This window comes from Peribacillus sp. B65 (assembly GCF_058513295.1).
Genome location: NZ_CP195840.1, coordinates 4,239,321 through 4,296,991, shown reverse-complemented (window position 1 = coordinate 4,296,991; position 57,671 = coordinate 4,239,321). Strand labels below are relative to the sequence as shown.

Genomic DNA, 57,671 nt, shown 5'->3' with positions numbered 1-57,671 from the left:
AACATGTTCAATCCATTTTTGACTTCTTGAGGTTATGTCGACATTGATTTTATTTCCGCTATTCCTGGTTAATAATTCAGACATTGTAGTATCCTCAATTTTTTCACCACTTTTTATAATGACAAACCTCTCACATATCTCTTCTGCATCGCTTAATATATGCGTCGATAATAAAATGGTCGTATCTTTCTTTATCTCTTTTATGATATTTAACACTTCTCTCCGGCCGATTGGATCTAATGCCGAAACCGGTTCATCCATGACAATCAAAGCTGGTTTATGTAACAGCGCCTGTGCAATTCCAAGCCTTTGTTTCATTCCGCCTGAAAAAGTCCGCACCTTTGAATTCTCTTCCCCGCTCAACCCTACTTTCGACAATATCACTGGAATGCCGCTTAATAATTCTTCCTTTTTGATACCCGAGAGCTGCCCCATGAATGTAAGGGTTTCTTTGGCAGTCATCCATTGAAAGAAGTTAGGGTATTGTGGTAAGTAGCCTATTTCCTTTTTCATTTTTGAAATTTTCTTACCATCAAGCAATACCTCTCCCATAGTTGGATCTATAATATCTGCAATGACTTTTATTAGTGTCGACTTACCAGCCCCATTTGGCCCAATCAATCCAACACATTCCCCAGATTGCAATTCCATTGAAAAATTATTGACCGCTGTTTTTTCTTTGAATTTTTTTGTGACATTATTAATCTCCAATTTCATATTCTGTCACTGTCCTTTCTACCAATAACGAAGTAAAGAATTGGACCGATAGTATTTGCAAAAATAATGATGAGTGTCCACAATAAAACATTTTTCCGCGTCTTTCGATTTCTGTATAAATCAATTAATGCAATAAGGATTAAAATCATCCCAATAGCAATTACCGGTAAAATAATCGGCAAAATAGACATGAAATCAATATCTTTCAATTCGTTCCATCCGTAATGCAATTCCATATATACCACTCCTTAATAGCAAAATATTATTATCATTATCAGTAATGATAACATTTGAATTGGGATTTTTCACCTGTTTTTTCTTGATAAAATATTGTATGAGGTTTTATTGTTATTTATAATGATAATATTATCATTATAAATAACATTTAAGCTTTGTTGCATGAAGACATTAATTATTTACAATTGAAATTATTTAATTTCCAATGTGAGGAGAATAAGATGATTAATAAAGCCGAAATTTTAATGCATCCTGTAAGAATGAAGATTACCCAAGCTTTAATGAGAAACAGGGAAAATGGTTTAACGCCATTAGAAATGTTAAAAATCATTAAAGATGTACCCCAAGCAACATTATATAGACATATACAGGTTCTATTTGATTCAGGTGTCATTCGCATTGTAAAAGAGAAAAAAGTGAGATCCGTTTCCGAAAAATACTACGTTTTAAATGAAGAAGAAGCACGACTTAGCGGGGAAGAATGGAAAAAATCCTCTAATGAAAAAAAGGTGAACTATTTTTCTTATTATCAATTATCCCTTATGACCCAATATCAAAACTATCTTACTAGATTGGAAGAAAGAGACTGCGCAGAAGATGGTTCAACCTTTTCCCTTTTAGAACTAAAGCTTGATGATGAAAGCTTTATTAACTTTCAAAATGAATTGAACGATTTAATGGTAAAATACTACAACGCTACAAATCAGAGTGCTAAACAAGATTCTCCTATTCGAACAATCGGCGTTACAATCATTCCGGAATCATAAGTAAATGAAAAGGCTGTTCTCAAACCAGGACTAAAAGAACCATGAATACTATAGATTCACCAACCAAAATGGTTGCAGTCTCCGTTTTGAAACAGCCCTTCATTATGGAAGTAACTTCAAGGTTAAAAAGGGATATCCCCGCTGTCAGCAGCTTCCCAATGCTTCCTTGATACTGCTGTATACTTCATCCCACAGGTGTTTTTCTTCAGCAAAAGCCGCAGTTATCTTCTTGATGACTGCTTTTTGCGCTGCCTCGAAACGTTCATCATCCTTGGCCGGCAGGTCTGACCTTAACTCCATTACATACTCTTGTACCTTTGGTGCACGTGGTCCCCAAATAGCTTTTTCTTCACCATTCTTATCAATGAATATAAAAATGGGAATTGAACGCGCTGTTCCATTCGTTAAGTATTGATCCATCAGTTCAAGATTTTGATCTCGTAAAACCATCCGAGTTTCAATATTTGCCGCTTCAGCTATATTCAGCAGTATTGGAATGTTCATCATTGCATCTCCGCACCAGTCTTCGGTAATGACAATGGCCCTAAGTTCCTTCGTCTTTAATTCATCGAAAAAGCCTTGGTCCTCTGCAGAAACGGAAAAACCCTCCTGAATCGATTGTAAGTTTTCTTTATGAACCTTCATCGAGGATACAAATTCTTTAGCGGGAATCCCCTTTTCAAACCATTCATTCAGTGTCGTCATTCTTTTTCTCCTATCTGTTTTTAAGTTAAAAATACCATAAACCCCTTATTTTTTCATTGTTTCCACCCTGAAAAATAAAATTCCAATTTGGTAAATTAAAACCATGTTTTCTTTCCCGTGTAAAGGGAAAACTCTAAATACATTCAATAGCTTACTAACTAACTATTTTATATTCATTAGAACATTGTTTTCTAGTTTAGGAGATGAAATTTGTGGAAGGTTTTCTCTTTGCGCTACTCCCTGCATTGACATGGGGCAGCTTAGTGCTTGTTTCCGAAAAGCTCGGAGGCAACTCTTATAATCAAACACTTGGCATTACAATCGGTTCATTACTGTTCGCCATCATGATGTCTTTCATCAATCCGCCGGAATGGAGCAGTACAGTGTGGATTGTCGGTATCATTTCCGGAATAGGCTGGGCATTCGGGCAGTTATTTCAATTCAACAGCGTCAAGGAAATCGGGGTATCGAAAACCGTTCCAATCTCAACAGGACTGCAAATTCTCGGAAATACGTTTTTTGCAGTGATCATTTTCAGGGAATGGAATGACAGGATGACAATCATCATCGGCATAGTTGCAATAATCTGTTTGATTACAGGTGTCTTGCTGACGAGCTACGGCGATGGTGATAACAAAAAAGCAGGAAGCATGAAAAAAGGGGTTTTATATCTTGCCATTTCAACGGTCGGTTATGTTACATATGTCATTGTCGTCAGATGGAATGAAGTTGACGGATGGTCGGCGATCCTGCCGCAAGCAATTGGCATGTTCCTGGCTGCCCTGCTCCTATCCATCAAACATAAACCGTTTAATAAATATGCCGGAAGAAATATTCTAACCGGAATGATGTGGGCAGTCGGTAATATCGGCCTCCTGCTCGCTAATCCAAAAGTAGGCGTTGCCATCGCATTCTCATTTTCCCAAATGGGGATCGTCATTTCCACTTTAGGCGGCATCTTTCTTTTAGGCGAGAAAAAATCCAAAAAGCAAATGGTCTTCGTCATCACCGGGTGTGTACTCGTAATTGCTGGCGGAATCATGATCGGCTTTACAAAAGAATAGTCAAAGGAGCGATAAATGATGTATGAAGATTTAGAGAAAAAAGTGGTAGTGATCACTGGGGCGGCAAAAGGGTTAGGAAAAGCCATGGCCGAAAGGTTCGGTAAAGAAAAAGCGCATGTCGTATTAAATTATCACACTGAAAATGGCGACCATAAGGAAATCATCAAAACGATTGAAGCGGCAGGCGGGAAAGCCGCAGCCATTCAAGGCGACGTTTCAAAGGAGGCGGATGTGAAGAAATTGCTTTCATTCGCTGTGGACACCTTTGGCACAATCGACATCATGATCAACAATGCTGGTATTGAAAATGAAGTGCCCAGCGAAAAATTGACTCTTGAAGATTGGCAGAAAGTCATCGATGTAAATCTAACCGGAATGTTCCTGGCAAGCAGGGAAGCAATCAGTTATATGCTCGATCATGGCATTAAGGGGAATATCATTAACATGTCTTCCGTTCATGACCGGATCCCTTGGCCTCATTTTGTCCACTATGCAGCAAGTAAGGGCGGAGTCAAGATGATGACAGAAACCCTTGCACTTGAATATGCTCCTAAAGGGATTCGCATTAATAATATTTCACCTGGGGCAATCGACACACCCATCAATGCCGAAAAATTCAATGATCCAAAAGCTAAACAAGAAGTCATCGACCTGATACCGATGGGATACATCGGAAAACCGGAACAAATTGCGGCTTGTGCCGCTTGGCTAGCTTCCTCCGAATCTAGCTACGTAACGGGAATGACCTTATATGCTGATGGCGGAATGACCAAATACCCAGGATTCCAAGCTGGAAAAGGCTGAACTTAACTAAAGAAAAGAACCATTGCAATGACTAAAACGAATAAGACCATAAAAAAAACCAATGGTGAAATGACGCGTTTGACCCAATAAAGGAAAAGATTCTTACAACCGGAAAAAAGAGCAATCCTATAAAGGATGCTCTTTTTTTCGCTTATTTCTACCTGGCAACAGTATCATATTTCGTTTTATTTCATTTTAGGATATTGTATTTTCTTTATCACGGATATCGGGCCCTTCCCAAGCTTAGTGTTCACTATGAATCATATTAAAAAGAATTTAAAGGATTGAATCATAACCGTGAAAAAAATCGATCATATTTCAAGGACGAAATAAAAAAAGATGATCCCATTTAATCTGAGATCATCTTTCTTTTACTGCTGGCTAAGTGTTAGCGAATGCCTTTCATGTAGCCTTGAATCTTTGGTGATAAGGCCATCAGGGCAAGTCCAAGGACCATTGAGGCAACACCGATCACTCCAAAATAAGCCATTTCGGTTTGAGGCGTGTAGAATCTGACAATTTGTGCGTTCAGTGCTTGTGCTGCTGCACTTGCCAGGAACCACAGGCTCATCGTTTGTGCCGAGAATGCGGCCGGAGCCAATTTTGTAGTAGCTGAGAGTCCTACAGGAGATAAACAAAGTTCTCCAAGTACTACAAGGAAATAACTAAGTACAAGCCATAGCGGATTGACTAATGCGTCCGATCCACCGAAATAAACAGGAAGCAGGATCACCAGGAATGATAAACCGGCGAACAGTAAACCGATTGAGAACTTTTGAGGAATGGTCGGCTGACGCTTTCCTAGTTTAATCCATAACCATGCGAATACTGGTGCAAGGGTAATGATGAACAAAGGGTTCAAAGATTGGAACCATGCCGGGTTTATTTCTATTCCAGCAAAATTCAACTGTGTCCGTTTGTCTGCATAGCTTGCTAATATAGTTGCACCTTGCTCTTGAATCGCCCAGAACATGACGGCTGCTATAAACAAAGGAATATAGGCAATCAAGCGTGAACGTTCAACAGAAGTCGTTTTCGGGCTGCGATACATGAAAATGAAATAAAGTGTCGGAATAACGATCCCTAGGATACCTACAAGATTAATGAAGGTTTCAATCGTTAAGATGCCTGCAGAAGCCGTGATGCCGATAATGGCAGCTATGATTAGTGCAGCTATCCCCAATTTAGTGAATACTTTTTTCTTTTCATTCTGTGATAATGGGTTAGCAGGAAGAGTTCCAGCCAGGCCCAGGTTCTTTTTCTTTGTTGTAACAAAGACGATGAGTCCAATTAACATACCAATTGCCGCAAGTCCAAAACCAAGATGGAAGCTATAGTCCATTCCGACTGTACCGACAACAAACGGTGAAAGGAATGCACCCATGTTGATACCCATATAGAATATACTGAAACCGGAATCCCTGCGTTCGTCATTTTCTGCGTAAATTTCACCGACAATGCTGGAAACATTCGGTTTTAATAAACCAGTACCCAGAACGATAAGTACCATGGAAACAAAGAACATGGAGAGACTGCCTGGTACAGCAAGGACAATATGCCCGAGCATGATCAAGATACCACCGTAAAATACGGCTTTTGAAGTCCCGAAGATCCTATCGGCGAGCCATCCGCCAATTATACCTGACATATATACTAAAGATCCGTATATGGATACAAGGGCAAGGGCTGTGGGTTCATCAAGACCTAGTCCCCCTTTAGAAACTTCGTAATACATATAGTAAACAAGAATGGCCTTCATGCCATAATAGGAGAAACGCTCCCAGAACTCAGTAAAGAAAAGGGTGAATAGTCCTTTAGGGTTTCCAAAAAAACCTTTTTGAGGTACACTATCCACAATTTTCTGTTTATTTATCGTTGCCATACCTAGTCCTCCTTTTATTATTGTATAATAACATTTTATTTTCTCTATTGTAAACAAATATTTAGTATATTTAAATAATTAATTTCAAAATAAATAGAAGTGCCTTTCCACCATACAAGCCAAAGTCCGGATTTATACTAAAAAACAGTCCATATAATCTAATAGAAAGCGGCCATCAATGATATATTACCCTAACTTCACTAATGGTATTACTTTGGTAGCCATGCACATATTAATGAGAATCAAAATGGCAAATTTTGAATAATCAAACCATTACCGTTATATACACCGTATAATAGATATAAAAACGAGGAGGCACCTTAATGTTCGGGATCATAACCGTCGTGATGATTTTTTCCATCCCTATACTTGGAATACTGACAACCCATTTTGAAAAACAGTCAAAAACCAAACACAAGATGCTGCAAGTTGAATTGGAACTTGAAAAACTTAAACATGAAAACTTTCTTATGGAGACGGAAAAAATGAGGCTGGAACTGGATCAGATGAAATTCGAACAAAAAAGAGACGAGCCAAGGTTACTATAATCAAGTAACGTTGGTTCGTCTTTTTTTAATGAGTTTTGTACCGTTTTAAAAACCCTCCGCCCGTCATAAGAATTACAATAGAGCCATTTTAATGGATATATTGATCGCCAACAAGAAGGTCTGACAGCACCTTTGTCGGGATGATGAACTCGACTGCCCCCATATATCCCGGCGCAGCTTCGTAGCTGTTAAAGGCAATGACTAGCTTGCCATCTTCGTTAATATAAAAGTTTTGGTTTTCATCGATGCCTTTAAATGCAGTAAGATCATCATCTTCCACCCAATATATCTTTTCCGGATCTTCAGCCATCTGCCGCTTCATCTGTTCCTTGATGTTTTCGCTGATCACCCGAAGATAACGATCATCTTTAAATAAGCTATTTAACGTTAAAAGCACTTCGTTCTTCTTGTCGACTGTATCGAATTGACTTTCCGTGGAACTGGAGGCCTGAATCGTATCCGTATAACGCTGTACCGATAATATCGTTTCATTATCCGTCAATATCACATATCCGCTTTCCACCGAGATATTGCCCTTTTCCCCATCCTTCAGTTTTGACATGGAGTCCGTGAATTCCTTATATAGCTGTTTGCTTTCCGATAAGTATTTATCATTCAAGCTATCTTCGAGCTGTTTATTCTCCAGACCGGATATAGCAGGTGTTTTGATTACTGCCGAGGAATTATTCGCTTCTTCTTTCCATTCGACGAAGGTAATCACTTTGATGACCTTCTCGACTATTGGAATATCACTCATGGCTTTCGCCGCTGCCGGGCTGATGTTTACGGAAGCTGTCACGATTAGAAGGACTGCAGCCGCTGACACGAGGATATTCCTGCCAACCCTCGGCTTCTTCCTTGGCTTTTCATTCAAGGCTGCTTGAACGACATCATTCAATTCCTTTGGTATCGGTATTTTAAGATATTCTTCCCGCAGATCTTTTAATTTTTTTTCCATCTTTTCGTTTCCTCCCGTTCAGTCATGTTGATCCGCAATAGTTGCAGCGCCTTATATAATCTCGTTTTAACCGTGCTTACGTTCTCTTCCAGCACTTCCGCTATCTCGTCCAACTTCAGGTCCTCAAAGAAACGGAGGACGACTACCGTTTTGTACTTGACTGAAAGTCCTTCCAGGGCCTTTTGCAAATCGAGGTCAGGATAGTGATCTTCCTCACCGCTGCGTAAGTATTCTATTGTTTCGTCATCGGCGACGGTCAGTTTCTTTTCCTTCCGCAATACATCCAGTGCCGTTCGGACGATGATCTTATATAACCAACTATCTATAGAAGCAGCGTCTTTGATTTTGCTGCTGGAGGCTAGCGCTTTCCTGATCGATTCCTGCACGATATCAAGGGCATCATCTTGGTTTTTGACATAGTAAAAAGCAAGTCTGTACAAATTATCTTGCCGTTCGGTTATCCGGGCCGCGAGTAATTGATTCATATCTGGATTTTTCATTGCATGATAGAGCTCCTTACATTTAAATTCCGTATCCTAGGTACATAGAATAGACGTTGGTGGAGCCATAAAAGTTTGAAAATGAGCAAGGAAATATATAAATATAAAAAAATGAAATTTTTTACAAACTTTTAAGACTTTTGGCGCGTCTATATAGTAGAATGATTATCGAGGTGGAGTGCATCATGAGGAAATTAAATTATAAAAAAGTCTTTATTTTTCTATTTTGTCTAACAGCTGCTGTGGGAACATTGGGGTTAGCCATCAAAAGCCTTGCTTTTGATAAGAAAAGAACCGTTTCGGCCTATACAACCGATAAAAATTACCCAGAAGCCGATATTCAAACGTATGTGAAAGATAATACGAAAGGCGGATATTCAGCCAGCAGGCCCGTTCTGCATTTAGAAAAGATCGACAAGCAGCTAGAAGCCTACATAAAGAAAGAAATTAAGGATTATGAAAAGAAATGGAAAGCATCCGACGGAAAAGCTTCCGAGCTTAACCTCACCTATACGATCCTCCATTTCAGCAAACAGACCATTACGATTTCCTTCGATAAATATGAGCAAGTGGAAGGAAAGAAGCAGTCTGGAACCCAGATCTTCACTTATGATATTCCATCTCAGCAAAAGCTCTCCATAGAAGACATCTTTGCCACGGATACTGATTATTTATCCGTTTTATCCGATATTGTTTTTGAAGAGTTAACGGAGAAGGAAGAAGAAGGCATTTCAAACAGTCTCATTAAAAAGGAAAACAAACTGAAGGCAGCCAACTTCAATTCTTTTTCAGTCTTGAAAAATACGCTTGTATTCTACGTTAAGACTGATGATTCAACCAAGACCCATACAATAGCCATCAAGAAGGAACTTTTTAAAGATAGTTTGCTAGATTCATATCAAAGTCAAGATTTGAATGAGGATCGTGTAAAGGAATGGCAGCCGCAACATATCGTTGCCAAACTGCCCGTGCAAAATGAATGGATCGACCCTTCAAAAAAGGTCATTGCCTTGACGTTCGATGACGGGCCGCATCCAAGTCATACCATGTCCATTCTTGAAAACCTGAACAAGTATGATGGTCACGCGACGTTTTTCGTGCTTGGAAGCCGCGTTCAGCACTATCCGGAAGTTCTTCAAAAAATGCTGCAGCAAGGAAATGAGATCGGTAATCATTCATGGGATCATCCGCAGCTGACGCGCTTAAGCAAGAACAAAATCGAAGATCAAATCGAAAAGACCCAAGACGCTGTAGAAAAAGCTACAGGTGCTGAGCCAAATCTCGTCCGTCCCCCATATGGAGCGATTAACAATAATGTACGTGAATACATGGAGGATATGAAAGTCACACTTTGGGATGTCGATCCCGAAGATTGGAAAGAACGCAATGAAAAGAAAATCGTAAACAAGGTGATGAGTAAAGCCAAAGATGGCAGAATCATATTAATGCATGATATCTACCAAACTAGCGCCCAGGCTGCAGGAAAAATCATCAAACAACTGCATGACCAAGGTTATCAACTGGTCACAATCTCGGAATTGGAAAAGGTAAAGAAGGATCGTGAACTTTCCGGAATCACCATAAGTGAATAATCAAAAGGAAAGAGCCTGTTTCGTGATTCGGAACAGGCTCTTTTCTTTCAAATAAAATAAGCAGGCCTTTGATCATAAAGCAAAGGTCTGCTTGTTATTTCATTCACCAAGATCTACATTATGATAAACTTGTTGAACATCTTCCAAATCTTCCAATGCATCAATCATTTTTTCGAATTGTGCTTGTGCATCTTCTGGTAGGGTTAGGTCATTTTGGGCAAGCATCGTCAGCTCGGCCACTGTAAAATCGCTGATTCCTGCATCCTTGAATGCTTGTTGTACAGCATGGAATTGTTCAGGTTCTGCATAAACGATGACACTTTCTTCTTCTTCAATGATGTCACGTACATCAACATCCGCTTCCATTAACAGTTCAAGAACATCATCAGCCGTTTTACCTTCAATCCCGATGACTGCCGTTGCATCGAACATATAAGCAACAGATCCGCTGACACCCATATTCCCGCCATTTTTCCCAAATGCGGCACGTACATCAGATGCCGTCCGGTTCACGTTGTTTGTCAATGCATCCACGATGACCATTGAACCATTTGGACCGAACCCTTCATAACGAAGTTCGTCATAGTTTTCTTCCGAACCGCCTTTGGCTTTTTCAATCGCACGGTCAATGATCGCTCTTGGAACATTGTACGTTTTCGCACGCTCAAGCACGACCCTTAATGCCTGATTGGATTCTGGATCTGGTTCACCTTGTTTTGCCACTACATATATTTCCCGTCCGAACTTAGCATAAATCCGACTAGTATTAGCATCTTTTGACGCTTTTTTTTCTTTAATGTTATTCCACTTACGACCCATTATATTCCACTCTCTTTCATCAATGATATATACGAATAGATTATTAAGATACGGCCCTATGAGAAAACCCACTAGGGGAATTCCTTTGAAGATAGGCTATACGTTTACTAGATTATATTATACATCAATTGTATAATTTTGAAAAAGTCCTGCACATCCCTCACTGCCATTTATCGGTGCTTGGCACTATTTTTTTGAAATACTATGGAAAACATCAGCATTGGTATAGTATGAAGTGATCGGAAAGGAGAGATGATCCATGAAGGACAACCAAATCATCATCGGGATACCCGGTAAATGGAAGGACCGGACAGAATTGATTCAAACGGTCGCTTCCCAAAGCGAAGGGTATCTGTTAGCCGGGAATGTTTTTCATAACAGTGATAAGAACATTACTTTTCAGGCGGAGATCCATGATTATGAACCCACTTTGAAAGAGAGCTTTTCTTACGCCAGTAAAGACGCCTTTTCAGAGAATGCATTAGAGGAAATCAATGACCATACCTTTACCGTTTATATAATAGCCGATGTATCCGATACCGGAACTGTTATCGATTTGATTGATGCCGGGGCAGCGATCCTAAGGGCAGGCGGAATGGCAGTGAAGATAGAAACCGCTGGAATTGCCCATTCAAAGGAAGATTGGCAGCATCTACATCATAGCCCGGATATTCTCTCGGTATATGCCCATTTTGTCACGATCATCGGAGAAGAAGACTATTATTGTTCATTCGGAATGAAAGCCTTTGGTCTTCCGGATGCCGTGACACTTAACACAATGAGTCCGAAAGAGGCGGCTGCTCTGCTTAACACATTTAATTATTACCATGTAGGTGAACGGCCTCTCTTTAAGAATGGCGAAACGTTTAGCATTCAGCAAGATGCACCAGACTTTATATTGACGGGCCTTCAGGACTTTAGATATGAAGAAGACCATCCCTTCTACAACCCGTTTGGATTATGGAATTTAGGGACAAGTAAATAGAGGAGCGATTCGCTCCCCCCAGACTGCAGGCAAATTCGAATAGATCGGGTATGCCTGCAGTTTTTATTTAAAAGACGTTCCAGTCGTTTTCAGAATCTGCTCCCTGTCTGCCAAGTCTCCTCGACGCATCTCGGCTAGCCAGCTTTTTGGCAGGAGTGTTTCAATTTTCTTCCATACAATAAGGATTACAGTAAAAAAAACATCAAGGATACCAGCTTGGTTCGGAATAGACCATCCTGTAGTTTTCATTTTTAAAAACGTCTCATTTGATTGGAACGGAAGGTACGAGACTCCTGCGGACAAGAGTGGCCAAGGGAGACCCCCGCAGGCGCGAAGCGTCGAGGAGGCTGCCGGACCGCCCGCGAAAAGCGAGTGCCTGGAGAGGAAATCAATGTCCTAGTCTTAATCATCATCCGGAATGAGACCATCCCGAACCCCCTTTTGCCGACAAACTGAGTGGAGTAACTCGCTTCTCCATTTTATTTTGTCAACCGAGTTTTTCACGCTTTTCTTCTTCATGTTCCTTCTTCACGAGGGACATGCCGCTCGCTTGGTATTTGAGGATCTTTTGAATGACCGTGCCAAGATGTGCCCCAGCTTCAACAGGAGGAATCCCTCCTTTATGGATGTTGGAAATGACCATCCTCTCCGCTTCAATGGTGCCCAAACGTGGTTTATAGCATATATAAGCGCTCAATGATTCAGCACTGACCAGACCAGGCCGTTCACCGATCAACAGGACAATGACTTCAGGTCCAAGGATTTCACCGATATCATCCATCACGGCAACCCGGCCCTTTTCAATATAAAAAGGTGTACCTGTATCCAGACCTGCCACTGCCAAAGATTGTTTGAAAGATAAATAGACGTCCTCCACATTTTCTTCGATCGCCTTGGCACTTAAGCCATCGGAAATGATGATTTGAACCGTTGGGGCCTTTATGCATTTGGCTTCTAACACCCGCTTTGCTTCATCCGAAAGCTTCCTGCCATAATCCGGACGCCGTAAATAAACTTCCTTATCATCGGCCTTCGTTTTCACCTTGAATAAATCCAAGCGCTTCAAAAGAATATCACTGACTTCACCATATACAGCATCGACGGCCGCCGCATGGTCAAAACGAAATTTCAGCCAAGAATCCGTTTTCGGCCGGGTGCCTGACCTGCCTACACCTATGCGTGCAGGGGTTTTGGCTATCAAGGCATCCAAATCTTCCTTATGATTCATTCCCATTTCATCCACTCCTAATGGTTAAATATAGTTGGATCACCGGCACGCTTCGTTAATTTTCCATTCTCCATAATCTCCATCTTCTCCAGCCAAGCTTCATATAATGGGGCAGGCCGCTTATCCATCGTTTGCCTCAAAGTCGCTATATCGTGGTAACTCAAAGACTGATAGTTTAACATGCAGTCATCCCCCATCGGAGTTGCGATGATGAAATTCACACCAGCAGCCGTTAAAAGTACACCCAAGTCCTCGATATCATTTTGATCAGCCTTCATATGATTCGTATAGCAAATATCCACACCCATCGGCAGTCCATGCATTTTTCCCATGAAATGGTCTTCTAACCCGGCTCGGATGACCTGCTTGCTGTTATATAGATATTCAGGTCCGATGAATCCGACGACCGTATTGACAATGTACGGATCAAAATAGCGGGCAAATCCATAGTTCCTGGCTTCAAGCGTCACCTGATCGATTCCGAAATGCGCTTCAGCCGATAACTCGGAGCCTTGCCCCGTTTCAAAATAAAGATGCTGCGGGCCTGTGCCGGTCCCATAGGCCTTCGCGATCTCATTAGCTTCTTCGAGCAATTGTACGTTAATTCCAAAAGAGCGATTGGCCGTTTCCGTTCCGGCTATGCTTTGAAAGATCATATCAGCAGGCGCACCTTGCTGTACGGCCTTCATTTGCGTGGTCACATGCGCAAGCACACAATTTTGGGTCGGAATGTTCCATTTCTGGATGACATCCTGTGTCGCATGAAGCAGCCGCTTTACGCTTTCGACCGAATCATCTACAGGGTTGATTCCAATGAGTGCATCCCCGATTCCATAGGAGAGGCCTTCTTTTAAAGAAGCCAGCATGCCATCCACATTGTCAGTCGGGTGGTTAGGCTGAAGGCGCGAAGCAAGCGTTCCTTTGTATCCGATCGTGCTATTATTCTTGGTGAGCACTTCGATTTTATTGGCTGCATGGATAAGGTCGAGGTTCGACATCAATTTGGCTGCCGCAGCAATCATTTCACTATTCAATCCCCTGCTTAATCGCTTTAAATCCTCGCCGGTCGTGTCGTCACTCAAAATATATTCTCGCAGCTCGGCAACGCTCCAATTCTTCACAGATTGATAGATGGTTCCATTGATGAGACCATCTATGATCCGCGACACCTCATCCTCTTCCGGGGAGAGCAGGGGATAGTTCCTAATGTCCGCCAAAGTCAATTCGCTAAGCACCGCTTTCGCCGCAATCCGTTCTTGGACAGAATCTGCTGCAATTCCCGCAAGTCTATCTCCTGATTTCTCTTCATTCGCTTTGGCCAGGACTTCTTTCAACGATTTGAATTGATGGATTTCCCCAAAGTATTGAGTGGATAATTTCATCGTATAATCCTCCTTTTCCTAACTGTGAAAGGTTAGCGTTTTTACTACAACCGGAACGACTCCTGTCCGAAGCAGCCTTCCTATATCCAAATAATCACCATGTTCCACTTCTGTCTGATCAATGCAGATGACCGGCAGATCCGGTTGGTTCGCTAGAATGGTTTGACCAAGTGCCTTCCCATAATCACTATCCATGACAACGATCAGAGGCTGCTGCCGATTCGGTTTTTGCTTCAGTGCCTCGGTGAAAGCGACTGCGAGCCGGTGAATGTCCCGAAATGATTGATAAGGTAAATTCGTTAAATAAAAGGCAAAATTCAGCCCCTCCTGCAAGGCGTCGTATATTGTGATCGCATCCTGAACAGCTTGTGCCATTTTCGCGGTTACATCATCAAGCCCGCCATGAAAATCGACCCGATAGACTGGAATATTACGAACTGGCAGATGAGAATCATTCACCTCGATGGTTGCTCCGCTGATTTCAGTTGTATGTGCGCCTGCTCCAAGTACAGTCGCCCGAACCGTTTCAACGGGCTGTTCCCACTCCCATGCGGCCAATTCTTCACTTTCCTTGATAGAGGCCGCAAGCATCATGCCGATATCCCGGAAGCTTTTGTCCTCCCGTTCTACATGATAAATGCAATCACTGACACCGCCCGAGAACATCAACACTTCTATTCGTTCTGTCCAAGATGGCCCCTTCCCAACTAATAGAAGTTCATCTTCTTTTGTGAAGGAGCCAGCCAAAAACCTCGAAAGCACCTTCGCCATTTCATTTGCGATGATTGACCCTTCACCATTCAAAGGAGAGTGCCCTTTTGATTTCAGCCATTTTCCTATTGAAGGAGCAACCCTCACCTTCGCTCCGTCCCACTCCACCAAACGGCCTCCTATATGCAGTGTGCAGGTTCCGCAAAGCATGCCTGAATGGTATACGGCAATATTCGCGGTCCCCCCGCCAATGTCTATGTTCGCTACAGTCTTTCTTGTCTTGATGGAATGTTGATAGGCACCGGATCCCTTGGCGGCAATGATTCCCTCCAAATCCGGACCGGCTGCCGCTACAAGGAATTCCCCCGCCGCTTTAGATAACCGGTACACCATTTCTTCTGCATTTTGTTTGGTTGCCGTTTCCCCAGTGATGATGACAGCCCCTGTTTGTATGTTTTCAATCGTGATTCCTGCTTTTTGGTATTCACTTTCCACCATTCTTTGAACAGCAGGTATGTCAATTACCGTCTCGGATAAAAGCGGGGTCCTGAAAATGGGACTTCGATACAGAATTTCCTTATCGGTAATTTCGATTTTTGGCACCTGTCCGCCACCCGCCACATTCCTAAGCGAGAGCTCGCTGATAATAAGTTTCGTCGTACTGGTGCCAATATCAATTCCTGCACTGATGATTCGTTCCACCTGTTCATTCATTAAAATCACACCCCAGTTTTACACCACTTGGATTTCATTGCTGTTTTCTTCTTCGTTTTTCGTTTTATATTCATTAATGCCGATAACTCCTGCTGCACGATCCTTTTCTTCTAATTCCAAAGCTTTCGGAACGGACAGCCAGTAAGCAAGACCGATTCCAATCGCTCCGGCAGATAGCTTACCGACAATGATCGGTAATATTAAGGAGGGCTGAAAGTTGGCTGTGAATGATAAATGATCGCCCAATAGGAAGGCCGCACACACAGCGAAGGAGATGTTTATGACCTTATCTTTCGGCGGCATATCTTTAACAAGCTTGAACATTGCTAATATATTGGCTACCGTGGCTAATATCCCTGCACTCCCAGCTTTACTCAACCCAATTTTCCCTCCCAGCGCTTCCAAAGGCTTGCCTGCATATTTTTGAATCAGGTAAATCATTGGAAATGCACCTGCCAGCATTATCCCGATATACCCCGCCGTTTCCAGGGCACGGAACTGGTCTGCCTTATCGGCCATGATCGGATGGAAACCCCAAGCACCAAATACTTTGGAAAACAATCCCGTGAAAATTTCAACGATCGAAAACACGAGTACTAGTTTAATCGCGGCGTCCAATATTTTTCCAAACCACATGAAACCTTTGATCATCAAATCCGGTAGGAAATAAAGGCCTAACGCGAGCAAGACCACAAAAATAAGAAGAGGGGAAAGATTCAGGGCAATTTTCAAATAGCTCAACGCGAATTCGTATGTAGAATCCGCATTCGTGGAAATCACTTCGCGGATTTTCGAATTCGTTGCCACCACCAGCACGCTTGAGATAAAAGCGCCAATGGGAATCGTCAGGATTCCTGACATGACACCAAGTGCCATGTATTTATGATCACGCTTCTCCAGCATCGCAAGCCCCATTGGAATTGAGAATACAATCGTTGCCCCAGACATAAAACCGACAATCATCGCCATGATCCAGCCTTCATACGATTCCTTCAGCTCGGCCGCTAATTGGTAGCCCCCCATATCCGTCGCCAAAATCGTTGTTGCGGCGAGGGCGGGATCTGCACCGATCGCAGCGAAAACCGGGCCGCATACTGTATTGATGAACCATGATAAATAAGGGATCGAGGCCATGATTCCAGCTGCCGGGATAAATATATGGCCAACGGTATGCAAACCTTCCATGAACTGTTTCCCCAAGCCTTGCTCACTGTCTTTAATCGATGCAATAGCACCGACAACGGCACACACCATAATGATATAAATAACGAATTTACCTACCATCTCCATACATATTCCCCCTGAATTCCGATTTGATTTGGCCTATCGACTTTTAAAAAAGGGTATAAAAAAGACGCCTCTTATAGCCCAAACTTAGGTTACCCGGCAGAAATGCCTGCCTACAACCAATTTGGTCCATCAAAGCGCCATTGCTTCATCTATTTACTTGTTTTTGATCATTTGCAATGATTCGTCGTGCCACCGTATCCATGGAAAGCTGCTTATCCATGCTTAGCCTTCTCAGCTTATTGTAAGCGACTTCTTCCGTTACATTCTTCCTTTTCATGATGATACCTTTTGCCTTTTCAATGACTTTACGATTTGTGAGAGTTTCATCCAATTGAGCATTTCGTTCCTGATACTTCTTTGTATTGGCTGCTTGCAGCAAAGCTATCTCCACTGCCGGAATCAGATTCGCCTCCGTAATTGGCTTTACAAGATAACCTACGATATTCGCCCGCTTCGCCTCATCGATATATTCACGCTGACTGAATGCGGTTAAAAGCAGGACTGGAATCTGAAAGGTATTGGATATCACATCGCTAGCCTTGAGCCCATTCATTTTAGGCATTTTGATATCCATCAAAACCAGATCCGGCTGTAGTGCATGTGCCAATTCAATTGCCTTCTCGCCATTACGTGCATGTCCAACCACATCGAAGCCTGCATCCTTGAGCATGATCGTTATATCAAGCAGAAGTATCGATTCATCCTCCACGACCAAAATCCTCTTGACCACTTCTCCCACCTACCTCTTGTATGGAAATCTTACAGAAGCCAGGGTACCTTCTTTAATCCGATGAATCGAAAACTCCCCATCCAAATCGTTTTCCACCGTCATTCGGATGATATCCAGCCCCAAAGAAGGTTTCATAGCAGGTGTATACCCGATGCCATCATCTCTTACTTGAATTTCCAATACAGGATCATCCTTTTGCAAGCATACGGTAATCTTCCCTTCCGACCCTTCCTTGAAAGCATGCTTCACACAATTATGGATGAGCTCATTCACCACCAGCGCGACAGATATGCCAATGTCGGAATCAATGGAATGAAGCTCACCATTATATTCAATGCTTAGGCATTGACGGGCATGACCCTCCGTATGAACAATCATATCGCCTATTTTCCTAATAAGCTCCAGCAGATCCACATGTTCGACCTCACTGCTTGCCAAAATGATTTCATAAACCGACGAGATGCTTAACACCCGGTTCAGACTGACCAATAAATGGGGCTTGATTTCTTCAGGGGCCCCTATCCTCATTTGCAGCCGAAGTAAACTGGCCACTGTCTGCAAATTATTCTTCACCCTATGATGAATTTCACGAATGGCTACTGATTTGCTAATCAGCTCTCTCTCTTTATCCCGCAGTTCAGTCAGGTCCCGGATGATGATGAACGTTTCATTGGAATTCTTATTGCCCAAATGGAATTTCTTTATTTGGAAAATCTTTTTACCAATGTTCATTTCCTTCATTAAAATGTCCTCTTTTGAAGCAAGAACATCGTCAAAGCCAGGAAAATATTCGAAAATGGATTCACCTAAGACACATTCCGTCATGCATATTTCCGATACTAGGTTAATGGCAGAAGGATTCGTATAGACAAGTCGATTTTGATTATTAATCAGGAAAATGGACTCCTCGATAAATTCAGGAACTAAGGAATTCTGCTGATCTTGCCTATCAAACTGATTTGAAGTTTCAGGTTCTTCATCCATCACCTTTTCCATGATCAAAACGGCGATGACCCGATTGCATTCCCCCTTGATTGGAACGACACTTTGCTGGACCATTGCTCCCTCTTGAGTCAATGCCCGATTCACGAACATGTCCTTTCCGGTACGCAATACATAAAATACGGCCGGTTCAAAAGCCTCATAGGCAAATTTTCCGACAACCGGATGATCGTAAACCGAATTCACGGAATGCCCGCATGCCTCTGCCACGACAATGGCATGCTTCCCTTCACGCACCGGACAATCAATAAACACATTCGCTTTATTCAAATTGGCTATCAACGATAAATTCGTTGATAGGTTTTCAAGAATTTGAATATCACTGTCCTGTAAAAGAGTATGCAACTCACATAAATCTCGGACAGTCATTGTCCGTTCCATAGGCAAAACTCCAATAAACGTTTATTCATGGATATTATTATTGATTATTATAGATATCGACCCTATTTTTGTCAATATTCAAAATATTCTAATGTAATGTATTCTAACATAGATAACGATATTTAAGAAGATTGATCCACATTCTTATCAACTCACTTATGGAACATAGTTACCATCTTAAGTCCATATAATACTACATTTGCTTTTTGCAAGGTATTCAGATCCCTCATGAATTCTACCTCTTCTGGTTATAGTAAAAAAGAAAATAACGAAGGAGGTACATTCCATGAAAAGTTCAAAGGAGTTTGTTGAAAGCATTCAAGAGCAGCAAAAAAAGGAAGAAGGCAATATGCGCCGTCAAGGCAATGGGAATCCCGCTCAGAAATTACCGAATAAAAAACATTAATCAAGTCCTTCTTCAAAAAATCCCAGCCTTAAATTTCAGGCTGGGATTCTTTTCACTCCGATGCACTTTTTTTCTTCTTCATCTCTTCGATTTCTTTAGAAAATGTTTCTTCTATCTCATTTTTATTTCCATATAAAAAGAGGTTATCCCCTAATTTGATTTTATACTCATATAGCTCTTTTCTGATTTTCACTTCTCCGCTTTCAATAAATAAAATATTGATGTCGGCTCCATGTGATATGACATCATAGGCTTTGACATCGATGAACTCCGAGTCCTCATAAATATCGATCTCCATGACCACGTCTTCATCTTCTAAAAATAGGACCTCTTCTATCGGGTGTTCCCATAATTCATAATGATTGTACATTTCACTTTTCATCTTATTCGATAATCTATTATTCAGGAATGGAACTTTCACTAAAACGGTTAAAACCAGCAGTATTCCAATAATGATGCTTAACTCCATCAAGCGCAAATCATCTGTAAGCAATGTACTGATCGATGAAATGATGACAGCAAGCGAGAATGCACCAAATAAAATTAAGAACATGCTTATTTTCCTTCGAACGGGGTGATCGATAATGGATTTTGACTCGTCAGTTGTAAAACCAGTGCCCGTCAGCATGGAAATAACCTGAAATCTTGCCACTGTGCTTTTTAATCCAGTCAATTTCATCAAGGTGACCGATATTTCAATAACAAGAACAATGATTATAAAATAAAGCAGCATAAAAAGTAAATTCATCAACATGATCACTTCCTCATCTATGGTTTACCCCAATCCCGTCAAAAGAAATCGCATTCGTTGTCTTTTCAAGTCTCCACCAATATATTCACTTAATGCAAATAACTGACATGAAAACAAAAAAACACAGTAAGATCCCATTGGATCTTACTGTGTTTTATTCCTTTATTCTAATCGGATTCCTATTTCCGTTCTAATCTTGCTTTTCAGGGGAAACCCGATTTCTCAAATGGTCTTCAGCAGCAATTTTTTTAACAGCGGTGTAAATTGCTCTGGCAATTCAGCTACACTCGGAATCATTAGGCGTTCTTTGCCATAGATGTTTTTCATCGTCATCTCTTCACTTTCATCGATGCCTCCATCGGCTAAAAACAGGCCGATGACTTCGATGCCTTTTTTTCTGGCTTCCGAAACAGCAAGATGTGTATCGACAATGCCATTTTGATCATAATCGGCAGCTGCCGGCTCACCATCGGAAAACACGAGCAAGAAACGGTTTTTTTCGCGTCTTTTTTCCAATTCCATTGCGGCAACCCTGATACTGTATCCGTCCCGGTTATCTTCCTCAGGTTCAAGCTGCATGATTTTAGCTCCTGAGTTTAGATAAAGAGAATCAGAATGGGATTGAATCACATGGAAGTAGTTTGGCTGATATCCTTCTCTCACTTCATTTGCATCTTCCCAAAAGCCTACTATCGAGTGGGGGATCCTTAATTTCTTCAGTACTTCATGAAACAGGACCACCCCTCGTTTCGTTTCATCCATCTTGTTATGCATGGATGCCGAGCAATCGATAAGCAATGTGAATACGGCATCCATTTCATTTGAATCCTGGTTCTTTTTATAAAAAACCCGAGGATTCTCTTCAAATACAAGCGGCAGTAATTTCTTTGATAAACGGCCAAAAACCAAATCTTTTCTAGGTGCGTTCTTTTTATTTTCCAGTGTTTTTTCAATTGTACTGGAGAGTTTTCTCTTAAACGGTTCGATATCCGCAACAAACTCACGGTAGCGCTTCTCTTCCGTAAGTGTTGGTACTTTTGCTTCCTTGATTACCTGAACCACGTCTTTATTTTCTTCACCAAATGGATGTTCACCGCTTTTGCCCATATTGGTTTGTTTCTTCTCCAGCGTTTCTTGCTGATTGTATTCCTTTTGTTGACTTTCACCTGATGAACCCTGGATCGAAGCCAGTGCTTGGTCGGCATCTTCCGCTTCCCGGGCACCTCCGCCCATCAGGCTTGTTTTCGTTCCCTGCTCCAATTCAAATTGGAGAAACGTCGAATTACTCTCGCCGTTCTTGTTCTCCCGATGCCAAGTCGAAAATTTTTCATCAATGAACTCACTTTTTTCTTCGTCTGCATCATCTGTATCATCGTTCAACAGTTCATCATTTCTAGTCAGTTCATCAAATAAGGTATTTGCTTTATACTTTTCCACACTTGCAATGGGGAAAATGAAATATTCATTCATCGTATCCTCGTATCCATCATTGACACGGAAAACGATTTGCTCGCAAATCCTTGTGATATCACTGGTTTTAGTGGCTTCAAAGACCGAATGGATGAACGGTTTGAGCTTCTCCAGTTCTTCCAGCTGCCTTTCATTGGCTCTTGGAAAAATCGGATCCGGCCTGTCAGATTGAAGCAGTAAATATATGAGGCAGTATAATTCATCCAGTGCAAAACTTCTTGTGACATTCGTCGCCAATTGGCTTTCGAAATATTGTTTAAGGTAAGCCCCCCTTACCGAAAACCATTTTTTCGTGCCTGGCCTTTCTTTCTTCACCAATTCTTCCAATCGCAAATCTTCCAGCAAAGCGAATAATTGGGCTGCAAACTTCGGAAGTGAACTTTCCCCGATGCTGTCCTGGTACTCCTTCATGCTCTGGATTGTCGTATGATGCAGCGTGCCTATCGTTCTAAGGAGCACGTCCGTTTTCAATCCCGCTTCCTTCACTTCCTTATTACCATTTTCCCAAAAATGGCTAGCTGTGACCTTATTCTCGATCAGATCAATGAAGGAGCCATAATTGTATTCGAATTCCAGCTCAGGAATGCCGGATAAAACGGTCGAGAGATCCTGAAGCTGTAAAAAAAGAGCCGTATCTATTATTGAATCATTGAACCGGATATACTTCATGAGGCATTCTCCTAGTTAGAATAATGTGTCAGCCAAGTTCTTCACGAACTCACGCTCCCGTTCCTCGTCCAACTTATCCACAATGGAACGAAGAATCGCCCGTTTCGCCGGGATCAACACACTCAGATCGCAAGCATCAAGCAAAGCCCTGATCGATGCCGCATCTTCAGCCACCTTCCCTTGATTCACGGCATTTATCAAATCACTCGACAGTTTAACGAACAAATCAATACTTTTTGGGTCCTCCAGCTTTGTATTGGTTTCTATCAATTGCTTTAACTGCTCCCCTTCGATATAAGGAACTTCAATGACGACAAACCTATTTTTTAGCGCTTCATTCAGCGGCACTGTTCCCACATACCCTTCGTTGATTGCAGCAATCACATTAAAGCCTTCTTTTGCCGTTATGACTTCATTCGTGAACGGATTCGTTATCGTCCTTCTGTAATCAAGCACGCCATTGATAAGCGGCAGAGTTTCCGGTTTTGCCATGTTGATTTCATCTATATATAGGAAGTGACCGTGATTCATCGAATTGGTCACTGGTCCAGGTACGAATTCTATCACTTGTTTTTCCTCTTTGTAAGCCAGCGTCTTGAAGCCCAATAAGCTTTCTGCATCCAAGTCGACTGAGCAGTTGACGCTGAACATCGGCTGGTTGAATAAGTTCGATAATGTCTCGGCAAACTTTGTCTTTCCAGCCCCTGTCGGACCCTTCAAAAGGATATTCTTTCCCATGCTCAAGGCCGTGATGGCATCCACCATCAACTCCATCTCGGGAGGCAGATATCCGCCGCTCCTGATCAATTCCTCAAATTGAGCAGGATTCTTTTTGCTTGCTTGTAATATATTTGCTATTTCTATTGGTAGTCGATTGATCATTATGTTCCTACACCCCTTTCTGAACATTTTAAGGCTCTTTCCCATTAAAAACAAACACTAAGAAAAGGAGCTGTCATCAAGACAGCTCCCAAACTGTGGATAAACTCGGAATAAAACGAGATTCCCCTGCAGTTTTTCATTCTGAAATCCGCTCCCTTACTCCGATACCAAGACTCATCAAAGCAAATTGCGTGTCACAGATTTCTTCAATCCAATAAGAGTTTCATAAAACAATAAAAAACCATAGAACTAGTTCGCTGCAGTTTTTTATGTAAAAGACGTTCCTGCCTGCTTTTGTAGACAAACTAAGGAGCTGTTAGCAAGACAGCTCCTTTCAAGAATCGATGTTAGTGAATGATATCCCTTAATAGGCTTCCTTAGGGTCGCCTTTCAATAGGTATACCATGTAGCCCAATACACCGCCGATGATGGCAGGAATTATCCATCCCACCCCTACACTATATAGTGGAAGGTATTGAGTGAAAAGGTCCGAAACGGCATCCATTTTAATGCCTGATGCCACTATTCCATCCATTATGCTGATGATGGCCGTTAATAATAAGCTTCCTAAATATACCTCCGATTTCCCTTTGAATAAGGAATGGAAGAACGTTAGGACAATCAAAACGATCGCCACGGGATAAAGCGCCGTTAACACAGGCACTGTAATGGAAATGAGCTTTGTCAAACCTACATTGGCAACAGCCGCACTGAAAACGGAGAAGATGACGACATATGATTTATACGATACAGCAGGCAGTATTTTATTGAAATACGTAGCACAAGCCGTTATCAAACCGATGCTTGTCGTCAGGCAAGCAGCGATCACAATCAACCCTAACAACACGGCACCAGCCGGTCCGAAAAAATGATTCGAGGCTTGAGCCAAAACGTCTCCGCCATTACCCAGTTGACCGAGTTTTTCCACACTTGTTGCCCCGACATAAGTTATGGACGCATAAACGATCACCAACAAGGTGGCAGCAATTAAGCCGGCTTTCAAACAGAAGCCTAACACTTCTTTTCTTGATGTTATCCCTCTATCTTTGATCGCGTTGATGACGATGATCCCAAATGCAAATCCGGCCAGCGTATCCATGGTCAAATATCCTTCTTTAAACCCCTTGAAGAAAGAATTATCTGAATAATCAGCCGCTGGTGACTGGATTTCACCCATTGGGTTAATAATGGCGACCACAATGAGAATCCCGATGAAAATCAATAATAAAGGTGTTAATATTTTTCCGACGATATCGAGCATTTTTGATGGATTGATGGATAACAAACAGGCAATTCCAAAGTATATGATCGTGAATATCAGCAATGGTAAAAAACCGACATCATTAGATAGGAAAGGTTTAATCCCTATTTCGTAGGACACACTCCCCGTTCTTGGAAGCGCGAAAAGCGGTCCCAAAGATAAATAAAGAACGACTGTGAAAATGATGCCGAATAACGGGTGTGCCCTGCTTGCAAGCGATTGAACATCATTTTTCCCCGAAAAACCAAATGCCAATATTGTAATGAATGGCAATCCAACACCAGTAATGATGAACCCTAAACTGGCCGACCACAAATTGGTCCCCGCGGATTGACCGAGCATGGCAGGGAAAATTAAGTTTCCTGCTCCAAAAAATAAAGCAAAAAGCATTAATCCTGTTACAATGACAAAAGATAGCGGTGCTTTCTGTGACATATAGAGCCCTCCATTGATTTGATTATCTTAACGAAGAAAAGTTGTCCATCAATTTCCGGTAAAAAGTGACATGAACTTCGAACCATTCTACTTATCTGTTAAAATGGACCTTCATGAAACTATGAATCATCCATAACTCTTCTTACTATAAAATTCGGCGGAACGTTTGTCAAAGCTATTTCATTCATTATTCGGAAAAATCTTTCTTTTCTTACTTCTTTCCAAGAAAACGAGAGAGGCATTTAGATTCAACAGGAATTTGAGTAAAAAGTACCGCAATTTATTTTGCAGGAAAAATGTTTTAATATTTAACCAAACTATAAAAAAACAAGAATATAGGAGGTAAACATGAATACTGAAAAAGAAAAGATGGTGAGCGGGAAACCTTACATGGCCGCTGATCCGGAATTAATCACAGATAGGGAAAATGCCAGAAAGTTGACCCGGTTATACAATCAGACAACGGAAAGCGAAGGGGACGAACGAACTGCACTGCTGAAACAGCTTTTAGGTTCCACTGGGCTAAATGTATATATTGAACCCACTTTCCGTTGTGACTATGGATACAACATTTCTGTCGGGGAAAACTTTTATGCTAATTTCGATTGTGTCATTTTGGATGTTTGTGAAGTGAAAATTGGCAGGGACTGCATGTTGGCTCCCGGAGTGCATATCTATACAGCCACACATCCGCTGGATCCCTTTGAACGCAGTTCTGGAGTGGAATACGGAAAGCCGGTTACGATAGGGGATCATGTATGGATTGGCGGAAGGGCCATCATCAATCCCGGCGTTACAATAGGGAGTCATTCCGTCGTCGCTTCAGGGGCCGTCGTAACAAAGGATGTTCCTGAAGGCGTTGTTGTCGGTGGAAACCCAGCGAAGGTCATCAAGCATATTGAAGGAATTAAATAAGCAGAGCCCACTCCCCCTGAGTGGCTCTGCCTCCTTTTTTTCGTTAAATTTTCTTCAATGCTTCCGCGATTGCAATATCGCCAGAGATTAAATCAAAAGAACGCTTGTAGGTATTTTCTTCAGTCAATGACGCAAGAATCGTTCGAGCCACATCTTCACGGGCAATCGAACCTCTTTCCAATTCCTCGGCGGCTGTCACTTTTCCCGTTCCCGGTTCATTCACCAGACCGCCAGGCCGAATGATCGTATAATTTAAATCGCTTTGTAACAATGCCCTATCCGCATAGTGCTTTGCCACATAATACGGTTTGATCGCTTCATTCCAGTTTTCGCGATTATTGGCCTGAAAAGCACTCACCATAATGAATCGGTCGATTCCCAAGCTTTCTGCCGCTTCAATCGTTTTAACTGCACCATCCAGATCAATCAACAGCGTTTGATCAGCACCGGTGCTTCCTCCGGACCCTGCTGTAAACACGACGGCATCACAGCCTTTTGCCGCATTCGCAATCTCATCCACTGATCCAGTTAAACTGACGACCGCAGATTCAATTCCACTTCTCTCTAAATGCTTACTTTGCTCTTCTTTGCGAACCATCGCCCGTACACTATGATCCCGGCTATCTTTTAATAAATCTACAAGCTGTTTACCGATCTGCCCGTTTGCCCCAACTACGAATACTTTCATAAAGGTCAGCTCCCATAATGGTTAGTTTGGTTTCCATTAAAATTATTTCATGGACTCAGAGCATTATCAAACAATCAGCCCGCCGATTCTGCTTTAACATTGGAAAAAGTTTGGCAACCACCCTTATATATTTTATAATAAGAACAATACGTGTTCTTCGGAAACACAAAGGGGAGGTGTAAAGATGGCAATAAGAATGTTAATGCCACCTTCTGCAGCGTCTCATGCAAAGCCTAGTATTGGAGGCGATACTTTGCATGGGGTTGAATTAAGCTAAACTTAATCGCCCGCCTTATCATTTCTAATATTCGGCTTTGCACCTTATTTCATTCTTAATAAAGAATAAGGGGCTGGCAGAAATGAAATATGTAAAAGCGACGGCCGTTTTACCTGAAAAGCTGATCGTTGAAATTCAAAAGTATGTGCAAGGTGAAACCATATATATCCCTAAACCCGAAAAGGCCCATCACAAATGGGGAACCCGTTCGGGATCAAGGGAATTGATCGATGACCGGAATGCCTCTATAAAATATGCATTCAAGGACGGGCATACCATCCATCAATTAGCAGAGGAACATTTTCTCTCCGCGGAAACCATCAAGAAAATCGTATATTCCAAATAAGGATTACACGGGTAGCACTGATAATGATATCAGTGCTATTTGTATGCAGAGTATGTTTCTTAGCCGTTTTCCCTCTTTTAAAGCAGATGCAATTTATGTAAAGTAAAGAGAAACGGTAACACTTGCAGAAACAGGAGTGAAGAAAATGGAACCTTTTATCAGGAGCGAGCAGTATAACTTCATAAAATCCCAAACACAAATTCTCATAAATGGACACGCGACTGCCAACGATAAGGATGTGATCAACACCCTGAAAACAGTCGCCAAAGAAAGAGTATTAAGCTTATTCAGTGACTTGAACGAAGAGCAAAAACAACTGCTGGACCCAGTGGATACCATCAAAGATCCCGCACAAGCCGAAGCCTTTCTCTTACAGGTGAAGCCATTTGTGATCCCATTTAAAGAAGTAACCGAAAAAACGATAAAAAAACTATTTCCTAAAGCAAAGAAATTAAAAACCCCTTTGTTGGAAAACATCGATTTGAGAGAGATCTCATACCTAGGATGGGATGATGTCGGATCCGGAAAGAAATTCATCATTGCCCCCCATCATCATAAACTCACCGGATTGCATGGAACCATTAAACCTGCCAACAAAAAAGGGATTTGTGCCATATGCAGCCGCTTTGAAGAAGTAGGGATGTTCATGTCTGAAACAAAAGGAACCGTCCAAGGTACATTCATTAAAAAAGGGAATTATATTTGCCTGGACAGTATGAAATGCAACCAGAACATAACCACTTTGGATAAAATGACCGACCTGATCGAACGGCTGAAATAATACTGAAAAGCAATCCTTCAATGGCGAAGGATTGCTTTTTGTCCTTGTTAAAAAATTCTCATTTTGTCCTGCCTATGGAACTCTAGTATAATGGAAGCGATACATGAAAGAAGGAATGATATATTGAAAAGCAAAATGAATCAGTTGTTCGAAGACCAAAAAAATGTTCATGTGCTGTATTCCTATAATGAAATGGAAAATTACATTAAACAAGTTTTAAGTTATATTCAAGATGGCATCATGGCGGGAGATTACGTCATTCTTGTTGAAAATGACCGTATTTACCCCATTATTCATAAAGAGCTGAGCACTCGGTTAACAAAAGATCAAATGGAGCTCCTTCACTTTGTGAACAACTTCGATTTCTATTGTTCAAGCGGCAGTTATCATCCTCCTGCAATCGAAGAATACTTTAATAAAATGGTACAGCCCTATGTGGAAAATAAAATCTCTTTCCGATCATGGGCACATGTGGAATGGGCAACCCTGGAAGAGCCGCTGCACATCATAGAGGAATTTGAGAGAACAGTAGATGAAGCTGTAAATCTACTGTCGTTTCCATTAATTTGTGCGTACAAAGGTGAAAGGATGCCAGACTACCTTAAAACCATATTGTTGGAAACACATCCTTATGTCCTAAAAGACGATGATATCATCATCTGTGAACAATACTTGCCACCTAGTTTGAAATAATAATACACAACACGCTTAGGAATCTCCTAAGCGTGTTGTTTCCGTACATTATTGAAAATTTTTGGGTTAGTTACTCTTTGGGTTTTGTGCTTTACATGTGAGTTTCGGCGCTTTACTCGTGAAATCAGGGCATTTACTCGTGAGTTTCGGCGCTTTACTCGTGAAATCGGTGCTTTTACTCGTGAGTTCCGGCGTTTTACTCGTGAATTCGGCGCTTTTACTCGTGAATTCGGCGCTTTACTCGTGAAATTCGGGCATTTACTCGTGAATTCGGCGCTTTTACTCGTAAGCACATTTTTCCCACCACACAAAAAAAGAAGCGCCATAATGGCACTTCTTTTTTTGAAATTAAGGCAATACCGATGCGCCCATCAAGTAGCGGTCCACTTCTCGAGCTACTTCACGGCCTTCATTGATGGCCCAAACGATGAGGCTTTGCCCTCTTCTTGCATCTCCGGCAGCGAAAACCCCTTCGACATTGGTTCTGTAATCGCCATAAATGGCATCAATTTTTTGATGCACTGTTTCTACGCCAAATTGAGTTAATAGCGGCATTTCCGTTCCTTCAAATCCGATTGCGATGAAAACGAATTGTGCAGGCCATACTTTTTCAGTTCCAGGAACTTCCCTGAAAATGTACATTCCGTCATCGCCTTTGATTTTTTCCATGGAGATTGTGTGCAGTTCTTTTACGTTGCCATTTTCATCGGCGACGATTTTTTTTGTTTGGATTGAATATTGACGCGGATCTGCACCAAATTTCGCTTCCGCTTCTTCATACGCATAATCAAGGGAAAACACATTCGGGTAGGCTGGCCACATATTATCAGATGTACGGGCCGTCGGAAGGATTGGATGCTTCCCGAATTGTACGACGCTCTTACATTCCTGGCGAAGGGCAGTCGCGACACAGTCAGCTCCTGTATCCCCGCCGCCGATGACGATGACGTCCTTCCCCTTAGTGTCTAAAAACTTGCCGTCTTCAAAATTGGAGTCCAGCAGGCTTTTAGTCGAAGTCGTCAAGTAATCCATTGCAAGGTGAATGCCTGTTGCTTCACGTCCTTCAATTTTCAGGTCACGCTGCTTTTGGGCACCTGTGCAAAGGATGACTGCATCATACTGATCTTGCAGTTCTTCGGCTGTTATATCTTTGCCTACTTCTGTATTGGTAATGAAATCAATGCCTTCCTGGGTCAATAATTTGATCCGGCGTGCAACGACATCTTTTTCAAGCTTCATGTTCGGGATGCCGTATGTCAACAGCCCGCCTGCACGGTCTGAACGCTCATAAACCGTGACCGAATGACCTGCTTGATTCAACTGGTCGGCACTCGCCAATCCTGCCGGCCCTGAACCGATGATGGCAATTTTCTTGCCGGTCCTGCTTTCAGGGATGCGAGGCGTGATCCAGCCATTTTCAAATCCTTTATCGATGATGGTCCGTTCAATGTTCTTGATGGTAACGGCAGGATCGCTTATCGCTACCGTACAAGACCCTTCACAAGGGGCCGGGCAGACGCGCCCGGTGAATTCAGGGAAATTATTCGTTTTCGATAAACGGTCCAATGCTTCTTTCCATCTGCCGCGATACACCAAATCATTCCACTCCGGAATCAGATTATGAATCGGACAGCCCGTTGTGACTCGGTTCAATTCCATGCCCATATGGCAGAAAGGGGTGGCGCAGTCCATACACCGCGCTCCCTGTGTACTTAACTTTTCATCAGAGAAAGGAGCTGTATACTCTCTCCAGTCGTTTAAACGAGTGAGAGGATTCCGGTCTTTTGGTTTTTCTCGCGGATAATCCATAAATCCTGTTGCTTTTCCCATCTTTCTCTCCCCTTCCTTACTGCATCACAGCTTGTTTAGTGATTTTTTTATCTTGAACGGCATTTGCTTGAAATGCACTCATGATCGCTTCTTCATCCGTCAGCCCTGCACGCTTCTGCTCATTGATGCTTTTGATCATCCGTTTGTAATCTTTCGGAATGACTTTTACGAATTTCTTAGCGAAATCCTCCCAGTTCTCCAGTACATACGATGCTTTGGCACTTTCTGTATAATGAAGGTGACTGTAAAGCATTTCTTTTACCTCGTTGGCATCATCCATATTATCAAGCGTCTCGAATTCTATCATTTCACCATTGCATAATGCCTTGAATTCTTCTGCATCATCAGCAAGTACATAAGCGATGCCGCCTGACATGCCTGCCGCAAAGTTTTTGCCGACGTCGCCCAGGATGACCACGCGTCCGCCTGTCATATACTCACAGCCATGGTCTCCAATTCCTTCAACGACGACATTGACTCCACTGTTCCGTACGGCAAATCGTTCCCCTGCACGGCCATTAATGTAGGCCTCCCCGCTTGTTGCACCATATAAGGCGATATTTCCGGCAATTACATTGTCCCCGGCCTCGATCTGATTGCCAGAAGGTGCCGTGACAATGATCTTTCCGCCAGATAAGCCTTTCCCAACATAGTCATTGACATCACCTGTCAAATACATCGACATCCCTTTTGGAATGAACGCACCGAAGCTCTGGCCCGCCGATCCCGTAAAACGAAGTGTGATTGTATCTTCAGGCAACCCTTCTTCACCATAGCGTTTGGATACTTCACTGCCGACAATCGTTCCGACCACACGGTTCACGTTTGTAATCGGGAAGCTGACATCCACCTGGGTTTGGTCATTTAAAGCAGGCTCCACAACAGGTAAAATCTCACGGATATCCAAGGATTCTTCTATTTTATGGTTTTGAGGAAGTTGATACGTACGAATCCCTTCCGGTTGGAAAAGAAGTGTCGTCAAGTCCAGATGCTTCGCTTTCCAATGGTTTTGCGCCCGCTCGCTCACTTGTAAAACATCAGTGCGGCCGACCATTTCTTCCAATGTTCTAAAACCAAGCTCAGCCATCGTTTCCCGGACTTCCTCAGCGATGAAGCGCATGAAATTCACGACATGATCGGGATCTCCAGTGAATTTGCTGCGAAGCTCAGGGTTTTGAGTAGCTACCCCGACAGGACATGTATCCAAATGGCAAGCACGCATCATGACACAGCCAAGGACCACAAGCGGTGCTGTAGCGAAGCCGAATTCTTCCGCTCCAAGGATAGCTGCCATGACCACATCGCGTCCCGTCATTAATTTTCCATCCGTTTCAAGGACTACACGGCTGCGAAGGCCATTCAGCATCAATGTTTGGTGTGCTTCGGCAAGGCCCAGCTCCCAAGGAAGACCAGTATGTTTGATACTCGTTTTTGGTGATGCGCCCGTACCGCCATCATACCCGCTGATAACGATGACATCTGCGGCTCCTTTGGCCACACCGGCTGCAATCGTGCCTACTCCTGCTTTTGACACAAGCTTGACGCTGATTCTGGCATCACGGTTCGCATTTTTCAAATCATGGATCAGCTGTGCCAGATCTTCAATCGAATAGATATCATGATGCGGAGGCGGTGAAATAAGGCCGACACCCGGTGTGGAACCACGGACCTCTGCGACCCAAGGGTATACTTTGTTTCCAGGCAGCTGGCCGCCTTCACCCGGCTTTGCACCTTGCGCCATTTTGATTTGAAGTTCATCGGCATTAACAAGGTAATGGCTTTTCACTCCAAAACGACCGGACGCAATTTGTTTAATTCCGCTGCGGCGGTCATCGCCGTTTTCATCCAGTTGGTAACGGCTAGGGTGCTCCCCGCCTTCACCGCTATTGCTTTTTCCGCCTAAACGGTTCATCGCAATCGCTAATGTTTCATGTGCTTCCTGACTCAATGAACCGAATGACATCGCGCCCGTTTTGAATCGGCTGACGATGGATTCCACGGATTCAACTTCATCTATAGAAATGCTTTGGCGTTTTTGGTCGAACGAGAATAAATTCCGTAAAAAACCGAGTCTCTCTTCATTTGCCAAGTTTGAATATTGCTTAAATAAATTATAATCGCCTTTCCGGCAGGCCCATTGCAGTGTATGGATCGTTTTTGGATTGAATGCATGATGTTCCCCTGTTTTTCTCCATTGAAAATCACTTCCGCTTTCAAGTGTTTGGTCAAGGGAATCAGCTGCACCTTTTCTATGACGAATCAACGCTTCATCTGCGATCGTTTCCAAATCGATCCCACTAAGCTGCGATGCCGTACCGCTGAAATAGCGTTCAATCACATCAGCACCGATTCCGACCGCTTCGAAAATTTGCGCTCCGCGATAACTTTGAATCGTTGAAATCCCCATTTTCGACATTACTTTTACGATGCCTTCCGTCAACGAGCGTACATATTTCCTCACCGTTTCTTCGTAGCTGATGGCCAAACTGCCTTCCAATACGGCCTGCTTATATGTTTCATAAGCAAGGTACGGGTAAATCGCATCCACTCCATACCCGATCAGGGACGCATAATGATGGACTTCCCTCGCTTCCCCGGATTCAACGATAATGCTCACTTTTGTACGGTTCCCATGACGGATCAGCTCCTGATGAAGGGCGCTCGCAGCCAGCAGGGAAGGTATCGCAGCCTTTTCCTTGCTCATATCCTTGTCAGATAAAATCAAAAGGCTTACTCCATCAGCGATTGCTTGTTCCGCTTCACGACAGATGCGATCGAGTTCACTCTCTAAATCTTCTGAAAATAAAGTGTGAATGACTTTGCTCCTGAATTCAGGATAGGAGTTTCCTTTCAACTGCTGCATTTGACCTGGCGTCAAAACAGGTGAATCCAATTGAATGCGGCGGCTGTTCGTTTCATCCGGTTTCAGCAAATCTCCTTCCGCACCGAGGAATGTCATCGTTGACGTGACTATCTGTTCACGAAGCGAATCGATTGGCGGGTTGGTTACCTGTGCAAAGGATTGCTTGAAATAGTTGAATAGCGATTGCGGGCGATCTGATAAGACCGCTAACGGAATGTCATTCCCCATGCTGCCCAGTGGATCTTTGCCTTCGTTAATGACCGGCAGTAAATATTTTTGGACATCTTCATACGTGTATCCAAACGCTTTTTGCCTGAATAACAAATCACTCAATGGCTCCCCTTCGAGCACAGGTTCTTCGTCACTTAATTGTACAAGCTGTTCGTCCAGCCATTGCTGGTATGGATTTTCCTGAGCCATTTCCGACTTGATCTCTTCATCGGAAACAATACGGCCTTCCTCTAAATCTATTAAAAGCATTCTGCCTGGGCTTAAACGATCTTTATATAATACATTCTCCGGCTCCACATCGATCACGCCGACTTCAGAGGAGAAAATGATGTAATCATCTTTTGTCACATAATACCTTGCAGGCCTTAAACCATTTCGATCCAGGATGGCACCGATTTGCTTGCCATTCGTAAAGGATATGGCCGTCGGCCCATCCCATGGCTCCATGAGCATGCTATGATATTCGTAAAATGCCTTCTTTTCCTTCGTCATATGCGGATTTTCCGTCCACGGTTCAGGGATCAGCATCATCGCCGCATGTGCCGGTTTACGCCCGGCAAGCACGAAGAATTCAAGTGCATTATCAAGAATCGAGGAATCACTGCCGTCTATATCAAGAATAGGCAGCACCTTTTGCAGGTCATCCCCGAATGCTTCCGAAACAAACTGCTGCTCACGAGCTTTCATCCAATTCACATTACCTCTGAGCGTATTGATTTCGCCATTATGGATCAAGTAACGGTTTGGATGTGCCCGTTCCCAACTAGGAAATGTATTCGTGCTGAAGCGGGAATGCACTAAAGCGAAAGCCGAAACGAAGGACTCCTGTTGAAGGTCAAGATAAAAAGCATCCACCTGCTCAGGCGTCAACAATCCTTTGTATACGATCGTAGCACTTGAAAGGCTGGCAAAATAAAAACGATTGCCGCGTTCACGAGCCCAGTTTTCAGCTTGTTTTCTGATAATGAACAATTTACGCTCAAAAGCTAAATCATCAGTCATCCCTTCGCTTGCCCCGATGAATACTTGGCGAATCGTCGGACATGTCTCCTTGCCGACCTCTCCGATTTTCGTTGCATCAACAGGAACCGTTCTCCAGCCTAATAACGTTTGGCCTTCTTGTTCGATAAATGCATTCAAACGAGCTTCGATTTCATTCCGTTCATCATCATTGTTAGAGAAAAAGAGCATGCCTACACCATAGCGTCCTTTTGCCGGCAAATTCATTTCCGGGCATGCCAGCCTGAAATATTCATCAGGAATCTGTACCATTAATCCTGCGCCATCTCCTGTAAGCGGATCGCTGCCTTGTCCGCCGCGATGATCTAATTGGCACAGCATATTCAGTCCTTGTTTGACGATGTCATGTGTAGCAAGCCCTTTTAAATGAGCATATAAACCGATCCCACATGCATCATGTTCAAATTCAGGATGGTAGAGCCCTTGTGCTTTTGGTATTTGATTGTATGTCATATTAATCGCCCCCATCGTATTCTTACACCGTTATGTCACTTACATTTATTCTAGGTTTTCAAATCGATATAAACAATATATAATTCTAGTAGAATCCATCTCAATTTGAGATGAATGGCAGGAGGATGAATAAATGGAACTACGACAATTACGTTATTTTGTTGAAGTCGCCGAGAGAGAACACGTCTCAGAAGCCGCAGAGCACCTGCATATCGCACAATCTGCAATCAGCCGGCAAATATCCAGATTGGAAGATGAACTTGGCGTTCTGTTATTCGAGAAAATCGGCCGGAATATCCAATTAACTCCAATTGGTAAAATTTTCTTAATCCATGCCAAAACGGCGATACAAGCGATTGAATATGCTAAATATCAAATTGAGGAGTTTTTGGACCCTGAACACGGAAGCATTAAAATCGGGTTCCCGACCAGCCTTTCCACCCATTTACTGCCTACCGTCATTTCCGCTTTTAAAGATGAGCAGCCAAATATCGGCTTCCACTTAAGACAGGGATCTTATTCCTCTTTAAAGGAAGCTGTCAAAAATCGCGAAATCGGATTAGCCTTTCTTGGGCCGATTCCGACAAACGATCCAGATATTGAAGGTCATATCCTGTTCACGGAAAACATATCGGCTTTACTTCCCATCACTCACCCTTTGGCTGAAAGAAAGAGTCTGCGCCTAAGTGATTTAAGAAATGATCCCTTCGTCTTGTTTCCCAAAGGATACATCTTTCACACTATTGCACTCGAGGCGTGCAAAGCAGCCGGTTTCGCACCGAATATCGCCTCGGAAGGTGAAGACATGGATTCCATAAAAGGGCTCGTTTCTGCCGGAATCGGAGTCAGTCTGCTCCCTGACAGTACTTTTTATGAAGTCATTCCAAGACTGACTGTCAAGATCCCGATCGATACACCCGAAGTAAAACGGACTGTCGGCATCATTACTCCTAAAAACAGGGACTTGGCTCCATCAGAAAAACTTTTTTACCAATTTGCCAAAAAGTTCTTCTCTGTTCTCGAGCAATATCAATAAAACATGGCGATCCTTCTAAACGGTGAATGGGAATCGTAGATGGGACAGCTCTTCCCATAAATATTTCACTAGACAACTTGCCTATAGCCCACTGAACGAATAATGTATCAAGATTATTCGTTCAGGAGGAATTTAAATGCAACCCACCTATTCACATCTTGCTTGGCATGAAACACTCGAGCTTCATGAGTTGGTTGCCGCCCAGTCCAATGCCCTTATGAAATTTAAAAAAGCTTATCCAAAAATAAAAGACCCCATTCTAAAAACGATTTATAAGCAAACAATCGATACCCTTACCCAAAACATCATGGAGCTGCTGCAATTTTACCCATTGACGCCTAAAGCGCACCGGGATGACGATGTATCAAGAGATGACGCATCGGCAGCTGCTGCCGGGGAATTGCTGGGCTTTGCCAAATCATCGATCAAAGATTACGCACTGGCGATTACTGAAACAGCCACCCCTTCCCTTCGAAAAGTATTTAAGAAACATTTAAATGGAGCCATCGATACTCATGCCAAGATTTTCAACTACCTTTATGAAAGAAACCTCTATCCTGCTTACGACTTGAACCAATTGCTTCAAAATGACGTCGATGTTGCCAATAAGGCTCTTTCCCAGCCATTCTAAATGCAAAAAAAAGGCAAGCATACCGATTGCTTGCCTTTTTGCTGCATTCCGATTCCGTTTTACATTATAATGTTATAATATATAAGAATTGGTTTTAATTAGGTTAATAGTATTCAAGAGGTGAAAATCATGAAAAAGATCTATTTATCCATCATCCTATCCCTGCTCTCATTTTCTTTAGTCGCATGTAAAGCTGATGATCCAAAATCCGAGAATAACCTTTCAGTTCCTGAGCTGACAGCAAGGGAAAAAGCCATCCTGGAGAATTCAAGTGAACATTCCTTTCTTATCGATTTCAATGTTGATGATACATACAAAGAGATGTCCGTCTGGATCGAAAAATATGAATTTGGCAAACTTGTTGAAGATGAAAAAGGCCGCATGACAACTGGGGTTGAAAAGAATGGGACAATCCTCTTCACCACCTCCAAAACGGATGATGATCAAAAACGATCGATGTTCAACATCAGCATTCAAAACGATAATGGTACGGATACAGTTACTTATCCTGAAACCATTGATGAAATGGATTCCAGCGTATGGGGCAGTGCTGGCAAACTCAAAATAAACAGCATAAACAAGCTTGCATTGGCGAGTATATGTTACTCAAGCGGAAATGAAGGCATACATTCACTTTCCACTGATTTTTATGGTGATATGGAAGGACATATGGACGAGTTGAAGGAATACGATGTAGTCTACCTTCTAAGAAGTGAATTTACTAAATGAGCTGACAAATGCAGGGACAAGTTTGTTTTAACACGATACTATTGCAAAAGTTGAACGTTAAACTCTATGAATTCGAGAAAGTAAATGAGGCGTTTGAAGAATCAAAAAAGGGTTGTCATCTAATGGTTGATGATGAAAAAACCATTGGATGACTGATTTTGCTCATTTGATAGATGAGTAAGTCCAAGTTATAGGATGGATGTAAATTTTTCTACATTTAAAAAAGGGGTTGAAGGAAGAGGAATTTGGGTGTAATCTTTAAAAATAATAAAACGGAAAGAAGATCATTAATTTGAAGAAAATCATCCTCCTCTTTGCAGCAGTAGTCATCGCGAGCTCTCTCGGACATCAAATAACCGGCGGATATAATGACCCTCGAAAATCCCGCCCTAGGTATATACATTTGAAATAAGGAATCCGCTTTTGAGCTTGATTCCTTATCATTTCGGTAGGCAATAAATATTAATATTTTAGGAAGCGATCATGGAATTTGAATCTAAGAAAACTTATCACTCAATTAAGCTGGTATTAAATCCCCTTAAATTCCTCAGTCCTCATTATTTCTCTCCAATATTAGATCACCTTCATTCGATATATAACCATCTTTTCCCGTTTTATCGATATATACGTTATAGCCCTTTTTCAGTTCGATCACGATTGGCTTTTTCACTTTTTCGTCGATATCCCATTGAATCGTTTGCAAGCTTTCGGTTTCCGTTTCATCTTTTATATCGACAAACACTCCAATTTTATCGCTTGCTCTTGATAGTACATAATTCCCCGCTGGGATCTCTGTACCGACCACATAATGACCAGGATCTTTCATGATGATTTTTTGATTTTTTTTCACGACTTTTTCAAATTCAGAAGGCTTGAATTCAATCTTCCCTTTAATCGAGAAATTTTCATTCATATATGAAGGCTCTGCATGCAGTACAGCATTTTTGTGCATTTTATTGCCAGCAACTACAGCTTCATTATCGAGAGCTTTAATATCATAATAACCCTGATCGATATCTCTCCCGACAATGATGTTTTGTGATTCCAACACCTTATAGGAAGCAGCATTATTTTCCGTATTTCTATTAGCGGCACTCATCGCTGATGGAACAATGTACACTTTATAGATAAGGAATCCGCTTATCAATACGAGTAAAGTTAACGCGGCTATGCTTTTATTTAGAGTCAAGGACGATTCCTCCATTATCCATCTTTACATACTCATCGGCTAATTCCTCCAGGTCCTGTTTATGATGGCTTGTCAACAGAATGAGGGCGCCGCGCTCTTTTTCTTCCTTCAAGATCTGATAAACTAGCGTAACACCTTCTTCATCGATGGCATTTGTCGGTTCATCCAATAATAAAATGTCCGGTTTTTCAAATATCGCTTGGGCGACGCTTAGACGCTGCTTCATTCCTAACGAAAATTTTCCAACCTTCATTTTTGATTCCGGATCAAGGCCGACTCTTTTTATATTCAGTTTAATATCTTCATCAGTGGCGATATTCCTGATTTTTGCTAATATTTTCAGATTTGTATAAGCGTCAAATTGGTGCAGTAGGGAAGTGTTTTCAATAATGACACTACTATTAGCAGGAAAGGAAATATCTTTATGAAGGATTTTTTCGTCTATGGCAATTTCTCCTGAGCTTGGCATGATTAATCCTGCAATCGCTCTAAGCAGCATCGTTTTACCAGAGCCATTTCTTCCATACAAACCATAAATTTTCCCGCCGTTAAACTCATAATTGATATCATGCAAAAGTGTCTTCTTCCTCATCTTTTTATGTAAAGAGCTAATTCGTATTTTTGTCATTGTGCACCTCGTTAAATTAAATCGATTTTCTTTAATCGTCTATAGGTTAAAACAGTTAAAATGATCGTCATTACGGTTAAAACGATATAAGCATTTACTGTTGATATTCCGCCAGTTTCAAGTACATCACTTCTTACATACATGCCGAAATTGGGAAGCAAAAAATATAAAATCCACGTCAGCTTTTGTGTAGATAATAGAACTCCGCCTAATGTAACCGAAAAAAGCACATAAACATTTATCAGCAATAAAGATACTTCCTCCGTAAAATGAAGTTCGAGTGCCATTTGAATGAAAATCAGGACAATATTGGACATCATATAAAGACCCGCTATACAAATCAATGATGGCAAATCATGATAAAAAAAGGTCTGATCGACATTATTTATAAAAGCGAATACGATCGAGATAAGAAATTGAATTAAAGATAATCCAGATATAAGGATCATTAAGTTCCCGATTCTTCTAAACCCAAGTTTCACCCTGCTTTTTTCCCTGATCATCAGGTAGACCCCATAACCGGAAATATATTGCCGCAAATAACCTAACGACAAAAAACTCAATCCAGAAAAGAACATATACCATGTTCCCAATACAACAAACTTATTACTGATCGGAACTCCGCTAACGATCATATATTCCGTAAGATCGGCTTTAGAGCCATCGAAATAATCAAATAGTAAAATTTGCAACAAAATGACGATCAACATCGTTAAGAAGATTCGTTTAGTCATCAGAAACACCAAACATGAAATCTTTTTTCTCGATTGCGAAAAGCCCAAGTAAAACCATCACGAGAGATAGAAATAATTCTTTTCCAATCATGATTAGCGAATAATATCCTGTAATTCCGCTGCTTAATATAGGATCGATAACATTTGCGGAGCTGGCAGGACCCCAATGAATATTCAGCTGACTCTTCATCACATATAAGAGAAAACAGATACAAAAGGTTGCTGCCGTCGCTATGATTGAATTGGAATAATCAAAAATGAAATAATAAAGCAGGCCAATCGAGAAATATATACACGTCAATAGGGCTAAATTAAGAAGAGATAAGTTCCAATATTTTGATGATATAAAGTGAAATCTATCGAATATGAAAACAGCTGCGAAATTAATCAATAAAATGATGAACGCAAAGATAAACGAACTTATAAAAACTTGGATGGTCCGTCTCCGATACATGTCGATTCTTGATTGTAAGCGAACGATAATGTGTGGATGCTCATCTTCAATAAAAAAACGATAAAATAGTAACAAAGGAACAATATATGTGATCAATAAATTTTTAACCGAGAGATAGCCTTCTACACTCGCACTTACATCACTGATCAATTGATACGCTGGGTCTAGCTGCTTTATTTTTAAATAATGAATATTATAGGTCATCCATAAACATCCAAATAAAAGAACAAGCAGCAGTGATACATATACTTTTTTTTGATTAGACTTCATCACTTTTCACCTTATAAATGAACCCAATAATGATGATCGCTAAAAAAAGGATGGTCGATCTAAAGGAAATCAAAATGAAAGCTTCTAAGGTCACTTCGTTAAAAGGCTGGATGATCATTGCTAATGAATAATTCAGTCCTAAAATTTGTGAAAACCAAATAACAAAGCTTAACGGATACGTATACTTTATATCCGGGAAACACCAACTAAGGACAGTCGCCATCCCTGCGCATAAACTAGTGTAAAACCCAAAAATGATGATATAAACCACATTGGTGACAGCAGGCATTTTGTTGGCGAGTGTATATAAAAGATTTTCCGGGGATAAATCTGGTGTCAACCCTGTATCAAATTCACCATTCATGAATACAAAATATGCAATAATCATGTTTAATAGCAAGCAACCAACCATCACTAAAAAGGCAAATGACATATTTCCCAATAACATCGTTTTATAATAAGAGTATCGCCCTTTTTTGGTCGCTACGATATAACGGTAGCCTGTTTTATAGTCTTGGATATAGCTGTCGGCACACAAGATTAATAGAAAAATAGGCAAAAACCAAATAAGTAGTATTTGCATCATATGACCTAATGAACTTCCCGCTAAAAAAGTGGCTAGATGGGGAATGATCCATGACTCTGAAACATTGCCGATCAAGATAAATATGTCAATAATAACAATTGCCATTATACATAACACGATGAACTTTGTTTTTTTATTATTTGTTAATCGATAATAATAACTATTCATTTTGTCTCCCTTTAGAAAGCCACCATGAATAGAGAATCATCCAAGGTGGCTTCACCATATTCACCATTTTTTATTTATTATATTCCGTGGTGTAAGATTCTTTATACTGTCCAGGTAATATTCTCCCTGTCTCTTCATCCCAATATCCGTCTACGGAATAGGTATTAGAGCTATAATTATTATTTTCTGCCGTTAATCGTACCTCGGTGGCATTGGCACCTGCATTGCCTTTAACATAATGATTGCGCCCACTATTTAAACCGCCGCTACCGGCTTTCACTTTCGCTGAAGGAGATACATTCGTCCCAGTGCTTTTCTCCAGCCAATACGTGGTATAAGTATTCGTACCTTCTTGTGAATGATACATTCTCACCTTCCATGTATTCCGTTCCGTAGTCGTTTGGCGATACTTTGTACGTGTATATTCGTTGTCTTGCTCTTTCTTAATCTTAAAGGAATATACCGAATTCTCATTCCCAGCTTCAACTGAAAGCGTTCCTAACCCGATTGAGCAAGCTAAAATAGTACCTAATGCTATTACTCTTCCCTTTCTTTTTTTCATCATATTTTCTCCTGAAATTTATTTTTGAACAGATTAATGATATATGAACGGCGAGTATGTGAAGTTTCATAATTAAAATGGGACATGCCAAATCTGACATCATGAAGAAAATGCACATGACAAATCATTTTCTAGCATCACAGCTCGGAAAAGGCATGCTTATAGCAAAAACACCGCCGATGAGGAGCAGTGTTTTGATTCGTTTCCACACAAAAAAAGGCCGTTTAACATTTAAGTTAAACGGCCTTCCCCTGTTGCTATTTAGCTTTCTTTACGGTTACTTTTGCTGCTTTTCCTGTATTGCCCGCTTTGTCTTTTGCTGAAACATATAATGCGGACCCAGCTTTTTTCTTGCTGATTTTGATGGAGAAGTTCCCCTTACTATCAGCTTTTGCCGTTCCGATGTTTTTATTGCTGTACTTCACGGTAACGGTTGAACCGATTTCCGCTTTACCAGTTACTTTTGTTGCTTTATCGTTTACTTCATTCACTTTCGGTGTACCTGGAGCGGTTTTATCTTTAACCGTTACTTTTGCTGCTTTTCCTGTATTGCCCGCTTTGTCTTTTGCTGAGACGTATAATGCGGAGCCAGCTTTTTTCTTGCTGATTTTAATGGAGAAGTTCCCCTTACTATCAGCTTTTGCCGTTCCGATGTTTTTATTGCTGTGCTTCACGGTAACGGTTGAACCGATTTCCGCTTTACCAGTTACTGAAGTAGCTTTATCGCTTACTTCATTCACTTTCGGTGCATCTGGGGCGGTTTTATCAAGAACCGTGACGCTTGCCGCCTTGCTTTCACGCTTTGCTAAGTCTGTAGCCGTGACTGAAAGTTTAGTTCCGGCCTTTTGCTTGCTGATTTTCACTTTGAAATTCCCTTTGCTGTCCGTGTTACCTGAACCAATCACTTTTTTGGCACTATTTTTGATCGAGATTTTCATGTCCGCTTGCGATTGACCCGTTACATACGTATCTTTGTCACTTAAAGCTTTGACAGTTGGCTTGTTAGGGGTTGCACCCTTATTCACGAATATTTTGATTGAAGATACTGCTAGTTTGGAAGAATCAGAGATATTCACAGTAAGCAGCTGCGCAGCTTTTTGGACCGGAATCGTAACGCTGAACGTTCCGTTGGCTGACGCCGTTCCTTTACCGAGCGTTTTGCCTCCGCTTTTCACTTCGATTACTGACCCTTTTTTAGCTGAACCAGTCAGTTTTGTTTGCGTATCCATCACAAGATTGACTTTAGCATTCAAGTCCACTGCACTAAGCGCACTGTACGCATTCAATCTTCCGTATCCTGATACTAAATCTTTTCCGACAGGAAGTTCTTCTTCCGGTATGATGATTTCGCCATCTTCCGGTACATAGTCCTCATAAGGGTCAACATTATCTTCTTCTTCAAAAGCGACATATTCCGATGTCTCATGAAGGATTTCCCTTACTTCATTCACTTTCAACCCAGGGTTTCCGGATAATAACAAGGCTGTAGCTGCCGCAACATGGGGAGCTGCCATTGATGTACCATCCATGTAAGTAACATTCCCGTTAGGCACAAGGCTTGGGATGGCTGTCCCTGGTGCGACCATGTCCAACTTCGATCCATAATTGGAATAATCGGATACTAAATCAAGGGCATTGGTTGCACCGACGGATATGGCGTATTTTGATGATGCAGGATAAGAAAGACCTTCCATCCCATCATTACCGCTTGCCACGACAACCATTACATTCTTGGCAGCGGCATGTTTCAAGGCATATTCAATCGTCCTGCTATATTCTCCGCCCAAGCTAAGGTTTATGACCTTTGCACCATGATCCACGGCATATTTAATGCCTAGTGCAATTTTCTCATTGTCTCCAAATCCTGAAGAGTCCAAGACCTTCACAGGCATGATTTTAGCTACTGGATTGATTCCTTGCATGGAATAACCGTTATCTGCTTTGGCAGCGATGATTCCGGATACATGTGTACCATGGCCATTGTCATCGATTGCTTTTTCTTTCTTATCGATGAAATTCTTACCTGACTCCATTTCAACGACACTCTGTAGATCCGCAAGTGAATCATCGACACCTGTGTCGATAACCGCTACCAACGTATCTTTTAAATTGCGTTTCTTAATAAGGTTCTGCAGTTTTTCGTTATCGATGTCCGCTCCCTTAATGCCTTCTTCCCCACCGGCGTTATTCAAAGACCATTGATACGGTGATTGAATGTCGGCAGAAAGTGCTTTGTACGTTTTTACCGCTTCGATATATTCCACTTCTGGAAGTTTTTCGATACCGGAAAGAGCTGCTGTGCTCATTTTAGCTTGGTTCTTTAACTCGACGACATACATATCATCATACAGAACCTCTTGTTGCTTAGGTGCCGATAATGTTCCATATCCTTTTCCGCTTATCTTGGATTGGACAGCGCTTAATGACTTCCCTGGTTTAAGTTTGACGATATATTTGTTCTTTACATTTTTCGAAGCAGGAAGTTCGATTCCCGCTTTGCTTGCGATATCGACGATTCTCTCACCCGCAAGTTTATCAAGATTGATTTTCTTTGCAATGGCGTCCATATCCTTTTTCAATCCCGCCGGAGCGACGTCTGCCGATTTATTGAATAAGGCCTTAATCGCCTCTTGCTGCTTGTTGCTAATGACTGCCGTACTGCTTGCTCCATTTTCATTAAGATCCTCGATAAGGGGCTTAATCTCGACTAAGTGATTATAAACGGCTTCCCTTGCCGTTTTATTACCAGCCAGATGAAGGGCCAGGAATGGCGAAGCTTTATAGTATAAAGAGGAAAGGGTACGTCCCTCAGACGACTTCGTGAGAACTTCATCTCTAAAAACGCGGAGTGTTTTCAACATGGATTCTCCCGTTTTCTTATCGTTTACACTCACTTCAACCGGGCAAGATTCCAGCTCCTCCCCTTCGTCCCCGGCAGATGGCGGCAATGTCACTGAATGCGCATTGATGGAGTATTCAGCTACATTTTCCGCATCCGGGATGGGATTTCCCTCATCATCCGTATCGCCGAAATATTCAACTTTAACATAATACGTGCCTTCCCAAGCATATGGGAAATCGACTACGGCTTTTTCATCAGGATAAGAAGAGACAATATAATTGCTCTCATCTTTTTCTGCTTTTTCTTTATCTTGATAAACGGAGATATTCAAGATTTTGTCCGAATTGACTTCGAACTCAATATGGGAGAACTTTTGTACTTCTTCTGTTGTGGGACTGATTTGGTACCATTGGACATCCGGTTTTTCAAACTTTCCGTCCAGAGTGTCCCCATTTTTAATCGTTTTTACATTTTCAATAGGTGTTGCAGCTGCAGCTTGAGAATTTAGCGGAACCATCAAGCTGAATATCAGTGCAAAAATAAGTGCACACGCCGTAATTCGACTCACATTCTTAAATTTCACGGTTTTCCCTCCAATAATTGGTTAAAAAATAACAGTACTATACCAAACTATCACACTGTAACATTTTATCAACCAATTTTTTCCCTTTTTTATGTCAAATGCTTAATTTATTTGGCCATAGAGCTGAAAAATGATTCGCATGAACCAATTAAGCAAGATATTTGCGTTCCGATGTTCCTCTCATGACGATAGTAGCCTAATTGGTAGATTGATCGCTAATAGATTTAAATCGGTGAGAATCCTAACATGACCTAATTCCTATGGTCAGCCAATGCCACGAAAAAAAGCTGTCCCAGCAGAAAAATATGCGGGACAGCTTCCAATCATTTTTATTTAGTTTGCGACGATATTGACTAATTTGCCTGGTACGGCAATCACTTTACGAATGGTTTTCCCATCGATTTGTTCTTTGATGGAATCATCACCCATCGCGATTTCTTCCAGTTTTTCTCTCGTAGTGTCAGTCGGCACCATTAATTTCGCTTTGACTTTTCCGTTGATTTGGATGACGATTTCGACTTCGTTATCCACTAACTTAGCTTCGTCGAACGCCGGCCATGTACCGTACGTGATGCTCTCGGAATGGCCCAGTTTAGACCAAAGCTCCTCGGCAATGTGAGGTGCAACTGGTGCAAGCAGCTTTACGAAGCCTTCGATATATACTTTAGGAAGCGAATCCGCTTTATAAGCATCATTAATGAATACCATCAATTGTGATATCGCCGTATTGAATTTCAATTCCTCATAGTTCTCGGTCACTTTTTTAACCGTTTGATGATAGACTTTTTCAAGCTTGCCCGTGTCATCCGTTTCGGTCATCTTATCTGTGATCGTACCGTCATCGTTGACTAATAAACGCCAGATACGGTCAAGGAATCGGCGGGAACCGTCCAATCCGTTTGTGGACCAGGCAATCGAAGCATCCAATGGCCCCATGAACATTTCGTACATGCGAAGTGTATCGGCACCATGGCTTTCAACGATATCATCCGGGTTCACGACATTCCCTTTTGATTTACTCATTTTTTCATTATTCTCGCCAAGGATCATTCCTTGGTTAAATAGGTTTTGGAATGGCTCCTTCGTTGGCACGACACCGATATCATACAAGAATTTATGCCAGAAACGAGCGTAAAGCAAGTGAAGCACCGCATGCTCAGCGCCGCCAATATAAATGTCGACCGGCATCCATTCTTTTAATTTTTCAGGATCTGCAAGTGCTTCCTTGTTGTCCGGATCGATATAACGAAGGAAGTACCAGCTGCTGCCTGCCCACTGTGGCATCGTGTTTGTCTCACGGCGCCCTTTTCGTCCATTTTCATCCGTTACATTCACCCATTCCGATATGTTTGCAAGTGGTGATTCGCCTGTACCTGAAGGCTTAATGTCCGTAGCTTTCGGTAAAATCAATGGAAGATCTTCTTCCTTCACTGCAGACATCGTGCCGTCTTCCCAATGGATGATCGGAATCGGTTCACCCCAGTAACGCTGACGGCTGAATAACCAGTCGCGAAGACGGTATGTTATTTTCTTCGTACCGATTTCTTTTTCTTCCAGCCATTTGATCATCGTCGAAATGCCTTCTTCTTTATTCAATCCATCAAGGAATTCCGAATTCACATGAAGTCCATCGCCTGTATATGCTTCACTTGTCACATCTCCGCCAGCTACGACTTCCTTGATCGGCAAGTCGAACTTGACTGCAAATTCATAATCACGCTCATCATGGGCAGGAACCGCCATGATCGCACCCGTTCCATAGCTGATCAACACGTAATCGGCTATCCAGATCGGCATTTTTTCGCCGTTTACCGGGTTAATGGCATAAGCCCCCGTGAACACGCCTGATTTATCCTTGGCCAAGTCTGTTCTTTCTAAGTCGCTTTTATGTTTCACTTCATCTAAGTAAGCTTCAACTGCTGCCCTTTGGTCAGCCGTGGTAATTTTATCGACAAACGGATGTTCAGGTGCCAATACGGCATATGTTGCACCAAATAACGTATCCGGACGAGTCGTGAACACCGTGAATGTATCATCAAAGCCATCAATATTGAAAGTAACCTCCGCTCCCTCGGAACGGCCAATCCAGTTACGCTGCATATCCTTGATGTTTTCCGGCCAATCCACATCGTTCAGATCGTCAATCAAGCGGTCTGCATACGCAGTGATACGAAGCATCCACTGTTTCATCGGGCGACGCTCAACCGGATGGCCCCCACGCTCACTTTTCCCATCGATGACTTCTTCATTAGCCAATACCGTGCCAAGTGCCGGACACCAGTTAACTGCAACTTCATCAATATATGCAAGGCCCTTTTCATATAATTTCAAGAAAATCCATTGCGTCCATTTGTAATAGTCGGGATCTGTCGTGTTTATTTCACGATCCCAGTCATAAGAAAAACCTAGGGCTTTGATTTGGCGGCGGAACGTGTTGATGTTGTGCTCCGTGAATTCGGCTGGATCATTTCCCGTATCGATCGCATATTGCTCTGCCGGAAGTCCAAAAGCGTCCCAGCCGATCGGATGCAATACATTATACCCCTGCGCCCGTTTCATCCGTGCCAGGATATCGCTTGCCGTATAACCTTCCGGGTGCCCCACATGAAGACCTGCCCCTGAAGGATATGGGAACATATCCAGCGCGTAGAATTTGCGTTTGCCGCTTTCTTCACCCGTTTTGAATGTCTTATTGCCTTCCCAATACTTTTGCCATTTCGTTTCTATGCTTCTATGGTCAAAACTCATATGATTTCCTCCTAATTTCCGTATAAAAAACAATAAAAAACCCCTCATCCCAAAATAGGGACGAGAGGATTATGTATATCTTCCCGCGGTACCACCCACATTGGCGATAGCTAAAATCCGCCCAGCTTAAAACATCCGTAACATGGATTAAAACGCCAGGCATTACTTATTAATTCACACCCGGGACTCCAAGGCGAGTTCGCGACCGTCCCAGGTTGACTTGCACCACCCGTCAACTCTCTTTACTGGTTTAAACCGCTACTATTCCTCATCATAGTCTTTATGAGAATATTGATTTTATTTCATTCTAGTCAATTTCACCGATAATTGCAATAGCCGTACATAAACATTATCGACAGGTTTTTCATTATATATGCGAATTCAGGAAAATTCGTGCAAAAAAGGGAGCTATTCATTCATAGCTCCCTTGCTTCCATTTAATGTCGCAGTAAAGTCATTTCATTCCTCAATTGATTCAACTGCTGCTTCATCCGCGAAAGCATTTCTCGTTGCTGGTCATTCGAACTGGCATACAATCGTTCCATGTCCGTCAAAGCCTCTTCGATATACCTTTGCGAATTTTGAAATTGTTCATCATCGTAATGCTCCTGCCGTGAAGCCTCGTTAAATTCAAACTCTGCAAAATGGAGAGCACCTTCACATTGCTCTAAAAAATGATCGACGGATTGTCTGGTTGCCATTTCAAACCCTCTCCTTCGCGTCTCATTTGGATGATTCGGAATCATCTTGTCTAGTTTGAGCAAATAACGGGTGGATTATCATTTTTTTTGAGCAATCAACCTTTATCCCAAAACTTCTCACCTTGATGGGAAATGAATTGCTCGATCCATTCGGCAAAACCCATGTGGAGTTTCTCGCCTTCTTCAAAATCATCGATATGGCCTTTTACCATTAAATACTCTTTATCGCCTTTAGCGACGGCTTCCCCATCAATGACGATATTATCTTGATAAATGCAGGCCACTTTATAGCATCCCTCATAGGAATTTTCATATGTGTAATTAATAATATCATCCAGGCTGTATAAATCATTTTCCCCGCCCGATTCCACATTATCGAACAGACGGCATCCATTGGTTATTTTTAAAAACTCCTTATAATCCTCGGGCAGAAGCAGTCCGGTTTTCTTTTCAAAGGAATGAATTTGTTCATCCGAAGCAGGTGAATTGAAGGTGCAAGTGGCTTTGTATATGAATCCATCTTCATTTACTTCGATCACCTGATTATTTTCGGCTAATTTCTTTTTCATTTGATTAATCGCTTCTTCAACTTGACCGGTCATGTCCATCAGCTCCCGATTGGATATAGTCATTCAAAGATATACTGGAAATAGCAGCAAAATGTTTAGCCCTCAAGTATACAGTATACGCTTATTTTTCAAAAAAAGACCTAGCTGCGAGAATGTTGTATAATATATGTTGCGATTTAATTTATTTAGGAGGTTGCTGATTTGAATCAGGCAAACCCGTTTATATATGCAACGGATAACAAACGATATCATACATGGAATTACCACCTGAGGGAACATTTTGGACATAAGGTTTTTAAAGTTGCCCTGGATGGCGGTTTTGACTGCCCGAACCGTGATGGCACCGTCGCGCATGGCGGCTGTACCTTCTGCAGTGCCTCAGGCTCTGGTGACTTTGCGGGCAGCAGGGTTGAACCCCTCGACGTTCAGTTTCAGAAGATCAGCGAACGGATGCATCATAAATGGAAAGATGGAAAATATATGGCCTATTTCCAAGCGTTCACGAATACGCATGCCCCAGTGGAAGAACTTCGCGAGAAATATGAAAGTGTATTGACCCAGGAGGGTGTCGTCGGGCTCTCCATTGCGACACGTCCGGATTGCCTTCCAGATGATGTAGTCGAGTATTTAGCCGAATTGAACGAACGGACCTACCTTTGGGTGGAGTTGGGTCTCCAGACGGTCCATGAAAAAACCGCGACGATGATCAACCGTGCCCATGATTTCGATTGCTACAAAGAAGGCGTCGATAAACTGCGGAAACACGGCATCCGCATATGCTCCCATATCATCAATGGCCTTCCTCAGGAAGATTACGGCATGATGCTGGAAACAGCCCGGGAAGTTGCCAAACTCGATGTGCAGGGGATAAAGATCCATTTACTTCATTTATTAAAAGGGACACCGATGGTCAAACAATACGAAAAAGGCCTGCTCGAGTTTCTTGACCGTGACGATTATGTCAGCCTGGTATGCGACCAGCTGGAAATAATCCCTCCAGAAATGATCGTTCACCGCATTACGGGTGACGGTCCGATCGATTTGATGATCGGTCCAATGTGGAGCGTCAATAAATGGGATGTCTTGAATGCCATTGATGCCGAATTGAAACGCCGTAACAGCTGGCAGGGAAAAAATCATCATACGGAGGTACAATCATGAAGCTTGACCGAATTTTGCCATTCGCCAGGATTCTGCTGGAAAAAGCGGTCCATCCCGGGGATATAACCATTGATTGCACGATGGGCAACGGTTTTGATACGGTCTTTCTTGCAGGACTTACAGGTGAAAACGGGCATGTCTATAGTTTTGATATTCAAAAAGAAGCAATTCAAACCACAGCGGCGAAACTAAAGGCCGAGAATTTACAAGAGTGCTGCACCCTCATTCACGATGGGCATCAACATTTGAGCAAATACGTCAGGAAAGAGCATTCCGGAAAGGTCACGGGTGCCATATTCAACCTGGGCTACCTTCCTGGCGGTGACAAATCAATCATCACCCAAGCCGATACGACGATATCAGCCATTGAACAGCTATTCGAATTGCTGGCGCCTGAAGGCATCATCATCCTCGTCATTTACCATGGTCATCCAGGGGGATTGGCAGAACGGGATGCATTGATGGATTATGTACAGAACTTCCCTCAACAGAAAGCCCATATCCTGAAATACGGGTTCATCAACCAATCAAACAATCCGCCATTCATTGTCGCGATTGAAAAAAGATGATGACTTTTGACACCGTTCGAACGAACGGTGTTTTTTCAATCCCAACTCGCAGAAGCAGAATTACCAATCACAACATTTTGAATTTTGCGTCTATAATGATTATAATGATAGAAAATAGATAAGAGGGTGCAGAAAATGGAACATTTGCCTACTTCATTACTGACGGATATATTAACTGAAAAAATCAAAAGGGATTCAAGTGAACAATACGGGGAGTTTGTCAGCTCGCTTAACTCGTTGACAGAAAACCAAAAAACCATGGAGGACCTCAAACAATTCGATCACCATTTTGATAGGTTCCTGCCACAACTCGATTTAATGATTTCCACTCAAAACCATGAAGCGATCATGAATATGAAAGCGACGCTTTTGGACCTATTCGCCAATGACTTAACCTTCAAATCCATCTATCTTCTATCCACCGCATTATCGAATAAAAAAGAACTTACACACTTGAACCAATTTATGTACCCGGTTACTTACTGGGCCCCGGTGATCAAGTCAAACGAATTGATTAAAAACGCAGGCTGATTCAAATAAAAAACTGCCAAAGGTCTAACCTCGGCAGTTTTTTATTTATCCTTAAGTATGTACTGATCAAACGACATACCCTAATATTTTTAAACGGTTCTCAACAAAACTCAGCGCATATTGAAATACATCATCACGTTCTGGTTCATTGAAGATTTCATGATATAGCTTTGGCCATTCCTTATATTGCTTTTCACTGGCCAAGTTATAATTAAACCACTCACGAACCGCCTTCTTGTTCACGACTCGGTCATCTCCGCCCTGCATGACCAAAAGCGGCACATCCTGGAAATCAGGAATTTCTTCAAAAGCATCCTTCATAGCCTGTGCAAGCTCGCGATACCAGCGAACCGAAACCTTTGTGATATATAATGTATCGTTTCTATCGGATTCACGGACTTCCGCACTTCTCGTCGCCATTTCAGGTGTCAATCCGGATTCAACCCTGAACTTAGGCATCACGATATTCAAACCATGCGAGATGGTTGTCAGGAACTTCGGCGGCTTCGTCACGAGGCCCAAGCATGGAGAAGAAAGAATCACCCCTGCAATGTCCCATTCCTCTTCCTGAAGAAGGCGTATCGAAATCAAACCGCCCATGCTGTGTCCAAGTAAAAAGACCGGCAACGAATATTCGTAAGCCTCTTCTATCCAGCTTTTCACTTCGTCCAAATACTCATCAAAGGAATCGATATGTCCCCGGTAGGCGCGAGTTGTCATACCCTGCCCAGGAAGGTCGCCCATGACGACATGGTATCCAGCCGAAAGCCACATTTGTGTTACCCACTTATAACGTCCGTGATGTTCCATTGCCCCATGAATGATGACAATGACGCCCTTTGCGTCTCCTTCTGTCTCCCATTTCCACATTCGAAATCCCCCTTTCACTTTTCACTTGTTGTGTACGATCCATGATAGTTAAAATAATATATATAAATTATAACCATATTCGTGATTTTCGACAAAAAAGAAATCTAACAAGTTGTACATTGCTATTATAAATAGCCAAGTGTATTTGCATACGGTATATTAAAATAATACATAAAAACATTCACTTCGGAAAGGAAATGATTGAAAATGATTATTTATCCGTATAAAGGCAAAGAACCTGAAATCGCCGAAAGCGCTTATATTGCTGAGAATGCTGTCGTGACAGGTGATGTCAAAATTGGCGACGAAACATCAATTTGGTTCAATTCCGTCATTCGCGGTGATGTATCCCCAACCATCATCGGGAAAAAAGTCAGTATACAGGATAACAGCGTCCTGCACCAAAGCCCAAATAATCCATTGATCATCGAGGATGAAGTAACCATTGGCCATCAGGTCATTTTACATAGCTGTAAAATCCGTAAAGGAGCTCTGATCGGCATGGGATCGATTGTACTTGATGAAGCTGAAATCGGCGAAGGAGCCTTCATCGGTGCCGGCAGCCTCGTTCCACAAGGTAAAGTCATTCCACCGAACATGCTGGCATTCGGACGGCCAGCTAAAGTCATTCGCGAAATCAACGAAGAAGATCGCCAGGATATGGAACGCATCGTTCGCGAATATGCCGAAAAAGGACAATACTATAAAACGGCGGAACGCATAAAGTGAATTGACTGAAAGTTACGAGTATTGTACTCAAACTCACGAGTTTTTGCTCCAAACTTATGAGTATACGCTCTAAATTCATGAGTATATGCTCTAAACTCATGAGTATACGCTCTAAACTCACGAGTATTTGCTCTAAACTCATGAGTATACGCTCTAAACTCTCGAGTATACGCTCTAAACTCTCGAGTACTTGCTACAAACTCTAGAGTAACGCTTCAACCTCACGATTTGATGACACAAACAAACTTGTATACGACTTTAACTCACGAGTTTTGCACGTATTTTATATTTCTTTGGGATTTCTTGAATTATTCCCGCTGACGGCAAAATTAATCCAAAAAAAAAAGGTGTCCCGCAAATTGCGGGACACCTTTTTTATATGATTTACGCTTGTGCTTTTAATGTTTCTGCTTTGTCCGTGCGTTCCCATGGAAGATCGACATCTGTACGGCCAAAGTGTCCGTAAGCAGCTGTTTGTTTGTAGATCGGGCGACGAAGGTCAAGCATTTTGATGATGCCAGCTGGACGAAGGTCGAAGTTAGCACGAACTAGGTCAACAAGGACTTCTTCGCTAACTGTACCAGTTCCGAACGTATCAATTGAAATCGATACAGGCTCTGCCACACCGATTGCGTATGCCAATTGAACTTCCGCTTTGTCGGCAAGGCCGGCTGCCACGATGTTTTTCGCAACATAACGAGCAGCATATGCAGCAGAACGGTCAACTTTAGTAGCATCCTTACCAGAGAATGCACCGCCGCCGTGACGAGCGTATCCGCCGTAAGTATCAACGATGATTTTACGTCCAGTAAGACCAGCATCCCCTTGAGGTCCGCCAATTACGAAACGGCCAGTCGGGTTGATGAAGTATTTAGTTTTAGCATCGATCAATTCAGCTGGAACGACCGCTTTGATCACATGTTCTTTTAGATCGGCTTGAATTTGTTCAAGCGTAATTTCAGCATCATGCTGTGTAGAGATTACGATCGTATCTACACGTACAGGACGGTTATTCTCATCATATTCCACAGTTACCTGTGTTTTACCATCAGGGCGTAAGTAAGCAAGAGTTTCATCTTTACGAACTTGAGCCAGGCGGAATGAAAGTTTATGCGCCAATGAAATCGGAAGCGGCATAAGCTCTTCTGTTTCATTACAAGCAAATCCGAACATAAGACCTTGGTCCCCTGCACCGATTGCATCGATTTCTTCCTCTGACATGTTTCCTTCACGAGCTTCCAATGCTTTATCGACTCCAGCTGCGATATCGGCAGACTGCTCATCAATGGAACTCAACACTGCACAAGTTTCAGCATCGAAACCGTATTTCGCACGTGTGTAGCCAATTCCTTTAATCGTATCACGAACGATACGCGGAATATCCACGTAAGCGGACGTTGTAATTTCACCAGCAACAAGTACAAGGCCTGTTGTTACACTAGTTTCACACGCAACACGTGCATTTGCATCCTTAGCTAGGATAGCATCTAAAATGGAATCTGAAATCTGATCACAAATTTTGTCCGGATGGCCCTCTGTAACAGATTCAGAAGTAAATAGACGTTTCTTTGACATCATATTTCCTCCTTGGAAGTTAGTATGTTGTAGGCATAAGCCTGATTTTTACGGAACTCGTTTCCCTCATTAGTTTCAACTATAGACACAGAATTACTTATGAAAAACACAAAAACCTTCCCTGGCAAATGAGGAAAGGTTTAAAATTCTGTCTTCTATCCTTTCACTCTTATCGTTCAAGGGTTTTTACCTTGCTCAGGTTAGCACCATCACCACTATTCCTTGAAGACCTTCGCTTTATTTTCGGCGATCGATCTTGGAGTCAAGTTCAATATGGCAGGTTGCTGGGTTTCAAAGGGCCTGTCCCTCCACCAACTCGGGATAAGAGAATCCGTACAATTTAAGATATTATCGTATCTGGTTGGAATTTGTCAATGCTTTTCTAAAAAGAACATTTCCGCCCAGTATGGCTTTCTTTTGAAAAAAGTGTTGATACAGCGTCTTAGAAGGGTTTACAATGCAAAATACGAATAGAAATGTTGGAAATTGCCATTAATAATAAGTATTAAGCTTACGAAAAACGACTTCACCATTGGAAATATATTGCTTACTTACTTCCTATTAAAATAAAATTGACTTTATTAAAGTATATGTGATAATCCTGACTCGGTTCCTGCCGGAATAAAATGATTAACTCGGCCAGCTGAAAATAATCACAAATTAGAAGAAATAGTATAGACTATTTAAATGAATGTGTTATACTAATTGTAATCTAAAAACTTAAACAAAGGAAGGTACCTCATATATGAATTCTGTAGATGTTTCTAATGAGTTACACCAGTTATTAACAGGAAACAATGTGCAAACTCAACTTTCAGTTCCTCAATTGGTCGAAAAAGTATTAAGCAGAAATGAAGGCGTTTTAACATCAACCGGCGCAGTAAAAGCTGAAACTGGCAAATATACTGGTCGTTCACCTAAAGATAAATTTATCGTGGAAGAAGCATCCGTTAAAGATAAAATCGATTGGGGTTCAGTGAACCAGCCAATTTCCGAAGATGTGTTCAATAAACTATATAATAAAGTAGTTGACTACCTAAAAGCAAAAGAAGAGATTTTTGTTTTTAAAGGTTTCGCTGGTGCAGACGAATCATCTCGTCTTCCAATCCGTGTTGTTAATGAATATGCTTGGCATAACCTTTTCGCCCATACTTTGTTCATCCGTCCAAATGAAGAGGAACTAAGAGGTCACGAAGCTGAATTCACAATCCTTTCTGCACCTAACTTCAAAGCAGACCCAGAAGTGGACGGAACCACTTCCGAAACTTTCATCATCGTTTCATTTGAACGCCGTACCATCCTGATCGGCGGAACGGAATATGCAGGAGAAATGAAAAAATCGATCTTCTCGATCATGAACTACTTACTTCCAGAGGCTGGAATCCTTCCAATGCATTGCTCTGCTAACGTAGGACGTGAAGGGGACGTCGCTTTATTCTTCGGTCTGTCCGGTACAGGCAAAACAACTTTATCAGCAGACACTAGCCGTAAACTGATTGGCGATGACGAGCACGGCTGGTCTTCTAATGGCGTATTCAACATCGAAGGCGGCTGCTATGCGAAAACGATCAATCTTTCACGTGAAAAAGAACCACAAATTTTCGATGCAATCCGTTTTGGTGCCGTATTGGAAAATGTTGTTGTTGATCCGGATACACGTGAAGCGAACTATGATGACAGTTCATTGACTGAAAACACTCGTGCTGCTTACCAAATGCAAGCGATCGATAACATCGTGAACCCAAGTATTGCAGGACATCCAAATACAATCATTTTCTTAACAGCTGATGCTTCAGGCGTTCTGCCTCCAATCAGCAAGCTTTCCAAAGAACAGGCAATGTTCCACTTCCTAAGCGGATACACTAGTAAATTGGCTGGTACTGAAAGAGGCGTAACTTCACCGGAAGCTACATTCTCCACTTGCTTCGGATCTCCATTCTTACCTCTTCCAGCTCAACGCTATGCTGAGATGCTTGGTGATAAAATTGACGAGCACAATGCAAAGGTATACCTTGTCAACACTGGATGGACTGGCGGAGCATACGGAACTGGAAGCCGTATGAAACTTGCTTACACTCGTGCAATGGTACAAGCGGCACTTGAAGGTGAATTAGCGAACATCGAAACGATCAAAGATGATATCTTCGGCTTGGATATCCCGCTTCATGTTCCTGGTGTTCCTGATGAAGTGCTTCAGCCAATCAAGACTTGGGCAGATCCTGCCGCTTATAAAGAAGCAGCAACGGACCTTGCCGCACAATTCCGTGCTAATTTCAAGAAATTCGGCAGCGTTCCAAGTGAAATCGAAGAACTTGGCGGACCGACAGCTTAATAAATTGTACACAAAAGGACCAAGCTCTTGCTTGGTCCTTTCAGTATGTCGACAAGAAATGTCTCATCCCGAACCATGATTTCAAAACATTTCTTCGTTATCCTTCATTCATTGTTTACTTTTTGAATGGAAACCTCAGAAATTTGCTACACTCCTGCTACTCGCTCTCCAAAACCCCACTAGATACATCAGCGAGGAGTCTTGGCAGACAGTCGGCGGAAATGAAGCGGATATAATTCGTGGACCTTAAAAAATAAATGCTTCGGAGTCCGAATAGTTAGGTGTAGATCGAATAAATTCGTGGACGGTCGAATAATGTGCCGTGTACGTCGATTTTCTGCGACAACGGTCGAATACAGTGCCGTGTAGGTCGATTTTCTGCGACAACGGTCAAATTTAGTGCCCTGTAGGTCGATTTTCTGCGACTACGGTCGAATTTAGTGCCGTGTAGGTCGATTTTCTGCGACTACGGTCGAATTTAGTACCC

General features: G+C 42.1%; 51 protein-coding genes, 1 pseudogene, 1 riboswitch and 1 other annotated feature (1 of these 54 only partly in view). Of the genes and pseudogenes, 19 read left to right on the top strand and 33 right to left on the bottom strand.

Annotation, left to right across the window (positions count from 1 at the left end; all coding sequences use genetic code 11):
- Together ACSR9O_RS20885 and ACSR9O_RS20880 are read right to left on the bottom strand one after the other, a co-directional pair.
- Positions 1–717 carry the 5' portion of an ABC transporter ATP-binding protein gene (locus tag ACSR9O_RS20885; RefSeq protein WP_491725003.1) on the bottom strand. 189 nt of this gene lie to the left of the window's left edge, so 717 of the gene's 906 nt are visible here — the first part of the coding sequence; it begins with the start codon at positions 715–717; its stop codon lies off the left edge, out of view.
- Positions 714–953, bottom strand: a complete 240-nt coding sequence (locus ACSR9O_RS20880) for a PLDc N-terminal domain-containing protein (RefSeq protein ID WP_434167933.1) — start codon at positions 951–953, stop codon at positions 714–716. Before ACSR9O_RS20880 ends, ACSR9O_RS20885 begins: the two co-directional genes overlap by 4 nt.
- A gap of 222 nt (positions 954–1,175) precedes the next feature.
- On the opposite strand from ACSR9O_RS20880, the gene ACSR9O_RS20875 reads away from it, so the two are divergent.
- A complete protein-coding gene (locus tag ACSR9O_RS20875; RefSeq protein WP_491725002.1) occupies positions 1,176–1,721 on the top strand; it encodes a helix-turn-helix domain-containing protein in 546 nt (181 codons plus the stop codon).
- Positions 1,722–1,865: 144 nt separating this feature from the next.
- Here the strand turns inward: ACSR9O_RS20875 and ACSR9O_RS20870 are convergent, their stop codons facing one another.
- On the bottom strand, positions 1,866–2,426 hold the full coding sequence (locus ACSR9O_RS20870) for a thioredoxin family protein (protein ID WP_491725001.1): 561 nt from the start codon (positions 2,424–2,426) through the stop codon (positions 1,866–1,868).
- Between the two features lie 212 nt (positions 2,427–2,638).
- Here ACSR9O_RS20870 and ACSR9O_RS20865 point away from each other — a divergent pair, with 212 nt between their 5' ends.
- Both ACSR9O_RS20865 and ACSR9O_RS20860 read left to right on the top strand, forming a co-directional pair.
- Positions 2,639–3,490, top strand: a complete 852-nt coding sequence (locus tag ACSR9O_RS20865; protein WP_413243123.1) for a GRP family sugar transporter — start codon at positions 2,639–2,641, stop codon at positions 3,488–3,490.
- Positions 3,491–3,508: 18 nt separating this feature from the next.
- Positions 3,509–4,294: a glucose-1-dehydrogenase gene (locus ACSR9O_RS20860; protein ID WP_101225524.1), complete on the top strand. Its 786-nt coding sequence runs from the start codon at positions 3,509–3,511 to the stop codon at positions 4,292–4,294.
- A 388-nt stretch (positions 4,295–4,682) separates the two neighbouring features.
- Here ACSR9O_RS20860 and ACSR9O_RS20855 read toward each other — a convergent pair whose 3' ends face one another.
- Positions 4,683–6,176, bottom strand: coding sequence for a peptide MFS transporter (locus ACSR9O_RS20855; RefSeq protein WP_260359112.1), 1,494 nt, complete (start codon positions 6,174–6,176; stop codon positions 4,683–4,685).
- A gap of 323 nt (positions 6,177–6,499) precedes the next feature.
- Here ACSR9O_RS20855 and ACSR9O_RS20850 point away from each other — a divergent pair, with 323 nt between their 5' ends.
- Positions 6,500–6,724, top strand: coding sequence for a hypothetical protein (locus ACSR9O_RS20850; RefSeq protein WP_101225526.1), 225 nt, complete (start codon positions 6,500–6,502; stop codon positions 6,722–6,724).
- Between the two features lie 88 nt (positions 6,725–6,812).
- On the opposite strand, the gene rsiV is transcribed toward ACSR9O_RS20850, so the two are convergent.
- Positions 6,813–7,682 (bottom strand): anti-sigma-V factor RsiV, encoded by an 870-nt coding sequence (gene rsiV, locus ACSR9O_RS20845; RefSeq protein WP_260359113.1) that lies wholly within the window; start codon positions 7,680–7,682, stop codon positions 6,813–6,815.
- A complete protein-coding gene (gene sigV / locus ACSR9O_RS20840; RefSeq protein WP_101225528.1) occupies positions 7,667–8,182 on the bottom strand; it encodes an RNA polymerase sigma factor SigV in 516 nt (171 codons plus the stop codon). Before sigV ends, rsiV begins: the two co-directional genes overlap by 16 nt.
- Before the next feature lie 185 nt (positions 8,183–8,367).
- Here sigV and ACSR9O_RS20835 point away from each other — a divergent pair, with 185 nt between their 5' ends.
- Positions 8,368–9,774, top strand: coding sequence for a polysaccharide deacetylase family protein (locus ACSR9O_RS20835; protein WP_260359115.1), 1,407 nt, complete (start codon positions 8,368–8,370; stop codon positions 9,772–9,774).
- 99 nt (positions 9,775–9,873) lie between these two features.
- Here ACSR9O_RS20835 and ACSR9O_RS20830 read toward each other — a convergent pair whose 3' ends face one another.
- Complete coding sequence (locus ACSR9O_RS20830; RefSeq protein ID WP_053536610.1) at positions 9,874–10,593, bottom strand: YebC/PmpR family DNA-binding transcriptional regulator; 720 nt, start codon at positions 10,591–10,593, stop codon at positions 9,874–9,876.
- A gap of 259 nt (positions 10,594–10,852) precedes the next feature.
- Between ACSR9O_RS20830 and ACSR9O_RS20825 the strand changes: the two genes are divergently transcribed.
- A complete protein-coding gene (locus ACSR9O_RS20825) occupies positions 10,853–11,578 on the top strand; it encodes a DUF4261 domain-containing protein (RefSeq protein ID WP_260359117.1) in 726 nt (241 codons plus the stop codon).
- A 63-nt stretch (positions 11,579–11,641) separates the two neighbouring features.
- Here the strand turns inward: ACSR9O_RS20825 and ACSR9O_RS20820 are convergent, their stop codons facing one another.
- The 7 genes and pseudogenes from ACSR9O_RS20820 to ACSR9O_RS20790 form a co-directional block, all read right to left on the bottom strand.
- Positions 11,642–11,827, bottom strand: coding sequence for a hypothetical protein (locus tag ACSR9O_RS20820; protein WP_491725000.1), 186 nt, complete (start codon positions 11,825–11,827; stop codon positions 11,642–11,644).
- Between the two features lie 238 nt (positions 11,828–12,065).
- A pseudogene (eutC, locus tag ACSR9O_RS20815) lies at positions 12,066–12,797 on the bottom strand (ethanolamine ammonia-lyase subunit EutC); the annotation flags it as partial.
- A gap of 26 nt (positions 12,798–12,823) precedes the next feature.
- The gene (locus ACSR9O_RS20810) at positions 12,824–14,188 is read right to left on the bottom strand and encodes an ethanolamine ammonia-lyase subunit EutB (RefSeq protein ID WP_101225534.1); all 1,365 of its coding nucleotides are present in this window, start codon (positions 14,186–14,188) and stop codon (positions 12,824–12,826) included.
- A gap of 18 nt (positions 14,189–14,206) precedes the next feature.
- Positions 14,207–15,613, bottom strand: coding sequence for an ethanolamine ammonia-lyase reactivating factor EutA (locus tag ACSR9O_RS20805; RefSeq protein WP_491724999.1), 1,407 nt, complete (start codon positions 15,611–15,613; stop codon positions 14,207–14,209).
- An 18-nt stretch (positions 15,614–15,631) separates the two neighbouring features.
- Complete coding sequence (eutH, locus tag ACSR9O_RS20800; protein ID WP_491724998.1) at positions 15,632–16,903, bottom strand: ethanolamine utilization protein EutH; 1,272 nt, start codon at positions 16,901–16,903, stop codon at positions 15,632–15,634.
- Positions 16,904–17,048: 145 nt separating this feature from the next.
- Entirely contained in the window at positions 17,049–17,633 is a 585-nt protein-coding gene (locus ACSR9O_RS20795) for an ANTAR domain-containing response regulator (RefSeq protein WP_101225589.1), read from the bottom strand.
- A gap of 9 nt (positions 17,634–17,642) precedes the next feature.
- On the bottom strand, positions 17,643–19,016 hold the full coding sequence (locus ACSR9O_RS20790) for a sensor histidine kinase (protein ID WP_101225537.1): 1,374 nt from the start codon (positions 19,014–19,016) through the stop codon (positions 17,643–17,645).
- Positions 19,017–19,302: 286 nt separating this feature from the next.
- Between ACSR9O_RS20790 and ACSR9O_RS20785 the strand changes: the two genes are divergently transcribed.
- On the top strand, positions 19,303–19,422 hold the full coding sequence (locus ACSR9O_RS20785; RefSeq protein ID WP_048686276.1) for a DUF4023 family protein: 120 nt from the start codon (positions 19,303–19,305) through the stop codon (positions 19,420–19,422).
- A gap of 52 nt (positions 19,423–19,474) precedes the next feature.
- Here ACSR9O_RS20785 and ACSR9O_RS20780 read toward each other — a convergent pair whose 3' ends face one another.
- From ACSR9O_RS20780 to brnQ, 4 genes are all read right to left on the bottom strand, one after another.
- On the bottom strand, positions 19,475–20,176 hold the full coding sequence (locus ACSR9O_RS20780; protein ID WP_232783026.1) for a hypothetical protein: 702 nt from the start codon (positions 20,174–20,176) through the stop codon (positions 19,475–19,477).
- 219 nt (positions 20,177–20,395) lie between these two features.
- Entirely contained in the window at positions 20,396–22,312 is a 1,917-nt protein-coding gene (locus ACSR9O_RS20775; RefSeq protein ID WP_402944993.1) for a vWA domain-containing protein, read from the bottom strand.
- Between the two features lie 15 nt (positions 22,313–22,327).
- Positions 22,328–23,194: an ATP-binding protein gene (locus ACSR9O_RS20770; RefSeq protein ID WP_260359125.1), complete on the bottom strand. Its 867-nt coding sequence runs from the start codon at positions 23,192–23,194 to the stop codon at positions 22,328–22,330.
- Positions 23,195–23,558: 364 nt separating this feature from the next.
- On the bottom strand, positions 23,559–24,890 hold the full coding sequence (gene brnQ / locus ACSR9O_RS20765; RefSeq protein ID WP_101225540.1) for a branched-chain amino acid transport system II carrier protein: 1,332 nt from the start codon (positions 24,888–24,890) through the stop codon (positions 23,559–23,561).
- A 348-nt stretch (positions 24,891–25,238) separates the two neighbouring features.
- Between brnQ and ACSR9O_RS20760 the strand changes: the two genes are divergently transcribed.
- Entirely contained in the window at positions 25,239–25,805 is a 567-nt protein-coding gene (locus ACSR9O_RS20760; protein WP_230178468.1) for a sugar O-acetyltransferase, read from the top strand.
- Between the two features lie 43 nt (positions 25,806–25,848).
- Here the strand turns inward: ACSR9O_RS20760 and ACSR9O_RS20755 are convergent, their stop codons facing one another.
- The gene (locus ACSR9O_RS20755; RefSeq protein WP_101225542.1) at positions 25,849–26,493 is read right to left on the bottom strand and encodes an SDR family oxidoreductase; all 645 of its coding nucleotides are present in this window, start codon (positions 26,491–26,493) and stop codon (positions 25,849–25,851) included.
- A 359-nt stretch (positions 26,494–26,852) separates the two neighbouring features.
- On the opposite strand from ACSR9O_RS20755, the gene ACSR9O_RS20750 reads away from it, so the two are divergent.
- The 3 genes from ACSR9O_RS20750 (at position 26,853) to ACSR9O_RS20740 (ending at position 28,590) form a co-directional block, all read left to right on the top strand.
- A complete protein-coding gene (locus tag ACSR9O_RS20750; RefSeq protein ID WP_101225543.1) occupies positions 26,853–27,116 on the top strand; it encodes a CD3324 family protein in 264 nt (87 codons plus the stop codon).
- Between the two features lie 145 nt (positions 27,117–27,261).
- Entirely contained in the window at positions 27,262–27,897 is a 636-nt protein-coding gene (locus ACSR9O_RS20745) for a FusB/FusC family EF-G-binding protein (protein ID WP_095395099.1), read from the top strand.
- Positions 27,898–27,987: 90 nt separating this feature from the next.
- A complete protein-coding gene (locus ACSR9O_RS20740; RefSeq protein WP_491724997.1) occupies positions 27,988–28,590 on the top strand; it encodes an MEDS domain-containing protein in 603 nt (200 codons plus the stop codon).
- Between the two features lie 348 nt (positions 28,591–28,938).
- On the opposite strand, the gene gltD is transcribed toward ACSR9O_RS20740, so the two are convergent.
- Both gltD and gltB read right to left on the bottom strand, forming a co-directional pair.
- Positions 28,939–30,420 carry a glutamate synthase small subunit gene (gltD, locus tag ACSR9O_RS20735; RefSeq protein WP_491724996.1) on the bottom strand — a complete coding sequence of 494 codons (1,482 nt, stop codon included), beginning with the start codon at positions 30,418–30,420 and terminating at the stop codon, positions 28,939–28,941.
- 16 nt (positions 30,421–30,436) lie between these two features.
- On the bottom strand, positions 30,437–34,987 hold the full coding sequence (gene gltB, locus ACSR9O_RS20730) for a glutamate synthase large subunit (protein WP_491724995.1): 4,551 nt from the start codon (positions 34,985–34,987) through the stop codon (positions 30,437–30,439).
- 133 nt (positions 34,988–35,120) lie between these two features.
- Here gltB and gltC point away from each other — a divergent pair, with 133 nt between their 5' ends.
- The 3 genes from gltC to ACSR9O_RS20715 all read left to right on the top strand — a co-directional run bounded on the left by gltC (position 35,121) and on the right by ACSR9O_RS20715 (position 37,383).
- Entirely contained in the window at positions 35,121–36,023 is a 903-nt protein-coding gene (gene gltC, locus ACSR9O_RS20725) for a glutamate biosynthesis transcriptional regulator GltC (RefSeq protein ID WP_076370054.1), read from the top strand.
- A gap of 136 nt (positions 36,024–36,159) precedes the next feature.
- On the top strand, positions 36,160–36,654 hold the full coding sequence (locus tag ACSR9O_RS20720) for a spore coat protein (protein ID WP_491724994.1): 495 nt from the start codon (positions 36,160–36,162) through the stop codon (positions 36,652–36,654).
- 129 nt (positions 36,655–36,783) lie between these two features.
- The gene (locus ACSR9O_RS20715) at positions 36,784–37,383 is read left to right on the top strand and encodes a YgaN family protein (protein ID WP_491724993.1); all 600 of its coding nucleotides are present in this window, start codon (positions 36,784–36,786) and stop codon (positions 37,381–37,383) included.
- 547 nt (positions 37,384–37,930) lie between these two features.
- Here the strand turns inward: ACSR9O_RS20715 and ACSR9O_RS20710 are convergent.
- The 10 genes from ACSR9O_RS20710 to ACSR9O_RS20665 form a co-directional block, all read right to left on the bottom strand.
- On the bottom strand, positions 37,931–38,572 hold the full coding sequence (locus tag ACSR9O_RS20710; protein WP_491724992.1) for a hypothetical protein: 642 nt from the start codon (positions 38,570–38,572) through the stop codon (positions 37,931–37,933).
- Positions 38,559–39,200: an ATP-binding cassette domain-containing protein gene (locus tag ACSR9O_RS20705; RefSeq protein ID WP_230178483.1), complete on the bottom strand. Its 642-nt coding sequence runs from the start codon at positions 39,198–39,200 to the stop codon at positions 38,559–38,561. Before ACSR9O_RS20705 ends, ACSR9O_RS20710 begins: the two co-directional genes overlap by 14 nt.
- An 11-nt stretch (positions 39,201–39,211) precedes the next feature.
- On the bottom strand, positions 39,212–39,934 hold the full coding sequence (locus ACSR9O_RS20700) for a DUF2705 family protein (protein ID WP_230178485.1): 723 nt from the start codon (positions 39,932–39,934) through the stop codon (positions 39,212–39,214).
- On the bottom strand, positions 39,927–40,658 hold the full coding sequence (locus tag ACSR9O_RS20695) for a WxPxxD family membrane protein (protein ID WP_101225552.1): 732 nt from the start codon (positions 40,656–40,658) through the stop codon (positions 39,927–39,929). Before ACSR9O_RS20695 ends, ACSR9O_RS20700 begins: the two co-directional genes overlap by 8 nt.
- Positions 40,648–41,412 carry a DUF2705 family protein gene (locus tag ACSR9O_RS20690; RefSeq protein ID WP_101225553.1) on the bottom strand — a complete coding sequence of 255 codons (765 nt, stop codon included), beginning with the start codon at positions 41,410–41,412 and terminating at the stop codon, positions 40,648–40,650. The genes ACSR9O_RS20695 and ACSR9O_RS20690 overlap by 11 nt, the downstream gene beginning before the upstream one ends.
- Before the next feature lie 70 nt (positions 41,413–41,482).
- A complete protein-coding gene (locus ACSR9O_RS20685) occupies positions 41,483–41,974 on the bottom strand; it encodes a DUF2712 domain-containing protein (protein WP_230178487.1) in 492 nt (163 codons plus the stop codon).
- 257 nt (positions 41,975–42,231) lie between these two features.
- A complete protein-coding gene (locus tag ACSR9O_RS20680) occupies positions 42,232–45,399 on the bottom strand; it encodes an Ig-like domain-containing protein (RefSeq protein ID WP_230178489.1) in 3,168 nt (1,055 codons plus the stop codon).
- Between the two features lie 333 nt (positions 45,400–45,732).
- Complete coding sequence (gene leuS / locus ACSR9O_RS20675; RefSeq protein WP_101225555.1) at positions 45,733–48,147, bottom strand: leucine--tRNA ligase; 2,415 nt, start codon at positions 48,145–48,147, stop codon at positions 45,733–45,735.
- Positions 48,148–48,200: 53 nt separating this feature from the next.
- Positions 48,201–48,431 (bottom strand) — a binding site (T-box leader).
- A 153-nt stretch (positions 48,432–48,584) separates the two neighbouring features.
- Entirely contained in the window at positions 48,585–48,848 is a 264-nt protein-coding gene (locus ACSR9O_RS20670; RefSeq protein WP_101225556.1) for a DUF2524 family protein, read from the bottom strand.
- Between the two features lie 95 nt (positions 48,849–48,943).
- Positions 48,944–49,480: an SMI1/KNR4 family protein gene (locus tag ACSR9O_RS20665; RefSeq protein ID WP_260359135.1), complete on the bottom strand. Its 537-nt coding sequence runs from the start codon at positions 49,478–49,480 to the stop codon at positions 48,944–48,946.
- A gap of 138 nt (positions 49,481–49,618) precedes the next feature.
- On the opposite strand from ACSR9O_RS20665, the gene mnmL reads away from it, so the two are divergent.
- The 3 genes from mnmL to ACSR9O_RS20650 all read left to right on the top strand — a co-directional run bounded on the left by mnmL (position 49,619) and on the right by ACSR9O_RS20650 (position 51,678).
- The gene (gene mnmL / locus ACSR9O_RS20660; RefSeq protein WP_101225558.1) at positions 49,619–50,578 is read left to right on the top strand and encodes a tRNA modification radical SAM protein MnmL/YtqA; all 960 of its coding nucleotides are present in this window, start codon (positions 49,619–49,621) and stop codon (positions 50,576–50,578) included.
- Positions 50,575–51,147: a tRNA 5-(aminomethyl)-2-thiouridylate-methyltransferase MnmM gene (mnmM, locus tag ACSR9O_RS20655; protein WP_230178491.1), complete on the top strand. Its 573-nt coding sequence runs from the start codon at positions 50,575–50,577 to the stop codon at positions 51,145–51,147. Before mnmL ends, mnmM begins: the two co-directional genes overlap by 4 nt.
- Positions 51,148–51,282: 135 nt before the next feature.
- Positions 51,283–51,678, top strand: coding sequence for a hypothetical protein (locus ACSR9O_RS20650; protein ID WP_230178492.1), 396 nt, complete (start codon positions 51,283–51,285; stop codon positions 51,676–51,678).
- Positions 51,679–51,744: 66 nt separating this feature from the next.
- On the opposite strand, the gene ACSR9O_RS20645 is transcribed toward ACSR9O_RS20650, so the two are convergent.
- Positions 51,745–52,548, bottom strand: a complete 804-nt coding sequence (locus ACSR9O_RS20645; RefSeq protein ID WP_491724991.1) for an alpha/beta hydrolase — start codon at positions 52,546–52,548, stop codon at positions 51,745–51,747.
- A 210-nt stretch (positions 52,549–52,758) separates the two neighbouring features.
- On the opposite strand from ACSR9O_RS20645, the gene ACSR9O_RS20640 reads away from it, so the two are divergent.
- The gene (locus ACSR9O_RS20640; RefSeq protein WP_063234974.1) at positions 52,759–53,277 is read left to right on the top strand and encodes a gamma carbonic anhydrase; all 519 of its coding nucleotides are present in this window, start codon (positions 52,759–52,761) and stop codon (positions 53,275–53,277) included.
- A 384-nt stretch (positions 53,278–53,661) separates the two neighbouring features.
- Here ACSR9O_RS20640 and metK read toward each other — a convergent pair whose 3' ends face one another.
- Positions 53,662–54,855, bottom strand: coding sequence for a methionine adenosyltransferase (metK, locus tag ACSR9O_RS20635; protein ID WP_101225562.1), 1,194 nt, complete (start codon positions 54,853–54,855; stop codon positions 53,662–53,664).
- Between the two features lie 163 nt (positions 54,856–55,018).
- A riboswitch (SAM riboswitch) is annotated at positions 55,019–55,180 on the bottom strand.
- Positions 55,181–55,597: 417 nt separating this feature from the next.
- Between metK and pckA the strand changes: the two genes are divergently transcribed.
- Positions 55,598–57,184: a phosphoenolpyruvate carboxykinase (ATP) gene (gene pckA, locus ACSR9O_RS20630; protein ID WP_101225563.1), complete on the top strand. Its 1,587-nt coding sequence runs from the start codon at positions 55,598–55,600 to the stop codon at positions 57,182–57,184.
- Positions 57,185–57,671: the final 487 nt, after the last annotated feature.

Coding starts and splice junctions, on each gene's coding strand:
- leuS (WP_101225555.1), bottom strand. CDS start 48,147: ATGAGTTTTGACCATAGAAGCATAGAAACGAAATGGCAAAAGTATTGG.
- ACSR9O_RS20780 (WP_232783026.1), bottom strand. CDS start 20,176: ATGTTGATGAATTTACTTTTTATGCTGCTTTATTTTATAATCATTGTT.
- gltD (WP_491724996.1), bottom strand. CDS start 30,420: ATGGGAAAAGCAACAGGATTTATGGATTATCCGCGAGAAAAACCAAAA.
- ACSR9O_RS20825 (WP_260359117.1), top strand. CDS start 10,853: ATGAAGGACAACCAAATCATCATCGGGATACCCGGTAAATGGAAGGAC.
- ACSR9O_RS20670 (WP_101225556.1), bottom strand. CDS start 48,848: ATGGCAACCAGACAATCCGTCGATCATTTTTTAGAGCAATGTGAAGGT.
- ACSR9O_RS20695 (WP_101225552.1), bottom strand. CDS start 40,658: ATGAAGTCTAATCAAAAAAAAGTATATGTATCACTGCTGCTTGTTCTT.
- metK (WP_101225562.1), bottom strand. CDS start 54,855: ATGATGTCAAAGAAACGTCTATTTACTTCTGAATCTGTTACAGAGGGC.
- ACSR9O_RS20685 (WP_230178487.1), bottom strand. CDS start 41,974: ATGAAAAAAAGAAAGGGAAGAGTAATAGCATTAGGTACTATTTTAGCT.
- ACSR9O_RS20820 (WP_491725000.1), bottom strand. CDS start 11,827: ATGAAAACTACAGGATGGTCTATTCCGAACCAAGCTGGTATCCTTGAT.
- ACSR9O_RS20715 (WP_491724993.1), top strand. CDS start 36,784: ATGAAAAAGATCTATTTATCCATCATCCTATCCCTGCTCTCATTTTCT.
- ACSR9O_RS20805 (WP_491724999.1), bottom strand. CDS start 15,613: ATGAATGAACAGGTGGAACGAATCATCAGTGCAGGAATTGATATTGGC.
- ACSR9O_RS20650 (WP_230178492.1), top strand. CDS start 51,283: ATGGAACATTTGCCTACTTCATTACTGACGGATATATTAACTGAAAAA.
- ACSR9O_RS20870 (WP_491725001.1), bottom strand. CDS start 2,426: ATGACGACACTGAATGAATGGTTTGAAAAGGGGATTCCCGCTAAAGAA.
- ACSR9O_RS20705 (WP_230178483.1), bottom strand. CDS start 39,200: ATGACAAAAATACGAATTAGCTCTTTACATAAAAAGATGAGGAAGAAG.
- sigV (WP_101225528.1), bottom strand. CDS start 8,182: ATGAAAAATCCAGATATGAATCAATTACTCGCGGCCCGGATAACCGAA.
- eutH (WP_491724998.1), bottom strand. CDS start 16,903: ATGGAGATGGTAGGTAAATTCGTTATTTATATCATTATGGTGTGTGCC.
- ACSR9O_RS20755 (WP_101225542.1), bottom strand. CDS start 26,493: ATGAAAGTATTCGTAGTTGGGGCAAACGGGCAGATCGGTAAACAGCTT.
- brnQ (WP_101225540.1), bottom strand. CDS start 24,890: ATGTCACAGAAAGCACCGCTATCTTTTGTCATTGTAACAGGATTAATG.
- ACSR9O_RS20875 (WP_491725002.1), top strand. CDS start 1,176: ATGATTAATAAAGCCGAAATTTTAATGCATCCTGTAAGAATGAAGATT.
- ACSR9O_RS20750 (WP_101225543.1), top strand. CDS start 26,853: ATGAAATATGTAAAAGCGACGGCCGTTTTACCTGAAAAGCTGATCGTT.
- ACSR9O_RS20835 (WP_260359115.1), top strand. CDS start 8,368: ATGAGGAAATTAAATTATAAAAAAGTCTTTATTTTTCTATTTTGTCTA.
- rsiV (WP_260359113.1), bottom strand. CDS start 7,682: ATGGAAAAAAAATTAAAAGATCTGCGGGAAGAATATCTTAAAATACCG.
- ACSR9O_RS20850 (WP_101225526.1), top strand. CDS start 6,500: ATGTTCGGGATCATAACCGTCGTGATGATTTTTTCCATCCCTATACTT.
- gltC (WP_076370054.1), top strand. CDS start 35,121: ATGGAACTACGACAATTACGTTATTTTGTTGAAGTCGCCGAGAGAGAA.
- ACSR9O_RS20785 (WP_048686276.1), top strand. CDS start 19,303: ATGAAAAGTTCAAAGGAGTTTGTTGAAAGCATTCAAGAGCAGCAAAAA.
- ACSR9O_RS20830 (WP_053536610.1), bottom strand. CDS start 10,593: ATGGGTCGTAAGTGGAATAACATTAAAGAAAAAAAAGCGTCAAAAGAT.
- ACSR9O_RS20665 (WP_260359135.1), bottom strand. CDS start 49,480: ATGACTATATCCAATCGGGAGCTGATGGACATGACCGGTCAAGTTGAA.
- ACSR9O_RS20720 (WP_491724994.1), top strand. CDS start 36,160: ATGCAACCCACCTATTCACATCTTGCTTGGCATGAAACACTCGAGCTT.
- ACSR9O_RS20770 (WP_260359125.1), bottom strand. CDS start 23,194: ATGATCAATCGACTACCAATAGAAATAGCAAATATATTACAAGCAAGC.
- gltB (WP_491724995.1), bottom strand. CDS start 34,987: ATGACATACAATCAAATACCAAAAGCACAAGGGCTCTACCATCCTGAA.
- ACSR9O_RS20745 (WP_095395099.1), top strand. CDS start 27,262: ATGGAACCTTTTATCAGGAGCGAGCAGTATAACTTCATAAAATCCCAA.
- ACSR9O_RS20645 (WP_491724991.1), bottom strand. CDS start 52,548: ATGTGGAAATGGGAGACAGAAGGAGACGCAAAGGGCGTCATTGTCATC.
- ACSR9O_RS20810 (WP_101225534.1), bottom strand. CDS start 14,188: ATGAAATTATCCACTCAATACTTTGGGGAAATCCATCAATTCAAATCG.
- pckA (WP_101225563.1), top strand. CDS start 55,598: ATGAATTCTGTAGATGTTTCTAATGAGTTACACCAGTTATTAACAGGA.
- mnmM (WP_230178491.1), top strand. CDS start 50,575: ATGAAGCTTGACCGAATTTTGCCATTCGCCAGGATTCTGCTGGAAAAA.
- ACSR9O_RS20700 (WP_230178485.1), bottom strand. CDS start 39,934: ATGACTAAACGAATCTTCTTAACGATGTTGATCGTCATTTTGTTGCAA.
- ACSR9O_RS20740 (WP_491724997.1), top strand. CDS start 27,988: ATGGAAGCGATACATGAAAGAAGGAATGATATATTGAAAAGCAAAATG.
- ACSR9O_RS20690 (WP_101225553.1), bottom strand. CDS start 41,412: ATGAATAGTTATTATTATCGATTAACAAATAATAAAAAAACAAAGTTC.
- ACSR9O_RS20760 (WP_230178468.1), top strand. CDS start 25,239: ATGAATACTGAAAAAGAAAAGATGGTGAGCGGGAAACCTTACATGGCC.
- ACSR9O_RS20860 (WP_101225524.1), top strand. CDS start 3,509: ATGTATGAAGATTTAGAGAAAAAAGTGGTAGTGATCACTGGGGCGGCA.
- ACSR9O_RS20855 (WP_260359112.1), bottom strand. CDS start 6,176: ATGGCAACGATAAATAAACAGAAAATTGTGGATAGTGTACCTCAAAAA.
- ACSR9O_RS20880 (WP_434167933.1), bottom strand. CDS start 953: ATGGAATTGCATTACGGATGGAACGAATTGAAAGATATTGATTTCATG.
- ACSR9O_RS20775 (WP_402944993.1), bottom strand. CDS start 22,312: ATGAAGTATATCCGGTTCAATGATTCAATAATAGATACGGCTCTTTTT.
- ACSR9O_RS20790 (WP_101225537.1), bottom strand. CDS start 19,016: ATGGAACGGACAATGACTGTCCGAGATTTATGTGAGTTGCATACTCTT.